This window comes from Cellulomonas fimi (assembly GCF_028527925.1).
GTDB lineage: Bacteria > Actinomycetota > Actinomycetes > Actinomycetales > Cellulomonadaceae > Cellulomonas > Cellulomonas fimi_C.
In genome coordinates, this window is the sequence record NZ_JAPESW010000019.1 from 1 (window position 1) to 54,740 (window position 54,740).

61 protein-coding genes and 2 riboswitches (1 of these 63 running past the window's edge) are annotated in these 54,740 nt (G+C 75.2%); of the genes, 35 read left to right on the plus strand and 26 right to left on the minus strand.

Annotation, left to right across the window (positions count from 1 at the left end):
- The 3 genes from OMK64_RS10535 to OMK64_RS10545 all read left to right on the plus strand — a co-directional run.
- Window positions 1–649, plus strand: a 649-nt coding sequence (locus tag OMK64_RS10535; RefSeq protein ID WP_272728178.1) for a molybdopterin oxidoreductase family protein, incomplete at its 5' end; no start/stop codon positions are given.
- Entirely contained in the window at window positions 646–1,128 is a 483-nt protein-coding gene (locus OMK64_RS10540) for a hypothetical protein (protein ID WP_272728181.1), read from the plus strand. The genes OMK64_RS10535 and OMK64_RS10540, both read left to right, overlap by 4 nt.
- A gap of 83 nt (window positions 1,129–1,211) precedes the next feature.
- Window positions 1,212–1,661, plus strand: coding sequence for a hypothetical protein (locus OMK64_RS10545; RefSeq protein WP_272728183.1), 450 nt, complete (start codon window positions 1,212–1,214; stop codon window positions 1,659–1,661).
- A gap of 22 nt (window positions 1,662–1,683) precedes the next feature.
- Here OMK64_RS10545 and OMK64_RS10550 read toward each other — a convergent pair whose 3' ends face one another.
- The 3 genes from OMK64_RS10550 to OMK64_RS10560 all read right to left on the minus strand — a co-directional run bounded on the left by OMK64_RS10550 (window position 1,684) and on the right by OMK64_RS10560 (window position 2,606).
- Window positions 1,684–1,875, minus strand: a complete 192-nt coding sequence (locus OMK64_RS10550) for a CsbD family protein (protein ID WP_272728185.1) — start codon at window positions 1,873–1,875, stop codon at window positions 1,684–1,686.
- Window positions 1,876–1,914: 39 nt separating this feature from the next.
- Window positions 1,915–2,070, minus strand: coding sequence for a hypothetical protein (locus OMK64_RS10555; protein ID WP_272728188.1), 156 nt, complete (start codon window positions 2,068–2,070; stop codon window positions 1,915–1,917).
- A 161-nt stretch (window positions 2,071–2,231) separates the two neighbouring features.
- Window positions 2,232–2,606 (minus strand): nuclear transport factor 2 family protein, encoded by a 375-nt coding sequence (locus OMK64_RS10560; RefSeq protein WP_272728189.1) that lies wholly within the window; start codon window positions 2,604–2,606, stop codon window positions 2,232–2,234.
- A gap of 133 nt (window positions 2,607–2,739) precedes the next feature.
- Window positions 2,740–2,853, plus strand: a riboswitch (SAM riboswitch).
- 268 nt (window positions 2,854–3,121) lie between these two features.
- Between OMK64_RS10560 and OMK64_RS10565 the strand changes: the two genes are divergently transcribed.
- The 10 genes from OMK64_RS10565 to OMK64_RS10610 all read left to right on the plus strand — a co-directional run bounded on the left by OMK64_RS10565 (window position 3,122) and on the right by OMK64_RS10610 (window position 12,308).
- Window positions 3,122–4,273 (plus strand): LLM class flavin-dependent oxidoreductase, encoded by a 1,152-nt coding sequence (locus OMK64_RS10565; protein ID WP_272728191.1) that lies wholly within the window; start codon window positions 3,122–3,124, stop codon window positions 4,271–4,273.
- Between the two features lie 251 nt (window positions 4,274–4,524).
- Complete coding sequence (locus tag OMK64_RS10570) at window positions 4,525–5,028, plus strand: LLM class flavin-dependent oxidoreductase (RefSeq protein ID WP_374694083.1); 504 nt, start codon at window positions 4,525–4,527, stop codon at window positions 5,026–5,028.
- A gap of 108 nt (window positions 5,029–5,136) precedes the next feature.
- The gene (locus OMK64_RS10575; protein WP_272728193.1) at window positions 5,137–6,543 is read left to right on the plus strand and encodes a low temperature requirement protein A; all 1,407 of its coding nucleotides are present in this window, start codon (window positions 5,137–5,139) and stop codon (window positions 6,541–6,543) included.
- Window positions 6,544–6,603: 60 nt separating this feature from the next.
- Window positions 6,604–6,984 (plus strand): VOC family protein, encoded by a 381-nt coding sequence (locus OMK64_RS10580; RefSeq protein ID WP_272728197.1) that lies wholly within the window; start codon window positions 6,604–6,606, stop codon window positions 6,982–6,984.
- 49 nt (window positions 6,985–7,033) lie between these two features.
- Window positions 7,034–7,897, plus strand: a complete 864-nt coding sequence (locus tag OMK64_RS10585) for a MerR family transcriptional regulator (protein ID WP_272728199.1) — start codon at window positions 7,034–7,036, stop codon at window positions 7,895–7,897.
- A 140-nt stretch (window positions 7,898–8,037) separates the two neighbouring features.
- On the plus strand, window positions 8,038–8,742 hold the full coding sequence (locus tag OMK64_RS10590; protein WP_272728201.1) for a PadR family transcriptional regulator: 705 nt from the start codon (window positions 8,038–8,040) through the stop codon (window positions 8,740–8,742).
- A gap of 188 nt (window positions 8,743–8,930) precedes the next feature.
- Window positions 8,931–9,045: riboswitch (SAM riboswitch) on the plus strand.
- A 26-nt stretch (window positions 9,046–9,071) separates the two neighbouring features.
- Entirely contained in the window at window positions 9,072–9,335 is a 264-nt protein-coding gene (locus tag OMK64_RS10595; protein ID WP_272728203.1) for a hypothetical protein, read from the plus strand.
- A 178-nt stretch (window positions 9,336–9,513) separates the two neighbouring features.
- Window positions 9,514–10,464, plus strand: coding sequence for a MetQ/NlpA family ABC transporter substrate-binding protein (locus tag OMK64_RS10600; RefSeq protein ID WP_272728206.1), 951 nt, complete (start codon window positions 9,514–9,516; stop codon window positions 10,462–10,464).
- Between the two features lie 81 nt (window positions 10,465–10,545).
- Entirely contained in the window at window positions 10,546–11,568 is a 1,023-nt protein-coding gene (locus tag OMK64_RS10605; RefSeq protein WP_272728208.1) for a methionine ABC transporter ATP-binding protein, read from the plus strand.
- Window positions 11,565–12,308, plus strand: a complete 744-nt coding sequence (locus OMK64_RS10610; RefSeq protein ID WP_272728210.1) for a methionine ABC transporter permease — start codon at window positions 11,565–11,567, stop codon at window positions 12,306–12,308. Before OMK64_RS10605 ends, OMK64_RS10610 begins: the two co-directional genes overlap by 4 nt.
- A gap of 169 nt (window positions 12,309–12,477) precedes the next feature.
- Here OMK64_RS10610 and OMK64_RS10615 read toward each other — a convergent pair whose 3' ends face one another.
- Window positions 12,478–13,176 carry an NAD(P)-dependent oxidoreductase gene (locus OMK64_RS10615; protein WP_272728212.1) on the minus strand — a complete coding sequence of 233 codons (699 nt, stop codon included), beginning with the start codon at window positions 13,174–13,176 and terminating at the stop codon, window positions 12,478–12,480.
- Between the two features lie 129 nt (window positions 13,177–13,305).
- Between OMK64_RS10615 and OMK64_RS10620 the strand changes: the two genes are divergently transcribed.
- Entirely contained in the window at window positions 13,306–14,268 is a 963-nt protein-coding gene (locus OMK64_RS10620) for an AraC family transcriptional regulator (protein ID WP_272728215.1), read from the plus strand.
- Between the two features lie 6 nt (window positions 14,269–14,274).
- Here OMK64_RS10620 and OMK64_RS10625 read toward each other — a convergent pair whose 3' ends face one another.
- Window positions 14,275–15,123, minus strand: coding sequence for a LacI family DNA-binding transcriptional regulator (locus tag OMK64_RS10625; RefSeq protein WP_272728217.1), 849 nt, complete (start codon window positions 15,121–15,123; stop codon window positions 14,275–14,277).
- A gap of 131 nt (window positions 15,124–15,254) precedes the next feature.
- Here OMK64_RS10625 and OMK64_RS10630 point away from each other — a divergent pair, with 131 nt between their 5' ends.
- From OMK64_RS10630 to OMK64_RS10640, 3 genes are all read left to right on the plus strand, one after another.
- Window positions 15,255–16,595 (plus strand): alpha-galactosidase, encoded by a 1,341-nt coding sequence (locus OMK64_RS10630; RefSeq protein WP_374694084.1) that lies wholly within the window; start codon window positions 15,255–15,257, stop codon window positions 16,593–16,595.
- A gap of 46 nt (window positions 16,596–16,641) precedes the next feature.
- Complete coding sequence (locus OMK64_RS10635; protein ID WP_272728220.1) at window positions 16,642–18,996, plus strand: beta-L-arabinofuranosidase domain-containing protein; 2,355 nt, start codon at window positions 16,642–16,644, stop codon at window positions 18,994–18,996.
- A gap of 199 nt (window positions 18,997–19,195) precedes the next feature.
- Window positions 19,196–19,945: an 8-oxoguanine DNA glycosylase OGG fold protein gene (locus tag OMK64_RS10640; RefSeq protein WP_272728222.1), complete on the plus strand. Its 750-nt coding sequence runs from the start codon at window positions 19,196–19,198 to the stop codon at window positions 19,943–19,945.
- A 37-nt stretch (window positions 19,946–19,982) separates the two neighbouring features.
- Here OMK64_RS10640 and OMK64_RS10645 read toward each other — a convergent pair whose 3' ends face one another.
- Window positions 19,983–20,570: a DinB family protein gene (locus OMK64_RS10645; protein WP_272728225.1), complete on the minus strand. Its 588-nt coding sequence runs from the start codon at window positions 20,568–20,570 to the stop codon at window positions 19,983–19,985.
- A 144-nt stretch (window positions 20,571–20,714) separates the two neighbouring features.
- On the opposite strand from OMK64_RS10645, the gene OMK64_RS10650 reads away from it, so the two are divergent.
- A complete protein-coding gene (locus OMK64_RS10650) occupies window positions 20,715–23,840 on the plus strand; it encodes an efflux RND transporter permease subunit (RefSeq protein ID WP_272728227.1) in 3,126 nt (1,041 codons plus the stop codon).
- Window positions 23,841–23,886: 46 nt separating this feature from the next.
- Here the strand turns inward: OMK64_RS10650 and OMK64_RS10655 are convergent, their stop codons facing one another.
- From OMK64_RS10655 to OMK64_RS10700, 10 genes are all read right to left on the minus strand, one after another.
- Window positions 23,887–24,504 (minus strand): PilZ domain-containing protein, encoded by a 618-nt coding sequence (locus tag OMK64_RS10655; RefSeq protein WP_272728230.1) that lies wholly within the window; start codon window positions 24,502–24,504, stop codon window positions 23,887–23,889.
- Between the two features lie 124 nt (window positions 24,505–24,628).
- On the minus strand, window positions 24,629–25,510 hold the full coding sequence (locus tag OMK64_RS10660; protein WP_272728232.1) for a manganese catalase: 882 nt from the start codon (window positions 25,508–25,510) through the stop codon (window positions 24,629–24,631).
- Window positions 25,511–25,703: 193 nt separating this feature from the next.
- Window positions 25,704–26,453 carry an MBL fold metallo-hydrolase gene (locus tag OMK64_RS10665; RefSeq protein WP_272728235.1) on the minus strand — a complete coding sequence of 250 codons (750 nt, stop codon included), beginning with the start codon at window positions 26,451–26,453 and terminating at the stop codon, window positions 25,704–25,706.
- Window positions 26,450–27,142 (minus strand): hypothetical protein, encoded by a 693-nt coding sequence (locus OMK64_RS10670; protein ID WP_272728237.1) that lies wholly within the window; start codon window positions 27,140–27,142, stop codon window positions 26,450–26,452. The genes OMK64_RS10665 and OMK64_RS10670 overlap by 4 nt, the downstream gene beginning before the upstream one ends.
- Entirely contained in the window at window positions 27,103–27,546 is a 444-nt protein-coding gene (locus OMK64_RS10675; protein WP_272728239.1) for a DUF4383 domain-containing protein, read from the minus strand. The genes OMK64_RS10670 and OMK64_RS10675 overlap by 40 nt, the downstream gene beginning before the upstream one ends.
- Window positions 27,547–27,662: 116 nt before the next feature.
- Entirely contained in the window at window positions 27,663–28,109 is a 447-nt protein-coding gene (locus tag OMK64_RS10680; RefSeq protein ID WP_272728241.1) for a hypothetical protein, read from the minus strand.
- A 213-nt stretch (window positions 28,110–28,322) separates the two neighbouring features.
- The gene (locus OMK64_RS10685; RefSeq protein ID WP_272728243.1) at window positions 28,323–28,829 is read right to left on the minus strand and encodes a Rieske (2Fe-2S) protein; all 507 of its coding nucleotides are present in this window, start codon (window positions 28,827–28,829) and stop codon (window positions 28,323–28,325) included.
- Between the two features lie 16 nt (window positions 28,830–28,845).
- Window positions 28,846–29,430, minus strand: coding sequence for a DUF6529 family protein (locus OMK64_RS10690; RefSeq protein ID WP_272728246.1), 585 nt, complete (start codon window positions 29,428–29,430; stop codon window positions 28,846–28,848).
- 80 nt (window positions 29,431–29,510) lie between these two features.
- Complete coding sequence (locus tag OMK64_RS10695) at window positions 29,511–30,824, minus strand: glycoside hydrolase family 6 protein (RefSeq protein ID WP_272728247.1); 1,314 nt, start codon at window positions 30,822–30,824, stop codon at window positions 29,511–29,513.
- Between the two features lie 210 nt (window positions 30,825–31,034).
- Entirely contained in the window at window positions 31,035–31,478 is a 444-nt protein-coding gene (locus OMK64_RS10700) for a GNAT family N-acetyltransferase (RefSeq protein WP_272728250.1), read from the minus strand.
- A 38-nt stretch (window positions 31,479–31,516) separates the two neighbouring features.
- Between OMK64_RS10700 and OMK64_RS10705 the strand changes: the two genes are divergently transcribed.
- Together OMK64_RS10705 and OMK64_RS10710 are read left to right on the plus strand one after the other, a co-directional pair.
- Window positions 31,517–31,930, plus strand: a complete 414-nt coding sequence (locus OMK64_RS10705; protein WP_272728251.1) for a CrcB family protein — start codon at window positions 31,517–31,519, stop codon at window positions 31,928–31,930.
- Window positions 31,927–32,298, plus strand: a complete 372-nt coding sequence (locus tag OMK64_RS10710; RefSeq protein WP_272728252.1) for a fluoride efflux transporter FluC — start codon at window positions 31,927–31,929, stop codon at window positions 32,296–32,298. The genes OMK64_RS10705 and OMK64_RS10710 overlap by 4 nt, the downstream gene beginning before the upstream one ends.
- On the opposite strand, the gene OMK64_RS10715 is transcribed toward OMK64_RS10710, so the two are convergent.
- A complete protein-coding gene (locus OMK64_RS10715; protein ID WP_272728254.1) occupies window positions 32,271–33,296 on the minus strand; it encodes a DUF4349 domain-containing protein in 1,026 nt (341 codons plus the stop codon). The genes OMK64_RS10710 and OMK64_RS10715 overlap by 28 nt on opposite strands.
- Window positions 33,297–33,469: 173 nt before the next feature.
- Window positions 33,470–34,330, minus strand: coding sequence for a DNA-3-methyladenine glycosylase family protein (locus OMK64_RS10720; RefSeq protein ID WP_272728256.1), 861 nt, complete (start codon window positions 34,328–34,330; stop codon window positions 33,470–33,472).
- Between the two features lie 331 nt (window positions 34,331–34,661).
- On the opposite strand from OMK64_RS10720, the gene OMK64_RS10725 reads away from it, so the two are divergent.
- The gene (locus tag OMK64_RS10725) at window positions 34,662–36,074 is read left to right on the plus strand and encodes a mechanosensitive ion channel family protein (protein ID WP_272728258.1); all 1,413 of its coding nucleotides are present in this window, start codon (window positions 34,662–34,664) and stop codon (window positions 36,072–36,074) included.
- Entirely contained in the window at window positions 36,071–36,712 is a 642-nt protein-coding gene (locus tag OMK64_RS10730; RefSeq protein WP_272728260.1) for a nucleoside/nucleotide kinase family protein, read from the plus strand. Before OMK64_RS10725 ends, OMK64_RS10730 begins: the two co-directional genes overlap by 4 nt.
- A 19-nt stretch (window positions 36,713–36,731) precedes the next feature.
- On the opposite strand, the gene OMK64_RS10735 is transcribed toward OMK64_RS10730, so the two are convergent.
- Window positions 36,732–37,709 (minus strand): helix-turn-helix transcriptional regulator, encoded by a 978-nt coding sequence (locus OMK64_RS10735; protein ID WP_272728262.1) that lies wholly within the window; start codon window positions 37,707–37,709, stop codon window positions 36,732–36,734.
- Window positions 37,710–37,802: 93 nt separating this feature from the next.
- Between OMK64_RS10735 and OMK64_RS10740 the strand changes: the two genes are divergently transcribed.
- The 4 genes from OMK64_RS10740 (at window position 37,803) to OMK64_RS10755 (ending at window position 40,660) form a co-directional block, all read left to right on the plus strand.
- Window positions 37,803–38,864: an ATP-binding cassette domain-containing protein gene (locus OMK64_RS10740; protein ID WP_272728264.1), complete on the plus strand. Its 1,062-nt coding sequence runs from the start codon at window positions 37,803–37,805 to the stop codon at window positions 38,862–38,864.
- Window positions 38,861–39,685: an ABC transporter permease gene (locus OMK64_RS10745; RefSeq protein ID WP_272728266.1), complete on the plus strand. Its 825-nt coding sequence runs from the start codon at window positions 38,861–38,863 to the stop codon at window positions 39,683–39,685. The genes OMK64_RS10740 and OMK64_RS10745 overlap by 4 nt, the downstream gene beginning before the upstream one ends.
- Window positions 39,686–39,781: 96 nt before the next feature.
- Entirely contained in the window at window positions 39,782–40,324 is a 543-nt protein-coding gene (locus OMK64_RS10750) for a methylated-DNA--[protein]-cysteine S-methyltransferase (protein WP_306469273.1), read from the plus strand.
- A gap of 39 nt (window positions 40,325–40,363) precedes the next feature.
- Window positions 40,364–40,660: a hypothetical protein gene (locus OMK64_RS10755; protein WP_272728270.1), complete on the plus strand. Its 297-nt coding sequence runs from the start codon at window positions 40,364–40,366 to the stop codon at window positions 40,658–40,660.
- Window positions 40,661–40,693: 33 nt separating this feature from the next.
- Here the strand turns inward: OMK64_RS10755 and OMK64_RS10760 are convergent, their stop codons facing one another.
- The 5 genes from OMK64_RS10760 to OMK64_RS10780 all read right to left on the minus strand — a co-directional run bounded on the left by OMK64_RS10760 (window position 40,694) and on the right by OMK64_RS10780 (window position 43,644).
- Entirely contained in the window at window positions 40,694–41,011 is a 318-nt protein-coding gene (locus OMK64_RS10760) for a GNAT family N-acetyltransferase (RefSeq protein ID WP_272728272.1), read from the minus strand.
- Between the two features lie 168 nt (window positions 41,012–41,179).
- Window positions 41,180–41,536 carry a PRC-barrel domain-containing protein gene (locus OMK64_RS10765; RefSeq protein ID WP_272728274.1) on the minus strand — a complete coding sequence of 119 codons (357 nt, stop codon included), beginning with the start codon at window positions 41,534–41,536 and terminating at the stop codon, window positions 41,180–41,182.
- Window positions 41,523–41,963: a hypothetical protein gene (locus OMK64_RS10770; RefSeq protein ID WP_272728276.1), complete on the minus strand. Its 441-nt coding sequence runs from the start codon at window positions 41,961–41,963 to the stop codon at window positions 41,523–41,525. The genes OMK64_RS10765 and OMK64_RS10770 overlap by 14 nt, the downstream gene beginning before the upstream one ends.
- Window positions 41,960–43,189 (minus strand): Nramp family divalent metal transporter, encoded by a 1,230-nt coding sequence (locus tag OMK64_RS10775; protein ID WP_272728278.1) that lies wholly within the window; start codon window positions 43,187–43,189, stop codon window positions 41,960–41,962. Before OMK64_RS10775 ends, OMK64_RS10770 begins: the two co-directional genes overlap by 4 nt.
- Window positions 43,186–43,644, minus strand: a complete 459-nt coding sequence (locus OMK64_RS10780) for a hypothetical protein (RefSeq protein WP_272728280.1) — start codon at window positions 43,642–43,644, stop codon at window positions 43,186–43,188. Before OMK64_RS10780 ends, OMK64_RS10775 begins: the two co-directional genes overlap by 4 nt.
- Window positions 43,645–43,755: 111 nt before the next feature.
- Here OMK64_RS10780 and OMK64_RS10785 point away from each other — a divergent pair, with 111 nt between their 5' ends.
- The 6 genes from OMK64_RS10785 (at window position 43,756) to OMK64_RS10810 (ending at window position 50,315) form a co-directional block, all read left to right on the plus strand.
- Entirely contained in the window at window positions 43,756–43,980 is a 225-nt protein-coding gene (locus OMK64_RS10785) for a hypothetical protein (protein WP_272728282.1), read from the plus strand.
- Between the two features lie 2 nt (window positions 43,981–43,982).
- The gene (locus tag OMK64_RS10790) at window positions 43,983–45,170 is read left to right on the plus strand and encodes a zinc-dependent alcohol dehydrogenase (RefSeq protein ID WP_272728284.1); all 1,188 of its coding nucleotides are present in this window, start codon (window positions 43,983–43,985) and stop codon (window positions 45,168–45,170) included.
- Between the two features lie 19 nt (window positions 45,171–45,189).
- Window positions 45,190–46,245 carry an NAD-dependent epimerase/dehydratase family protein gene (locus tag OMK64_RS10795; RefSeq protein ID WP_272728286.1) on the plus strand — a complete coding sequence of 352 codons (1,056 nt, stop codon included), beginning with the start codon at window positions 45,190–45,192 and terminating at the stop codon, window positions 46,243–46,245.
- A gap of 163 nt (window positions 46,246–46,408) precedes the next feature.
- Complete coding sequence (locus OMK64_RS10800; RefSeq protein ID WP_272728288.1) at window positions 46,409–48,862, plus strand: nucleic acid/nucleotide deaminase domain-containing protein; 2,454 nt, start codon at window positions 46,409–46,411, stop codon at window positions 48,860–48,862.
- Between the two features lie 45 nt (window positions 48,863–48,907).
- Complete coding sequence (locus OMK64_RS10805; protein WP_272728290.1) at window positions 48,908–49,438, plus strand: DsbA family protein; 531 nt, start codon at window positions 48,908–48,910, stop codon at window positions 49,436–49,438.
- 43 nt (window positions 49,439–49,481) lie between these two features.
- Window positions 49,482–50,315 (plus strand): SDR family NAD(P)-dependent oxidoreductase, encoded by an 834-nt coding sequence (locus tag OMK64_RS10810; RefSeq protein ID WP_272728292.1) that lies wholly within the window; start codon window positions 49,482–49,484, stop codon window positions 50,313–50,315.
- Window positions 50,316–50,383: 68 nt separating this feature from the next.
- On the opposite strand, the gene nhaA is transcribed toward OMK64_RS10810, so the two are convergent.
- Window positions 50,384–51,763, minus strand: a complete 1,380-nt coding sequence (gene nhaA / locus OMK64_RS10815) for a Na+/H+ antiporter NhaA (protein ID WP_272728295.1) — start codon at window positions 51,761–51,763, stop codon at window positions 50,384–50,386.
- A gap of 174 nt (window positions 51,764–51,937) precedes the next feature.
- Here nhaA and OMK64_RS10820 point away from each other — a divergent pair, with 174 nt between their 5' ends.
- The gene (locus tag OMK64_RS10820) at window positions 51,938–52,705 is read left to right on the plus strand and encodes a DUF2510 domain-containing protein (RefSeq protein ID WP_272728297.1); all 768 of its coding nucleotides are present in this window, start codon (window positions 51,938–51,940) and stop codon (window positions 52,703–52,705) included.
- 1 nt (window position 52,706) lies between these two features.
- On the opposite strand, the gene ppk2 is transcribed toward OMK64_RS10820, so the two are convergent.
- Window positions 52,707–53,555 (minus strand): polyphosphate kinase 2, encoded by an 849-nt coding sequence (gene ppk2, locus OMK64_RS10825; protein ID WP_272728299.1) that lies wholly within the window; start codon window positions 53,553–53,555, stop codon window positions 52,707–52,709.
- A 110-nt stretch (window positions 53,556–53,665) separates the two neighbouring features.
- Between ppk2 and OMK64_RS10830 the strand changes: the two genes are divergently transcribed.
- Window positions 53,666–54,070 carry a TOBE domain-containing protein gene (locus tag OMK64_RS10830; RefSeq protein ID WP_272728301.1) on the plus strand — a complete coding sequence of 135 codons (405 nt, stop codon included), beginning with the start codon at window positions 53,666–53,668 and terminating at the stop codon, window positions 54,068–54,070.
- Window positions 54,067–54,740: the 5' portion of a molybdate ABC transporter substrate-binding protein gene (modA, locus tag OMK64_RS10835; protein WP_272728303.1), read on the plus strand. Its footprint extends 178 nt past the window's final position; the window shows 674 of its 852 coding nt (coding positions 1–674); it begins with the start codon at window positions 54,067–54,069; its stop codon lies off the right edge, out of view. Before OMK64_RS10830 ends, modA begins: the two co-directional genes overlap by 4 nt.

Sequence of the window (54,740 nt, forward strand, 5' to 3'; positions counted from 1 at the left end):
GCCCGGGTACGCCGAGACGTACGGCCGCGACCTCGTGACGGGCGCGCCGTTCGAGGCCGACCAGTACAAGGCCCTCAACCCGGAGGGGCGGGCGCTGCTGCGCGCCGTGCCGTACGTGCCGCCGCACCACCTGCCGTCGGAGGACCTGCCGCTCCAGCTGGTCACGGGCCGCACGATCTACCACTTCCACACCCGGACCAAGACGGGCCGGGTGCCGCAGCTGCGGGACGCCGCCCCGGACGTGTGGGTCGAGCTCTCGGCGCACGACGCCGAGGCCCGTGGCATCGCCGAGGGCGACCGCGTGCTGGTCCGCACGGAACGCGGGTCGGTCGAGGGCGCAGCGCGCGTGAGCGACGTCCGGCGCGGGGTGGTGTTCGTGCCGTTCCACTACGGCTACTGGGACACCGAGCCCGGGCACGAGCCCGGCGGGGCCGGCCGGGCCGCGAACGAGCTGACGCCGACCGAGTGGGACGCCGTCTCCAAGCAGCCGCTGTTCAAGACCGCCGTGTGCCAGGTCGAGCGCGTCGCCGACGGCGCCGGGACGCCCGCGCCCGCCCCGACGACGGGCGCGGCCGCGCCGGCGCGCCGGGGTGTGCGCCCGACCTCGGGTGGGACGCGCGCCGAGGTCCACGAGGAGGTGGCGACGTGAAGCTGGGGCTCGCGCTGCGCGAGGTGCACCGCTCGGAGACCGAGCTCGCCGAGGCGCTCCTGCACCTGTCGGAACGGCACGCGGTCGTCCACGACGTGCACCTCATGGCCCGGGACCTCGCCGCATGGTCGGTCGACCACGTGCGGCAGGTCGCTGAGGCCGCGCACGACCACGACGAGGACCTCGACCCGGACCCGGTGCGCGACCCCGGCGTGACGCGGCGGGTCCGCGAGCGGCTCTCCGAGGCGCTGGGCCGGGCCCGGGCGCCCGAGCTCGCGCTGCTGTCGGACCTGCGGACCGTGTACGTCCTCGCGCACGGCGTCGCCTCGGACTGGGAGCTCATCGGCCAGGCGGCACAGGGCGTGCGCGCACGCGACCTCGTCGACCTGTCGCAGCGCTGCCGGTCGGAGACGATCCGGCAGGCACGCTGGGCGGACGCGATGCTCAAGGAGTCGGCGACCCAGATCCTCGTGTCCTGACGGCTGCGGCCACCGCCGCGAGCGCCGATCGGTCGGGACCGAGGTCCGGTCCGCGGCGCCGGCGACGGTGGCAGCGTCGGACCATGGGACGCGCGGCGCGGCGGTGGGTGCTTGGTCTCTCGACGTTCACCCTCGTGGGAGTGGTCGCCGGGGTGCAGGGCTTCCTGTCGGGCGCGTTCGCACCGCTGGTGGACGATCTCCAGGATGTGCTGCGCCTCACCGGGCCCGTCGTGCCGGCCGTCGCGCTGGCGGTGCTCGTCGGCGTCCCGCAGCTCGTCGTCCTCATGACGGCGCTGCGCCGTGCCGCGGGCGCGCCGACCGTCGCGGTGCTCGGCGGCGCGCTCCTCGCCGGGTGGGTCGCGGCGCAGCTGCCGCTCGTCGGCTGGACGTCGCCCGTGCAGTGGGCGTTCGCCGCCGTCGGTCTCGCCGAGTGCGTCGCCGGCCTGCGCTGGCGTCGGTCGAGGGATGGACGCGTGCGAGCGGCGGGGACGACGACGGGGACGGCCCGTGCGGACCGTCCCCGTCGGAGCTGACCGGTCGAGCCGGTGCAGCGGTCTACTTGAAGGCGTCCTTGACGTCGTCGACGGCGTCGCGTGCCTTGTCACCGGCCTGCTTGACGTTGGCCGACGTCTGGTCCGCCTGGCCCTCGGCCTCGAGGCGCTCGTCGCCGGTCGCCCGGCCGGCGCCCTCCTTGACCTTGCCCTTCGCCTCTTCGGCGGCGTGCTCGATCTTGTCGTCCAGACCCATGGGTCTCTCCTCTCGTGCGGCGCGGTCGTGGGCGGGGTGTCAGACGGCGCGACGGCCTCTGCCGACGAGCCAGCCGATCAGGCTGACGACGAGCAGGATGACGCCGATCCACAGCAGGACCTTCGCGGCCTCGACGGCGACGCCGAGGACGATCATCACCACACCGGCGATGATGAGGATGAGCCACAGAGCCATCTGACTGCCTCTCTCGACCCGGTAGCCGGGGTTGGCCGCCGGACGTCCACGACCGCGTTTCTCCAGTCGCAACTCCTTCATGGTCGTGCGACCAGGGGCACGCCGCACCTCGGGCGGGCCCGCAGGAACGGTGGTAGGCGGGGTGAAATGTCCGGCTCGGCTCAGGACTGCGCGGTCGCCGGCTCGACGAGGTACGTGCCGTGCCCTTCGATCACCAGACCGTCGGCGAACCGCAGCACCTCGTCGACGAGGCCGCCCGACTGGTTGCGGTAGCCGATGACGAGGACGTCGACGCCCGCGTGCACCCGTTCGACGGAGAACCGCAGGTCAGGGAGCCGGCGGAGGCCTTCCGTCCAGTACCCGCGCAGCGCGTCCTTGCCGCGCAGCACGCCCGCGGACCCAGGGACGAGGCGGGCCGCGAGGGGTGACGTGAAGACGACGTCGTCCGCGAAGTGGTCGAGCACTGCCTCGAGGTCGTGGGCGTTCCAGGCCGCCAGCCAGGTCGCGGCGAACGCGTGCGGGTCGGGCACGGGCATGCGGGCAGTGTGGCACCGCGAGGTGCGCATCGTGGACGCCGATGTCCACGATGCGAGAACCCGTCCGGTGCAATACTTGACTGCGACGGTAGGGATTTCTAGTGTGCTCGTCACCGGGGTCGCCAGACCTCGGGGTCATGGGCTCCAGCACCGAGCCCCGGCTCGCTGGACGGCAAGCCTCCCGCGCGGCGGGGTGCCCCGGGTGACGACCAGGCCGAGAGCGCACCGCTCGCGGCAACGGTGCGGACGCAGGCGCACGGCCTGCCGTGAGGAGAGAGCGATGAGCGGGCGAGCCCCCGGACGCGCAGCCGTCCTGACGTGTGGCTGTCGCCCCCTGCGCTCCTGTCGCACGCGCTGACACCGGCCCTCGCCGCACCGCCGTCGGCGCCTGGAGCGCGCCGACCCCGCCGCCCGCCGTCGCGGGCTCCTTCGTCCCACCCCACCGCCACGTCCCGGAACGGACGCGCCCTCGGCGCGCCCGCGACCGGCGTGCACCCCAGAGACGGACCCGGACCATGACCGTGACCCCCAGCACCCACCTCGGCCTCGACCTCTCCGACGCCGGCGCCCACCCCGAGGCGTGGCGCGCCACCGGCTCGGAGCCGCACCGGCTCTTCGACCCCGAGCGCCTCGGCCAGCTCGTCGCGACCGCGCAGCGCGCGACGCTCGACTACGTCCTGTTCGACGACGCGTTCGCGCTGCACACCAGCCGGGACACGACGCTGCGCGGTCGCCTCGACGCCGCCCTCGTCTCCGCCCGGCTCGCACCGCGCAGCGCCGGGATCGGCATCGTCGCGACCGTCGACACGACCCACACCGAGCCGTTCCACGTCGCCAAGGCCATCCAGACCATCGACCACGTGAGCCGCGGCCGCGCCGCCTGGCAGGTCGGCTGGTCCACGACGGACGAGGTCGCCGCCGCGTTCGGCCGCAAGCCCGCGCAGGACGAGGCCGACGCGGTCGCCGAGGCCGACGAGGCCGTCGACGTCGTGCGCAAGCTCTGGGACAGCTGGGAGGACGACGCCGAGATCCGCGACGTCCCGACCGGCCGGTTCGTCGACCGCGAGAAGATCCACCGCATCGACCACGACGGCGTGCGGTTCGCCGTGCGCGGGTCGTCGATCACGCCGCGCTCGCCGCAGGGCCAGCCGCCCGTCGTCGTGCGCGTCGGTTCGTCGCCCTCGCTCGTGCTCGCCGCGCACCGGGCCGACGTCGTGCGCATCCGCGTGACCGACCGCGGGGACGCGGCGCTCCAGCGCGCCGAGATCCGCGCGGCTGCCGCGGCCGTCGGGCGCGACCCCGACGAGCTGCGGATCGTCGCCGACCTGTTCGTCGTCCTCGGCGAGACCGAGCACGCCGCCCGCGAGCGGCTCGCGCTGCTCGACGCGCTCGCCGCCCCTGGGTGCCGCACGCACGAGGGTGCCGCGCACGTCGGCACCGCCGCGGACCTGGCCGCGACGATCGAGGAGTGGACGACGACGGGAGCGGTCGACGGGTTCACGCTGCGACCCGCCGCGCTGCACACCGACGTCGACGGCGTCGCCGACGAGGTCGTCCCGCTGCTGCGCGCGGCCGGCGTCTTCCGTGCGTCCTACCCGGGCACGACGTTCCGCGACACGCTCGGGCTGGCTCGGCCCGTCAGCCGCTACTCGACCGCGATCGCCTGAGCCGCCGACCACGACGAACCGCCCCCGCAAGCAGCTCCACCTCCGCGCGCACTTCCCGGGTGTGAACAGCACCACGGTGTGGACCGAGCCCGACTCCGGCAGCCAGATCGGCTTCGCGTCGTTCGAGCACCTCGCCTGCAAGGCCGAGGACGCCGTCTCGACTTCTTCTTCCTCGCCGAGGGCCTGCGCCTGCGCGAGCACAAGGGGAGATCTTCGACCTCGACGTCGTCGGTCGCCCCGACACGCTGCCCGTGCTCGCCGCGCTCGCCGCTGTCACCGACCGGCTCGGGCTGGTCGGCACGATCAACACGACGTTCAACGAGCCGTGGGAGATCGCCCGGCAGTTCGCGACGCTCGACGTCCTGTCCGGCGGCCGCGCCGCGTGGAACCCGGCCGCTGTACGAGGGGCTGGTCCGGGCGCAGGCCGCGCGACGGCACGACCCGGCGGCCGTCGGGAAGGTGACGAGCTTCCGCACGATCGAGGAGGCCGTCGAGCGCGGACCGGCCCTGGTCGGCTCGCCCGAGCGCGTCGCCGAGAAGATCCTCGACTACCACCGCTCCTACGGGCACGACCTGCAGTCCGTCTCGTCAACCACCTGCTCGAGCCGTCGCGTCAGGAGGACGTGCTGCGCCGGTTCGCCGAGGAGGTGTTCCCGCTCGTGCAGGCCGAGGTCGGCACCACCCTGTGGACCGCGGCCGACGAGCGGCGCGCCGCCGGGTTCACCGCCACGTCGTCGGTGCCCCAGCCCGTCTGACGCCCGGACCGGCCGTCCCGTCGCCGTCGGGGGACCCGACGGGACGGCCTCCGGTCCGGGTCGGGGGCAGGACTGACGCGGGTGCGTCCCGCGCGGGAACATGCCGACATGACATCTGACGGTCCCCGGGAGGACGGGAGCACGGAGCCGCACGACGGGTCCGACGGCGGGCCGCCCGTCGCCGACGGCGTCGCCGTCGAGCGGCACGCGTCGTGGCTCGAGCTGTTCTTCGACCTCGTCGCCGTGGCCGGCATCGGCGCGCTCGCGCACCTCCTCGCGCAGGAGCGCACGGGCGTCGGGCTCGGCATCTACGTGCTCGCGTTCGCCGCGTTCTGGCTCGTGTGGGCGTGCTTCACGACGTACGCCGACATCGCCGGCGAGACGACACGCACGGTCACGATGCTCGCCGGGATGCTCGCGCTCGGCGTCATGACGGCGGCCGTCCCCGGCATCGAGGACGAGCACCAGCGCGCGTTCGCGATCGCCTACGTGGTCGGCCGGGTCGTCGCCTCGCGGCCGTGGCGCCGGGCGGCCGTCGTCGTCGACCTGCCCCTCGTCCAGACCGGCGCCGGCGTGCTCCCATGGGTGGTGTCGTGGTGGGTCGACGGCCCGGCCGTCTACTGGCTGTGGGCCGTCGGGCTCGTGCTGGATCTCGGCGTGCTCCTCGCGAGCACGCGGTCGCGCCTGCTTGCGTCCGCGCAGGCCCGCCTGGACCGTGCGCTGGAGGCGCGGCAGCGCCGGCGCGCCGAGCATCCTCGGCGGCAGCACGGTCCGCGACGTCCGCACGACGAAGGTCTGCGCGTCGGTCGTGACGGTGCGCCGGGGCCCGCCGGGCGCGCCGTGCCGACCACGATCCAGGTGCTCGGAGCCGACGTGCCGCACCTCGGCGAGCGGATGAGCCTCTTCGTCCTCATCGTGCTGGGGGAGTCCCTGATCCAGGTGATCGAGGGCGCGAGCGAGGGGGACTGGGGCCGGTCGCTCGCCGTCGCCGGGCTCGGCGCGTTCGCGCTGCTCGTGGGCCTGTGGGCCGTGGCGGTGCGCTGGGGCTCGGCCGGCGTGGCGCTGCTGCCGCCGGGCTCGCTCGAGCCGCGGCTCGCCTGGGCGGCGCACCTCGTCTCGACGTGCGCGCTCGCCGCCGTCGCCGCGACACTGGCCCCCTTCGTCGCCGACCCGGACGCCCTCGTGCCGGACCGCGACCGCTGGTTCGCGGTCGGCGCGTACGCGACATACGCGCTGGTCGCCACGACGATCCACGTGGTGCTGGCCGTGCGCGGCGACAGGGCCGACGGCGTCGACCGCCCGGCCGGCCGACGGGCGAGCGCCCAGCGCGCCGTCGCGATCGGGCTGCCGGCGCTCGTCGTCGTCTCGCTCGCGGGCGTGCACGTGGACCCGCCCGCGGTCCGGCTCGTGTGGCTCCTGGCCGTCGGGGTCGTCCTCGTCCCGGTCGTGCTCGCGGTGCTCCGGCGCGGCGCCGCACGCGCGGCCCGTCGCGCCCTTGCACCTCACGTGACGTGAGGGCCTAGCGTCGGCGGTGCGGGCGCCGGTGCCCGCGGCATGTCCGAGCGGGAGGCTGCGATGACCCAGCTGGTGCCCTACCTGACCGTGCACGACGCCGCGAAGGCCGTCGAGTACTACGCCGCCGCGTTCGGCGCGACGGAGACCGGCGAGCGGTACACCGAGGACGACGGGCGGATCGGCTTCGCGGCGCTCGCGATCGGCGGCCGGCCCTTCTACCTGTCCGACGAGTTCCACGACTTCGGCGCGTACGCCCCGGCCACGCTCGGACACGCGACGGCAGCCGTCGTGCTGGAGGTCGACGACGTCGACGCCGTGTACGCGCGGGCGGTGGCGGCGGGCGCGACGGTCGACCGCGAGCCCGCTGACCAGGGCGACGAGCGGCGCGGCTGGCTCGTCGACCCGTTCGGACACCGCTGGGCGATCCACTCGCCGCTCTGAACCGCGGCGGCACGGGCCGGTGGGTCCCGACGAGGGCGAGGCGGGCGGGGTGAGCGAGCAGGCGGACGACGGCGGCGCCCCCGACGAGGGGACCGGCGGCGCGGGCTGGCGCGTGGGCGACCTCGCCGCGCTCACGGGGCTCACCGTCCGCACGCTGCACCACTACGACGACGTCGGCCTGCTGCGACCCGACCGCACCGCCGCAGGGCACCGCGTGTACCGCCGGGCGCACGTCGAGCGGCTGTACCGGATCAGCGTGCTGCGGCGGTTCGGGGTGCCGCTCGACGACATCGCGGCAGCGCTCGACCAGCCCGGGTGGACGCTCGACGGGGCGCTGCGCACCCACCTGGTCGAACTGGAGGACCAGGTGCTGCGCATGGAGCGCCTGCTGCACCGGCTCAGCGCGACGCGTCCGGACGTCGCTGCCGACCGGGCCGCACGCCGCGACGACGACGTGAGCGACGTCGACGTGTGCCGCCGGCTGCTGGCCGTCCTGGAGGACACCGTCGTGGCGCCGACGGAGCCGCTGCGGCGCGTCGCGGTCCTCGTCTACGCGGACCTGGAGGCCGCGCACCGGCACCTCGTCGACGTCTTCGGGCTCGAGCCGGGCGCGGTGCACCGCGACGACGCGGGGACGGTCGTGCACGGGGAGGTCCGGACGGCCGACGGGATCGTCATGCTGCACCGCGTGGCGCCGGAGTGGCGGTTGGCGTCGCCGGCAGCGCTCGGAGCCGCGACGGGGATGCTCGTCGTGACGGTCCGCGACGTCGACGCCCACCACGCGGCGGTCGTCGCGCGGGGCGGCACGGTGACCTACCCACCGACGGACCAGTCGTACGGCGTGCGCGAGTACGGGGCTCTCGGGCCGGAGGGGGAGCCCTGGTCGTTCTGGTCACCGTCGCGCGCGATCTGACTGCCGGCAGGGTCTTGCGAACGATGTATCAACGATATATCGTTCAGGACGTCGGCATCGCGCCGCACCCCTCCCGGGACACCCCGGTCGAGCCGTGCCCCGCATCCCCGCCGGCACCCACGATCCCGAGGAGCTCACCCATGCGGCACCACCGCTTCCACCACCACCCCGCCGGTCCCGACGCCTTCGACGACGACGCGACCGGCCGCCCGTCCGGCCCCCCGTTCGGCCCCGGCTTCGGTCCGGGGTTCGGCCCCGGCTTCGGCCCCGGCGGACCCGGCGGCCCCGGCCCGCGCGGCGGTCGCGGCTTCGGCGGCCACCACGGCGGACCCCACCCGCGCCACGGCGGGCGCCGCGGCGGCCGGGCCGGTCGCGGCGACATCCGCGCCGCGGTCCTGCTGCTGCTCACCGAGCAGCCGATGCACGGCTACCAGCTCATCCAGGAGATCGGCGAGCGGTCCGAGGGTCGCTGGCGGCCCAGCCCGGGTGCCGTCTACCCGGCGCTCGCGATGCTCGAGGACGAGGGGCTCGTCACGCTGTCCGCCGAGGGCGGCCGACGCCTGGCCCGGCTGACCGAGCTGGGCGCGGGCTACGTCGAGCAGAACCGCGACGCGCTCGGCAACCCGTGGCTCGACGCGGCCGAGCGCCCCGTCCACCCGGCCAAGGCCCTGCGGCCCGCGATCGAGGCGCTGTCCGCCGCCGCCGTCCAGGTCGCCCGGACCGGGACGCCCGAGCAGGCGACGGCCGCGGTCGCGGTCCTCGACCGTGCCCGCCGTGACCTCTACCTGCTGCTCGCGGGAGAGGGTGCCCCCGCGTCCACGGACGAACCGTCCACCGGGGCCTGACCCGACGTCGGGCAGCCGGCCCGGCCTGCTCACGAGGCCCCCGACGTACGTGTCGCGTCGGGGGCCTCGTCGTGCCCGACCGGGCTCCGGCGGCCCGCGGTGCGCGCCGCGGGTGCGAGGGGGTGCGTCGGCGCGCGTGACCAGCGTCTCGTCGAGACCGCGCGGACCGTCGACTATCCTGGGCGGTGGTTCACGAGCTGCAGCGTCAAGTACCCGGCTGGCTGCACGGCAACCCTCCTGATCGAGCGGGGTGCCCCGGGGCGAGAACCGGTGGTGCGTCACGGCGGCGCCCACAAGTCGACCGGCGCCCTGGCGCCCGAGGAGGACGCATGACCCCGCAGCCCGTCGCCCGCGCGCTCGCCGCCCGGCCCGTCGGCGCCGCCCGCCGAGGCCTGCATCTCGACATGACTGGTCGGGATGTGACACGTGTCCAGCAGGTTCGCTTCACTGACGCCACCGCCCGGCACCGCGTCGCCGGCGCGCGAGGAAGAGGTCGATCGACGGACACCCGCGAGGCCCGCACCATGACCGCCGCCACGGCCGTCATGTGTCGCATGCCCGCGTGTCCGGCGACCCACGGCCAGCTGGTCTGACACCGGCACAGCGCCGCACCTGAGCCGCCCGGCGCACGACGCCGCACGCCTCGACCGACGGCACCCCGCCGTCCTCGTCCCACCGCCGCACCGGCCCACGGCCACGCGGCCGGCGTCCCACGACGCCCGTCCCTGACCCGCCCGGAACCGTCGGGCACACCGCAAGGAGACACACCCCATGTCCGAGAACGTCCCCGTCCTCCCGGCGAAGAACGGCGGCAAGCGCCGCACCGGTCTCGTCGTCGGCGCTGTCGTCGCCGTCGTGGTGCTGGTCGGCGCGCTCGTCTTCGCGTTCACGCGTCCCGACGCGGCCGACTCCGCCGCCGGTGACGGCGCGACCGTCGTCCGCCTCGGCACGACCGACGTCGGCCAGCCGCACTGGGAGATCCTGAAGGACCTCGCTGCGGAGGAGGGCATCGACCTCGAGATCGTCGGCTTCTCCGAGTACACGCAGCCGAACCCGGCGCTCACCGAGGACGAGATCGACCTCAACGCGTTCCAGCACATCCTGTATCTGGCCGACCACAACAACAACACCGGCGACGACCTGCAGCCCATCGGCTCGACGCTGATCGTGCCGCTGCCGCTGTACTCGCAGAAGCACACCGACGTCTCCGAGTTCACGAAGGGCGAGCAGGTCGCCATCCCGAACGACGCCACCAACCAGGCACGTGCGCTGTTCGTGCTCGAGGAGGCCGGCCTGATCGAGTTCACCGGCGAGCCCAAGGTGCCGACGCCGGACGACGTCGACACCGACGCGTCGACCGTCGTCGTCCGTCCCGTCGAGGCGTCGCAGACCGCCGGCCTCATCGGCGACCCCGACGTCGCGGGCGTCATCGTCAACAACAACTTCGCGACCGACGCGGGCTTCGACCTCGACAGCTACGTCTTCGCGGACGACCCGAACTCGCCCGGGGCGCAGCCGTACATCAACATCATCGCCGCCCGCCCGGACGACGTGGACAACCCGACGTACCAGAAGATCGTCGAGCTCTACCACGACCCGAAGGTGCTCGAGTCGGTCGTCGAGTCGTCGGGTGGCACCGCGACGATCGTCGAGGGCTACGACGCCGCGAAGCTCCAGGACGTGCTGAAGCAGACGCAGGAGAACCTCGAGGCCGCTGCCTGAGCCGGTCCGCGCGGCCCGGTCCCACCACCCACGGGGACCGGGTCGCGCGGCCTCTCGTCTTTCGTGAAAGGTCCCCCCCACGTGACCCCCATCATCGAGTTCCGCGACGTCACCAAGGTGTTCGACGGCCCGAACGGGCCGATCCGCGCCGTGGACGGCGTCGACCTCACCGTCGAGCAGGGCGAGATCTTCGGCGTCATCGGCTACTCCGGCGCCGGCAAGAGCACCCTCGTGCGGCTCATCAACGGCCTCGAGCGCGTCACGTCGGGGCAGCTGGTCGTCGACGGCGACGACGTCGCCGCGCTGTCCGAGCGCGCGCTCGAGCGCAAGCGCCGCGACATCGGCATGATCTTCCAGCAGTTCAACCTGTTCTCGTCGCGCACCGTCGCGGGGAACGTCGCGTTCCCGCTCAAGGTCGCCGGCTGGCCCAAGGCCGACCGTGACCGGCGCATCGCCGAGCTGCTCGACTTCGTCGGCCTGCTCGACCGCGCGCACTCCTACCCCGACCAGCTGTCGGGCGGGCAGAAGCAGCGCGTCGGCATCGCGCGGGCGCTCGCGGCGCAGCCCAAGATCCTGCTCGCCGACGAGTCGACCAGCGCGCTGGACCCGCAGACCACGCAGGACGTCCTGCACCTGCTGCAGAAGGTGAACCGCGAGCTCGGCGTGACGATCGTCGTCATCACGCACGAGCTCGAGGTCGTCCGGTCCATCGCCGACCGGGTCGCGGTGCTCGAGAACGGGCGCGTCGCCGAGACCGGGAGCGTGTTCGACGTGTTCACGCGGCCGCAGGCCGACGTCACCCGGCGGTTCGTGTCGACCGTCGTGCACGACCGGCCCCGCGGCACCGTCCTCGAGCGGCTGCAGCGCACCCACACCGGCCGCATCGTCACCGTCACCATGACCGACAGCTCGAGGCTCGGGTCGGTGCTCGCGTCGGCGGGCTCGTCGGGTGTCGCGTTCGAGATCGTCTACGGCGGCATCGGCACGCTGCAGGACCAGTCGTTCGGGTCGCTCACGCTCGCGCTCGACGGGCCCGACGCGGCCGTCGACGCGCTCGTCGCGCAGCTGGGCGCCGTCGCGCCCGTCGAGGAGGCCGTCCGATGACCGCGCTCGCGTCGGCCCTCGCGACCGGGCTGCCGGCGGTCGCGTCGCCGTCCGCCGCGACGGTCCTCCCCGCCGCCGGGGACTTCGACCCCGCGTTCCACGGCCCCAAGCTGCTCCAGGCCGCGGGCGAGACGCTCTACATGGTGTCCGCGACGCTGCTCATCGGCGGGGTCCTCGGGCTCGTCCTGGGCATCGCGCTCTACACGACGCGGCGCGGCGGGCTGCTGTCGAACCGGCCGGTGTTCGGGGTGCTCAACCTCGTCGTCAACGTCTTCCGGCCGATCCCGTTCCTCATCCTGCTGATGATCATCGCGCCCGTGACCGTCGGGCTCATCGGCACCCGGCTCGGCAGCACCGCGATGATCGTGCCGCTGTCGTTCGCCGCGACCTTCGGGGTGTCCCGGATCGTCGAGCAGAACCTCGTCGCGATCGACCCCGGCGTCATCGAGGCGGCCCGCGCGACGGGCGCCTCGCGGTGGCGGATCGTGCTGACGCTGCTGGTCCCCGAGGCGCTCGGCCCGCTCATCCTCGGGTTCACCTTCGTGTTCGTCGCGCTCGTCGACATGTCCGCGCTCGCCGGGACCCTCGACGGCGGCGGGCTCGGCGCGTTCGCGCTCGACTACGGGTACAAGCGGTGGAACTTCGCGGTCGTGTGGATCACGGTGATCGTCATCATCGTGCTCGTCCAGCTGGCCCAGTCCCTCGGCAACCGCCTGTCCCGCCGCATCCTGCGCCGCTGACCCGACTCCGTCGCTCCGTCGACACCGACATGGTGACCGTTCGAGAGCTCGGAACGGCCACCATGTCGGTCTCGCGCTGCGAGGGGGGCGTCAGGGGCGCGACGGGCGTCGGCCTGGCGACCGGCCACGTCCCTGAGACCCGGGGTCCGTGCTGCGCGAGCGGGGCGGGTCAGGCGGCGGCCCCCGCGCGCGCCCGGCGTCCGCCCGGCACGGCGTCGGTGTCCTGCGAGACGGCGATCGACCGGCGTGCGAGGTCGTCGCGCTCGACAGCGTCGGCGAGCACGCGCCCGACCTGGCCGCGCGAGACCTTCATGCCGCGCACGTCGCCGTTGGTCGTCGTGAACGCGGGGTACGGGATGTCGTCGTCGGACAGGTAGACGGGCTGCACCTCGACCCAGTCGAGCTCGGTCGCGCGGAGCTCGGCGGACGTGCGCTCCTCGTCGGCGATCTGCGGTGCGATGAGCAGCGCGAAGAACAGCTTGGCCGAGAACGGGAGCCGGTCGCGCGTCGTGCCGACGCCGTACGACGACTGCACGACGATCCGGCGCACGCCGTGCCGGCGCATCGACGCGACGACGTTGCGCGTGCCGCGCGAGCGGACGTCGATGGGGGTGCCGGCCGGGCCGCGCAGGCGCACCCGGAGCGGGTTCTCGCTGATGCCGAGCGTGACGACGACGGCGTCCTGCCCGGCGACGAGCGCGTCGACCGTTGCGGCGTCGGTCGCGTCGCCGTCGACGCCGCGGACGTGCGGGCCGGTGAGCGCGGCCGCGTGACGGGACAGGGCGGTGACCTCGTGGCCACGGCGGACGAGCTCGGCGACCGCGGCGCGGCCGGACCCTCCGGTGGCTCCGACGACGAGGACCTTCATGGTGGGCTCCTTCGGTGGGGGAGCGGCGGTCGCTGCTCCGTGGTGCTCCCAGCACACCGCTCCGAGCCTTGGACGGTCTATGCTCGTGAGTCGCCGGAACATGACAGATCGTCCAGCCGGAGGTGCCCGATGAGCGTGCTCGCCCCCGAAGCGCCGTGGGGCTCGGTCGACCCCGTCGGCGAGGCCCTGCACCGGCTGCGCGTCACCGGCTTCTTCTACTGCCACACCGAGGCCACGGGACCCTGGGCCGTCGACATGCCCGCGTTCGGCGAGTGCGTGAGCTTTCACGTCGTCGCCGAGGGCGAGTGCTGGGTCGAGGTCGACGGCGTCCCCCCGGTCCTCCTGCGCGCGGGGGACCTCGCGCTCGTGCCGCACGGCCGCGGCCACGTCCTGCGCAGCGCGCCCGGGGTGGCGTCGATGGGGCGCGTCGACGAGCTCCCGCAGGACTACGTGAGCGACCACTACTCGGTGCTGCGGTACGACGGCGGCGGCCCGCGCACGGACCTCGTGTGCGGCGTGCTGTCCGTCGACGGCCCGGCGTCGCGCCTGCTCCTCGAGCTCCTGCCACCCGTCGTCCACGTGCCCGCCGACGACGGCGCCGCGCCGTGGATCGCCGGGACGCTCGGCCTCATGGCCGACGAGCTCACGCGCACCCGGCCCGGTGGCGAGGCCGTCACGACGCGGCTCGCCGACATCCTCGTCATCCAGGCGATCCGCGCGTGGGTCGACGCGCAGTCCGCGACGACGGGCTGGCTCGGTGCGCTGCGCGACCCGCACGTGGGCGTCGCCGTGGCGGCCGTGCACCGCGACCCGGCCCGCCCGTGGACCGTCGAGGCCCTCGCGCGCGAGGCGACGATGTCCCGCTCCGCGTTCGCGGCGCGGTTCACCGAGGTCGTCGGCGTCCCGGCCATGCAGTACGTGACGTCGTGGCGCATGCACGTCGCGACCGACCTGCTCGCCGCGGGGGAGCCCGTCGCGCGCGTCGCGGCCGCCACGGGCTACGACTCGGAGGCCGCGTTCAGCCGCGCCTACCGCCGGGAGACGGGCCGCGCACCGGGTTCCGTCCGCCGCGCGGCGGTCACCGCGACGTGACCGGCCTCAGGACGACGGCGCCGGTGCCGTCGAGCTGCGCGTGACCAGGTGGGCGGGCGGCACCGTGTAGGAGCGGACCGGCCCCGCGGCGACGGTGTTGAGCACGCAGTCGCCGACCTGGACGCCCAGCGCGTGCACGTCGAACGCCATCGCGGACAGCGGCGGCGCGGCGTGCCGGGCGAGCGGCGAGTCGTCCCACGCGAGCAGCGACAGGTCGGCGGGCACGCGCAGGCCGGCCTCGCGCGCGACGTCGAGCGCCGCGACGGCCATGACGTCGTTGTCGAACACGATCGCGGTCGGCCGCGGGTCGCGCGCGAGCAGGTCACGCGTCGCGGCGGCGCCGGACGCCTCGCCGTAGTCGCCCTCGACGACCGTGCCGTCGACGCCGAGAGCGGCGCACCGCTCGACGAACGCGTCGGTGCGTGTGCGGGTGTGCGCGAGGTCGTGCGGGCCGGTGACGCGCGCGAGGCGGCGGTGGCCGAGCGCGACGAGGTGGTCGACGGCCTCGTGCGCCTCGGCCGCGTTGTCGACGAACACGTTCGCGACGGGCAGGTCGCGCGACGGTCCGCCGACGACGACGGCGGGCACGCCGAGCGTGGCGAGCGCGTCGAGGCGCGGGTCGTCGACCGTGAGGTTGTGCAGCACCACGGCCTCGACCTGGTGCTGCTCGGCCCAGCGGCGGTAGGTCGCGAGCTCGGCGTCGAGTGAGCCGACGATGTGCAGGAGCAGCGAGCGGCCCTCGGCGGAGAGCGACTCCTCGATGCCGGCGATGAGCTGCATGGAGAAGGCCTCGAGCCCCAGCAGCCGGGTCGGCTGGCGGAGCACCAGGCCGACGGCGTGGATCCCGGGCGTCACGCGGCGAGCCTAGCCGCCGCACCCGTGCGTGCCCGCGACCGGAGGCGCGCTCTACAACGTTGGAAATGTGCCGTACGGTGGTGCGCAGCCATCCCGGTCGCCGTCGACGGGGTGTGCCGAGAGGAGCCGCCGTGACCACCGTCGACCCCGACGCCCCCACCTCCCGCCGCGGGCGTCGCACCGCGCGGCTCGCCGCGACGCCCCCCATGGGGTGGAACAGCTGGGACTGCTTCGGCACGACCGTCACCGAGGACGAGGTCCTCGCGAACGCGACGGTGCTGCGCGACCGGCTGCTCCCGGCGGGCTGGGACACGGTCGTCGTCGACATCGCCTGGTACGACCCGACGGCCCGCGCGCACGGCTACAACGACGGCGCCCCGCTCGTGCTCGACGACCACGGCCGCCAGCTGCCCGCCCCGAACCGCTTCCCGTCGGCCGCGGGCGGTGCGGGGTTCCGGCCGCTCGGCGACGCGGTCCACGGCATGGGCCTGCGGTTCGGCGTGCACCTCATGCGCGGCATCCCGCGGCTGGCCGTCGAGCGCGACCTGCCGATCCACGGCACCTCGTGGACCGCGCGCGACGTCGCCGCCCCGGGCGACGCGTGCGCGTGGAACCCCGACAACGTCGGCGTCGACCACGACCACCCCGGTGCGCAGGCCTGGTACGACGCGCTGATCGGCCAGCTCGCCGGCTGGGGCGTCGACTTCCTCAAGGTCGACGACATGCTCGCGCCGTACCACGACCGGGACGTCGAGGCCGTCGCCCGCGCGATCGCGCGCACCGGACGGGACGTCGTCCTGTCGCTGTCGCCCGGCACGCACCTGTCGACGACGCACCTCGGCCACCTGCGCGAGCACGCCCAGATGTGGCGCATCAGCGACGACCTCTGGGACCGGTGGGACGACGTGCACGCCCAGCTCGCGCGCCTCGCCCGGTGGGCGCCGCACCAGCGGCCGGGCGGATGGGCCGACGCCGACATGCTGCCGCTCGGCCGGATCGGGCTGCGCGCCGAGCGCGGCGAGCCGCGCGACAGCCGCCTCACGCCCGACGAGCAGCGCACGCTCCTCACGCTGTGGGTCATGGGCCGCTCGCCGCTCATGGTCGGCGGGCACCTGCCCGAGACCGACGCCGCGACGCTCGACCTGCTCGCCAACCCCGCGCTCGCGAGCGTGCTGGCGCGCAGCACCGAGAACCGCGAGATCGTCCGTGAGCCCGTCGACGACGGCGAGGTCGTCGTGTGGACCGCCGCGGCCGGCGACGACGACACGCGTTGGGTCGCCGTCTTCTGGACCGGGCCGACCGAGCGCCGGCTCACCGTGCCGCTCGCCTCGGTCGTGGGTGCCGTCGCGGCCCGTCGTCCGTGGCGCGCGGCGGACCTGTGGCGCCCGGGCGAGCCCGTGCAGGTCGACGGCGTGCTCGACGTCGTCGTCGCGTCGCACGGCGTCCGCTGGTTCGCGCTCGACCCCGCCTGACCCGGTCCGTCCCCACCCGCCCACCGTCCCGGCACCCGGAGCACCCGTGGATCTCCTCCCGCTGTCCGACGTCCGCCTGCTCGACGGCCCGTTCCGCGCGGCCCAGCAGACCGACCTCGCGTACCTGCTGCGCCACGACCCGCAGCGCCTGCTCGCGCCCTACCGCCGCGAGGCCGGGCTGCCGCGCGTCGCCGAGCCGTACGGCAACTGGGAGTCGATGGGCCTCGACGGGCACGTCGGCGGGCACGCGCTCTCGGCCGCGAGCCTGCTGTGGGCGGCCACGGGTGACGAGCGCGCCGCCCGGTTCGCCGCGGACCTGGTCGACGGGCTCGCCGTGTGCCAGGACGCGCTCGGCACGGGGTACGTCGGGGGCGTGCCGCACGGCGTCGCGCTGTTCGAGCGGATCGCGGCGGGCGACCTGTCGGCCGACTCCTTCGGGCTCAACGGTGCGTGGGTGCCCTGGTACAACCTGCACAAGACCGTGGCCGGGCTGGTCGACGCCGCCCGGTACGCGCCCGAGCCGACCGCGTCGCGCGCACGCGACGTCGCGGTGCGGTTCGCCGACTGGTGGCTGCCCGTCGCCGCCGGGCTCGACGACGACCAGTTCGCCGCGATGCTGCGCACCGAGTTCGGCGGCATGTGCGAGGCGTTCGCGGACCTCGCCGACCTCACCGGACGCTCCGACCTGCGGGCCATGGCGGTGCGGTTCGCCGACCGCACGCTGCTCGACCCGCTGCTCGACGGCCGCGACGCGCTCGACGGCCTGCATGCCAACACGCAGATCGCGAAGGTCGTCGGCTGGGCCGCGCTCGCGGAGTCCGCCCCCGACGGCGGCTGGGACCGCGCCGCGCGGGCGTTCGCCGACAGCGTCGTGCGGCGGCGGTCGCTCGTGTTCGGCGGCGACTCCGTGTCCGAGCACTTCCACCCCGTCGACGACTTCCGCGGCGCGCTCACGTCGCCCGAGGGTCCGGAGTCGTGCAACACCGCGAACATGCTCGAGCTCGTCCGGCGGCTCCTGCGCACGGACCCGGACCCCGTGCTGCTCGACTTCGCCGAGCGTGCGCTCGTCAACCACGTGCTGTCCGCGCAGCACCCCGACGGCGGGTTCGTGTACTTCACGCCCGCGCGGCCCGACCACTATCGCGTCTACTCGCAGCCCGAGGTGGGGTTCTGGTGCTGCGTCGGCACGGGGCTCGAGACGTACGCGCGGCTCGGCGAGCTCGCGCTCGGCACGCAGCCGGCAGCCGCGCCCGACGAGGGCGACGACCTGCTCGTGAACGTCGCCGTCCCCGTGCGGGCCCGCTGGGCAGCGCGCGGCGCCGTCGTGACGCTGACCAGCGATCTCCCCGACCTGTCGACCGGCGGCGAGGTGACGCTGCGACTCGACCTGCCAGCGACGCAGACCTTCACGGTGCACGTGCGCCGCCCGTCGTGGGCCGTGGGCGACCTCGAGCTCGCGGTCGGCGGCGTACGTGTGCCCGTCGAGCCCGGACCCGGCCCGTACGTCGCGGTGCGCCGCACGTGGGACGACGGCGACCTCCTGACCTGGCGGGTCACGGCCCGCGTCGAGGCCGAGCGGCTGCCCGACGGGTCCGACTGGGCCGCCTTCCGGTACGGGCCCGTCGTCCTGGCCGCGCGCGGCGGCACGGACGACCTTCCCGGTCTGCGGGCCGACGGCTCGCGCATGGGTCACGTGGCGTCCGGACCGTTGCACGCGCTCGCGGGCGCACCGGTGGTGGAGTCCGCCGCCGACGGCGCCGACCAGGTCCACGGCCCGCTCGACGGCATGACGTTCCGCCTCGACACCGATCGCGGACCGCTCGCGCTCGAGCCGTTCCACGCGCTCCACGACGCCCGGTACACGCTCTACTTCCCGCTCGCCGCGCCGGGGACGGCGAGCGAGCGGCGTGCCGCGCTCGCCGCGGCCGAGTCCGACGACCTGTCGCTCGCGGCGCGCACCGTCGACGACGTGGCGTGCGGCCGGCAGCAGCCCGAGGTCGAGCACGCGTTCACCGGCGACGGCACGTGGACCGGCGCGACCGACGGCGTGCGGTGGCGGGCCGCGGACGGGTGGTTCGGCTACGTGCTCGCGGACCCGGCGGCGTCGGCGGACGTCCTGCGCGTGACCCTGCGCGGCGGTGACGTCGACGGCGCGGCGGACGTGGTGGTCGACGGCACGCGCGTCGGGACGGTGACCGCGCCCGCAGGTGCGGGGCTGCGCCACGTCGAGCTCGACCTCGCGCCGGCCACGGGCGCTGCGTCGGACGCCGGTGGCGGTCCGGCGGTCGGAGATGGCCGCGCGGTGGCGGCGCCCGGCAGTCAGGGACGGAGCGTGCGGGTCCAAGCGGTCGGGGGCGGGCGCACGCCGCGGGTCGTCGGGCTGCGTCTCCTGCGCCGCTGAGTCCGCGGCGGACGCGCCACCGGCCCGCCGGGATCTGGGACGCCGGACGGGGAGAGGCGCCGCGGGGACCGGACCGGACCGCCCGAACCGGCAGGATTCAGTCGTCCGGGTGACAACGTTCTCCATCCGGTCGCGCTCCGGGCGGACATCGGGACCCAGGACTGGTCAGACGGGGCCGTGACGGTGCCACGATGCCCCCATGACGACCGTGCCCGTGGCGCTCCACGCCCTGCTCACGACGACGTTCGAGCCCGCACCGCCCGTCCGCTGGCACCGCGCGCACTGGCGGCAGTGGGCCGACCGGATGGGACCGGAGTTCCGGCTCCCCGACGTCGACGACGCGGTCGACCGCGAGGACGCCGCCGCGCTGGTGCACGAGGAGCTCGAGCGCGGCCGCACGGTGCCCGCGTTCGTCGCGGCCATGGTGTGGGCGTACGGGACCGCCCACGACGGCCCGTACCGCACGGCGACGGTGCTCGGTGGCCGGCGTCGCCCGACCGAGGTGAGGCCGGAGGTCGTCGCGGCGCTCGACGACGCGGTGGGCACCGCCCGCGACGCGACCTCGCCCGCCGGCACGGGGCCCGACGCGCCGACGGCGCCCGCTCCCGCCGGGAGCGTGGCGGGCGACGCCGCCCGGTCCGCGCACCGGCGGATCGTGGAGCACCGGCTGCACGGACTGGCGCCCGCAGGGCTCACGGCGTGGCTGCACTTCGCGTCCGCGCGCCGTGACCCCTACGCGCCGCACGCGGTGCCGGTGCTCGACGACGACGTGCGCGCGTGGCTCGCGACGGACGCCGACCTGCCGCTGCGCGACGGTCACCCCGACGACTACGGGCGGTACGTCGACCGGCTCGTCACGTGGGGCCGGCCCTTCGGACGGACGCCCGTGCAGGTCGAGTCGTCGGTGCGGACCCTCGTCGTCGCGGGACGCGCGGGTTCCGGCTCCTGACCGGGCGCCGACCGTCGCGCGCGGCGTCGCCGGGGCGTCAGCGACCCGCGGCGTCCGCGATGCGCTGGAGCTCCGCGACGTAGGCCGCCCACTCGTCGGCCGTCATGCCGGGCAGGTTGCTGTTGTCGACGCGCAGCCCCGCGGCGCCGTCCGCCTGCTCGCGCAGGATGTCGGCGTGCCCGGCGTGCCGCGCGAGGTCGTTCGTCACGTGCACGACCACGAGCCGCAGCGACACCGGGTTGCGGTGCTCGGGCCACCACGCGACGCGCCCCGGGGTGTCGAGCGGTGCGGACAGGATCAGCTCGTCGGCGAAGGCCCACACCCGGCGGTACAGGCCGACGACGTCCTCGACGGACTCGTCGGCCGTCGCGTACATGTCGAGGTTGGGCGTCGTCTCGTCGAGGTACCAGCCCAGCTCGGCCAGCCCCGGGAAGTCGCGGTCGAACGTCTCGCCGAAGTACCCGATCTCGACCCCGGCGGCGTGCTTCACGAGGCCGAGCAGGTTGGTGCCCGTCGGGGTGCGGGGGAGCCGCACGTCACGTTCGTCGAGCCCGTCGAGCTTCCAGACCAGCGCGTCGCGCGCGCTCTGGAGGTAGCGGTGCAGCACGGTGCGCTCGTCGTCCACGCGCCCAGGCTGGTGGGTGCCGCAGGTCACGGCAACTCGTCGCGGGTGTCGTTCGTTGGTGAGGCGGGCCGCGCCTAGGGTGCGGACCAGATCCCGCGCGCCGCCGTCCTCGGCGCGTGCCCGCACGACCCGGGAGGAAGCCCCGTGGACCGTCTGGCCAGGCTGTCGCTCGCTAACCGCGCGGTCGTCGCGCTGATGACCGTCGCCGTCGCGGTGTTCGGGGTGGTGAGCCTCGGGTCGCTGCGTCAGGAGCTCATCCCGTCGCTGCAGATCCCGACCGCCGTCGTCGTGGGTGTGTACCCGGGGTCGGCGCCGCAGATCGTCGAGGACCAGGTAACCGTGCCGGTCGAGACGGCGGCGAAGGGCGTCGACAAGGTCGAGGAGGTCACGTCGACGTCGTCGACCGGCCTGTCCGTCACGACCGTCGAGTTCACCTACGGCACCGACATGGACCTCGCGAGCCAGCAGCTCGCGAGCGCGGTCAACCGGATCCAGCGCCAGCTCCCGTCCGTGGTCGAGCCGCAGGTCGTCACGGGGTCGATCGACGACCTGCCGGTCGTCCAGCTCGCGGTGTCGGGCGGGTCGTCGCAGGACGACCTCGCGTCGTTCGTCACCGACGTCCTGCAGCCGCGGCTCGAGCAGGTCGCCGACGTGCGCAGCGTCGCGGTGTCGGGCATCGCGGACCAGGAGGTGCTGGTCGACCTCGACGTCGCGGCGATGGCCGCGGCCGGCCTGTCGCCCGCGCAGGTGACGACCGTCCTGCAGGACAACGGCGTGGTGGTCCCCGCGGGCACGGTCGCGGACGGCGACACGGAGCTGAGCGTGCAGATCGGCTCGCCGATCACGAGCGTCGACGACCTCGCCGCGCTCCCGCTGACCAGCGCGACGGGTGCCGTCGTGGCGCTCGGCGACGTGGCGACGGTGGAGGCGGGTCCGGCGCCCGCGACGTCGTACTCGCGCCTCGACGGCGCGCCGTCGCTGGGCGTCGCCGTCACGAAGACGCCCGCGGGCAACACCGTCGAGGTGTCGCACGCGGTGCAGGACGTGCTCGACGACCTCGGCGAGCAGCTCGACGCCGACGGCGTGCGCGTCGCGGTCGTGTTCGACCAGGCGCCCTTCATCGAGGAGTCCATCGAGGGGCTCGCCACCGAGGGGCTGCTCGGCCTGCTGTTCGCGGTCGTCGTGATCCTGCTCTTCCTCGCGTCGCTGCGCTCGACGCTCGTGTCGGCGATCTCGATCCCCCTGTCGCTGCTCGTCACGTTCGTCGTCATGAACGTCACGGGCTACACCCTCAACATCCTCACGCTGGGCGCGATGACGATCGCGATCGGCCGGGTGGTCGACGACTCGATCGTCGTCATCGAGAACATCAAGAGGCACCTGTCGTACGGGGAGGGCAAGCGCGAGGCGATCCTCACCGCGGTGCGCGAGGTCGGGGGCGCGATCACCGCCTCGACGGTGTCGACGGTCGCGGTCTTCCTGCCGATCGCCCTGGTCGGGGGCATGGTCGGCGAGCTGTTCCGGCCGTTCGCGCTCACCGTCGCGATCGCGATGGGCGCGTCGCTGCTGGTCGCGCTCAGCATCGTCCCGGTGCTCGCGTACTGGTTCATCACGGCCCCGACAGGGAGCGTCGCCGACGCGGCCGAGGTCCGGGCGCGCGCCGAGGAGAAGGAGCGCCGCGGCGTCTGGCAGCGCGCGTACGTCCCGACGCTCGCCGCGTCGCTGCGCCACCCGGTGCTCACGCTGCTGGTCGCGGTCGCCGTGCTCGGCGGCACGCTCGCGCTCGTCCCGCGCCTGGAGACGAACTTCATCGGCGACTCGGGGCAGGACACGCTGACCGTCACGCAGTCGTTCGAGCCGGGCACGACGCTCGCCGCCCAGGACGAGGCGGCGCGCGAGGTCGAGGGCGCGCTGCTCGGGCTCGACGACGTCGAGACCGTGCAGACGACGGTCGGCACCGCGGACGCCGCAACGGCCGCGTTCTTCGGCGGGGGCGCGACCCCGCAGGCGACGTTCGCGGTGACGCTGGACCCCGACGCCGACGGCGTGGCCGCGCAGGACGCCGTCCGTGACGCCGTCGAGGGGCTGTCGGAGGCGCCGTCCACGGGCATCACGGTCGCCGGCGGCGACTCCGGGTTCGGGAGCAGCACGGTCGACCTCGTCGTGCGGGCGACCGACACCGAGGTGCTCGCCGACGCGGCCGCGCAGGTCGAGGAGGCCGTGCGCGACGTCGACGGCGTCGCCGAGGTGACGAACAACCTCGCGAGCGACCAGCGCGTCGTGCAGGTCGTCGTCGACCGCGACGCCGCCGCGGCGGTCGGCCTCACCGAGACGGCCGTGTCCGGCACGGTGGCCTCGCTCATGGCTCCGAGCCCCATCGGCACGGTGGACCTGGGGGAGGGACCGGTGGGTGTCGAGGTGTCCGTCGGCGACGCGCCGACGACGGTCGCGGAGGTCGAGGCGCTCGTCGTGCCGACCGCCGCCGGGCCGGTGCCGCTCACGCAGGTCGCGCGCGTGCAGGAGGTCGAGGTCCCGACGTCGGTGACGCGCGTCGACGGCGAGCGGAGCGCGACCGTCTCGGTCAAGCCGTCCGGCCAGGACGTCGGCGCCCTCACGGCCGCGCTGACCGCCGAGGTCGACGGGCTCGACCTGCCGCCGGGCGCGACCGTCGAGGTCGGTGGTGTCGCCGCCGACCAGGCCGACGCGTTCGCCGACCTGGGCCTCGCGATGCTCGTCGCGATCGCGATCGTCTACCTCGTCATGGTCGCCACGTTCCGCAGCCTCGTGCAGCCGCTGATCCTGCTGGTGTCGGTGCCGTTCGCGGCGACGGGTGCGCTGATCGCGCTGCTCGTGACGTCGACGCCGCTCGGCGTGCCGGCCCTCATCGGCCTCCTCATGCTCATCGGCATCGTCGTGTCGAACGCGATCGTGCTCATCGACCTCATCAACCAGTACCGCGAGCGGGGACGGCCCCTCGCCGACGCGGTCGCGGAGGGTGCGCGCAAGCGTCTGCGGCCCATCGTCATGACGGCTGCGGCGACGATCTTCGCGCTCACGCCCATGGCGATCGGGATCACGGGCGGCGGCTCGTTCATCTCGCAGCCGCTCGCGCTCGTCGTCATCGGCGGCCTCGTGAGCTCGACGCTGCTGACGCTCGTCGTGGTGCCGGTCCTCTACACGCTGTTCGAGCGGCGGGGCGAGCGGCGGCGGCTGCGGCGCGAGGCGGCCGAGGCGGCGGCAGAGCCGACCACCGAGCCGGCGACGGCCTGAGGGGAGCGGGCGACCGGCGCCCTGTCCGGGCTCCGGCCGGAGCGGGTCAGGCGTCGAGGCGCATGCGCCGCTGCGCGCCCTGCGTCCGCAGCACGAACCGGAACAGGGCGTCGACGTCGCTCTCGCGGATACCCGCGAACCGGCACCCGTACTGCGTGCCGCCGGTGCTCGTCCGCTGCGTCCGCAGCACCTCGGCGTCGAGCTTGACCGAGCCGCGCCCCGTCGGGAACTCGAACGCGACGTGGTCGTGCACCGCGAGCGTCGACGTCGTCGAGATCCGCATGCCGTGCGCGCTGATGTCGACGACCACGAACGAGATCGGCCGACCCGGGCCGGTGCCGTCGGGGCCGGTCGCGACCCCCGTGCACAGCTGGAGGGTCCGGACGCGCGCGCCCTGCCGCTTCTGCAGCATCGAGACGAGCTCGAGGTCGGTGAGCGCGACCGTCGACGCCCCCACGCGGGCCACCGCGGCGACGTAGCGGACCTCGCCGCGCACCTCGTCGAGCACGAGCACCTGGACGTCGTCGCCGGGCCGCACCCCGCCGGGGACGACCCCGTGCTCGGCCGCGACCGTCATGGTCTCGCCGTCGAACGCGGCGACGTACCCCTCGACCACGGTGGAGCGGTCGCGCACCGTGAGCGCGCATCGTTCGAGGTCGTGCATGGTCGGTCCGTCCCGGTGGTGCTGGTCCTGGCGCCGGCGCGGTGACACGTGCCGACACCGACCCCATCGGCAGGGCCGGGAACCGGCTGAGGGGTCCGCGGCGGGACCCCCCAGCCGGGTGACGTCACTCCCGGTGGAGCTTGTCCTGCACGCGCCCGGCGATCTTCTCGACCGCGTTCGGCAGGTCCGTCGTGCCGTAGAAGCGGGCGTCGGGGCGGGTGGGCGCGGGCATCGGGACACCCTCGGGCGGCTCGGCGACGTACGTGAACTCGCCCTTGCCGTCCGGCGTGGGGCCCGACGCCCACGAGCCCTCCGACGCGGCCTCGCCGTCGGAGAAGTTGATGTACTGGTAGGACACGTCGCGGTCCTCCTTGGACAGCGGGAAGTTGCTCGGCACGGGCAGCTCCTCGGCGCCCTCCTCGCGCAGCTCGGCCGCGGCGGCGAGCCACTGGTTCTGGTGCATGGTGTCCCGCGCCAGCAGGAACGCGAGCAGGTCGCGCACGCCGTGGTCGTCGGTCATGTGGTAGAGCCGGGCGACCTGCAGACGGCCCTGCATCTCGGCGTTCGCGTTGGCCGTGAAGTCGGCCAGCAGGTTGCCGCTCGCGGTCACGTAGCTGCCCTGCCACGGGTTGCCCATCGAGTCGACGGGACGCGCGCCCGCACCCGCGACGATCGCCTGCTGGAGGTCGGTGCCGCCGATCACGGCCGCGACGGTCGGGTCGCCCTGGATCGCGTCCTTGGTGATCCCGAGCGGCGCCTTCTCGAGCAGCTGCGCGATCATCGTCGCGAGCATCTCGACGTGCCCGAACTCCTCGGTCCCGATGCCGTACAGCAGGTCGCGGTACTTGCCCGGCACGTGGATGTTCCAGGACTGGAACGCGTACTGCATGGCGACGGTGATCTCGCCGTACTGGCCCCCGAGCACCTCCTGGAGCTTGCGCGCGTAGACCGCGTCGGGTGCGTCGGGCTTGGCCTGGTGCTGCAACGTCTGACGGTGGAGGAACATCTTCGACCCCTGCCTTGTCCGGCCGCGCGGAGGGCGGCTGGTGGACCGGGTGCCGGGGAGCACGACCAGGGACGGTGCCCCCTCGGGCGGACCCGGGGGCGCCGACGAGCTGCTTGCGCCGGTGCTCGTGCCGCGCGACGGCGCGACCTTCTCGACGGTAACCGCCGTGCAGGGGGCCGCAACCGGGGGAGCGTCAGGGGACCCCGGCCGCGCGGGCCTGCCGGACCGCCTCCCGCACGTCTCCCGTCCACGGGTCGCCGTGCCCCGGCAGGATCGTGTGCACGCCGATGGGCAGCCGGTCGAGCGACGCGAGCGCCGCCTCGGCGTCGGCCGTGCCCGCGCGCGCGACGACCCGCGGGCCCGTGCGCCCGGTGTACGGGTCGAGGGTGACGAGCGCGTCGCCGGTGAACAGGAGCCCGCGGTCCGGCAGGTGCAGCACCAGGTGGCCGTCCGTGTGGCCGGGCGTGTGGATCGCGTGCGGTCGGGCGGGCACGTCGAGGACGCCGTCGGACCGGACCGGGTGCGTCGTCCGCACGCCGTGCACCCGGAGCGCTCCCTTGGCGGCCATCGCGGTGAGCACGGGGATGCTGCGCGGATGGCGCAGCGGGTACCAGGAACGCGGTCGACCGTGCGCGTAGCGGTACGGGTGCGCCACGATCCGCGCGTCGGCCTCGTGCGCCCAGACGTCGACGCCGAGGGTCGACACGGCCCGACGCGCGAACCCGACGTGGTCGAAGTGGCCGTGCGTGAGCACGAGCGCCTTCACGTCGCGCGGACCCGCGCCGAGCATTCGGACGGCCTCGTCGACCGCGAGCCACATCGCCGGCAGGCCCGCGTCGACCAGCAGCACGCCGCCCTTGCCGCGCACGACGTAGCACTCGGTGGCCGCCGCGTGCAGCCGGACGACGCCGTCCGCGACGAGCGTGGTGTCGACGCCGCTCACCACGGGAGGCTCCCCGGGTCGGGTGCGGCCCGACGGGCGTGCCGGTAGGCGGGCCGCCGCAGCGCCGCGGCCCAGCGGTAGGTCGCGAGGCCGCTCGGGCAGTCGAGCACGGGGTCGAACCGCACGACGTCGTCGCTCGCCGCCGCGCTCGGGGCGTCGACGTGCAGCACGCCCCAGCGGTACCAGGGCCCGCGCAGGCGCGACGACAGCAGCAGGACGTCGAGGCCGCCGTCGGGCCGCGCGGTGGGCTTGGCGGCGAGGACCACCGGACCGTCAGGCGTGCGGAACGGCATGAGGGTCGTGAAGGGTCCGTCGACGACGCGGCGGCGCGGCGCGAGCAGGAACCGGCTCAGCGAACCCGTCCCGGTGCCGGAGAGCAGCAGCGACTCGGCGCGCCCGCCCCGCTCCCAGCGCACCGCGAGGCCGTGCACGTCGGGCCAGGGGCGGGGGAGCCCGGCGGCGCGCGAGAGGCGCACGACCGCGGGACCGCTGAACGCCTCGACCGCGCCCGGCGCGTCGGGGTCGTCGCCGATCCGCAGCGAGGCGGGCAGCACGATGCCGCGCGGGTGCAGCGGCCGGCGGCCGGTGCGACGCCCGGCGACGTCGGCGAGGCCACCCAGGGCCCCGCCGACGCCGCCGACGAGCGCGGTCACCGTCGGGCGGCGGCCGTGCGGTCGCGCGCGGGCCACAGCGCGATGGCGAGGCCGGCGAGCGCGCTCACGAGGTGCAGCCCGTTGTCGGCACCGTTGATGTTGAGGACGTTCGCGTCGGGGTTGTTCACGACGACCAGGCCGTAGACGAAGGTCGCCCCGTACCCCACGGCGAGGATCCAGCCGTACGTCCGCGCGCGGGCCGGCGTCGACCACAGCGCGATGCCGAGCAGGCCGATGATGATGTGCACGATGTTGTGCAGCGGGTTGATCGCGAAGCCCAGCAGGGTCTGCGAGTGGTCGTGCTCGGTGAAGCCGTCGAACCCGGTGACGGCGAAGCCGACGAGGCCGACGGCCAGGTACACGACGCCGATCACGAGGGCGAGGTACTGGTGCGGCTCGCGTCGGCGAGCCGACGCGGTGGGACGCGAAGAGTCGGTCATGGGGTGCTCCTCCGGGGTGCGCCCGGCACGAAGCTCGTCGCTGCCGAGGCCCTGGACGCCGCGGCTGGACGTCCTCCCAGCATGCGGGGGGCCCGGCGGACGCGCACGTCGGAGGGTCAGGCCGGGTGGTCGGCCCCGCCGCGACCGCCGCCGTACGCGTCGTTCCGCCCGCGGCGCGACCGCACGGCGATCACCACGACGATCGCGAGCGTCGCGGCGATGATCCCGAGGATCGCGAACGTCCGCCCCGGTGTGAGGGGGCCCAGCTGGTCCTCGCCGGACTCCTGGTGCGGGCCGGCGCCGCCCTCGCCGTAGGTCTTCGTCGGTTCCGGGCTGGGGTCGGTCGTGCTCGGCGTCTCGTCGACCGACGGGAGCGTGCCGGGCTGCTCGACCGACGGGTCGTCGGTCGCGGCGAGCGACGCCTGCGCGGTGAGCCCGGTCAGCGCGAGCGCGCCGGCGAGGCCGAGGAGCAGCGCGACCAGGGCCACCGCGAGCGTGCGCGCGTGCCGCGTCGGGACGCGGTGCTCGAGGGCGGTGCCGTGGGGGTGGACGACGGGGCGCATGGCTCGACCTTCCGGTGTGCCGGTCTGCCCGCCTCCGGACGTGCCACCACGGTGCTTCGGGCGCGCGCGGGTCGCAACCGGGATGGGGTCGGCGGGCGGTCCCGACGACGCGGACGGTTCAGTCGAGCAGGAGCGACGCGAGCGCCGCACCGACGACGAGCCCGACGCCCGCGAGCCACACGAGCGTCGGCAGCCGCTGCCAGAACGTGCGCCTCACCGCAGCACCACCCGACCGTCCCGCACGTCGACGTCGACCTCGGGCAGCGCGCGCTGCGCCGGCCCGCGCACGACGTCGCCCGATCGTGCGTCGAACGCGCTGCCGTGGCACGGGCACCGGATCTCGCCGTCCGCGACCTCGTCGACCAGGCAGCCCTGGTGCGTGCAGACCGCGCTGAACGCCTCGACGTCGTCGCCGTCCCGCACGAGCACCACCTGACGGTCGGTCAGGACGAGCGCGCCGCCGTCGGGGACGTCGGACAGCGCCGCGAGGACGGCCCCGTCGTCGCTCGCGTCCCCGCCCTCGACGGCGTCCGGCTCGTCGCCGCCGCCCTCACGGTCGCGCGCGTCGCCGTCGTCCGGGGCGGGGTAGTCGCCGTCGTCGCCCTCGGCCGGCGCGAGCGCGGACATGCCGACGAACCCGACGACACCCGCGGCCACGGTCACGCCGACCGCCTCGAGCACCTCGCGCCGCCGGTACCCCTCGGACGTCCCGTCCGTCACGCGCCCACCTCCGCCGTCACACCCGGGGCAGCCCGGGCTGGGTGAAGAACCACAGCGCCGACGTGAACCACACGACGACGAGGAGCGCCGCCACCGACGCGCCCAGGACGGGCACGACGACGGACGGCAGCCGGGGGAGGCGCAGGGCGAGCATCTTGGCGGCGAACGCGCCGTAGAACAGGCACCCGGCGACGCTGTGCACCAGGACGCGCAACGGCTCGTCCTCGAAGCCCAGCGACCACACGCACTGGAACGCGACGGGCAGCGTGAGCAGGAACGCGACGACGCCGCTCCACCGGTGCAGCAGCGCGACCGAGGCCGGCGCGTCACCGCGCACGCCGGGCAGGTGCCCCCACATCGCGAGCGCGGACAGCACCTGCACGACGACGAGCACGAGCGCGGCCGTGGTGAACCAGGCCTTGAGCTGCAGCATCCCGCTGAACCACAGCGTCAGCAGCGACGCGCCGTCGCCGGGGTGCGCGTCGGCGTATGCGGCGAGCGCGGCGGCGACCCCGAGGCCCAGCGCCGCGACGCCCGCGAGCGACCACCGCCACGGCGCGGTGGCGGCCGGTGCGGAGGGTGGCGTCTGCGTCACGCCCATGCGGCCAGCGTCCCGGGGCCGGGCCACCGGTGTCCAGACGTCAGCACCCGGAACGGCGACCGGGTGGGACGCGACGACGGTCAGCTCCGGTGACCGCCCAGGGGCGGGTTGGCGTTGTGCACGAGCTCGAGCGCCATCTGCGGGAACCACTGGCCGGCGGCCGGGTCGGCGTACCCGCGGACCGGGTCGATGCCGCCGTCGGGAGCCCAGCGCGTGCACTGGCCGTCGGACTCGCCGGGGATCTTGATCCAGAGGTACGCGTCGACGTACGGGTCGCCGGTGCTCGTCGTCGGGCGCAGGCCGAGGCCGCGGTCCGGCGGGTTGCACCACACCTGCGGGTCGCCCTCGGGGTGGTCGGCGGGCGGCGTCCACGGTCCCTGCCCGTTGCGGCTGGTGTCGACCACGGCGTGCTTGAGGACCTCGGGCCCGGCCGGGGGGTTGGCGGCGTTCGTGACGTTCTCGACGTACCACTGGTCCGTCAGGCCCCACGTGCTGAAGTCGTTCGGGTCTGCCGGGTAGTACTGGCTGGCGCAGTAGTCGAAGTGCCCGAGCCGCCAGCCGCCCTCGGCGTCGTTCGTGCCGTACCAGAGGCACTGCGAGATCCAGCTCGCGAACTTCGCCTGGCGCTCGCTCAGCTCGTAGTTGGAGACGTTGAGGAAGAAGCCGTCGGCCTTCTCGACGCCCGCCTTGTGCAGCCGGTCGGCGACGTCGCCGACGCCGAGCCACGCCGAGTGCGTGCCGTCGAGGTACAGGCGCACGTTCGGCAGCGCGGACAGCCGGTCGACCGCGCCGTTGAGCTGCGCGAACCGGTCGGACGCGGCCGTCGCGGGGTCGGCCTCGGCGGGCTGGCACCACTCGGTCGCGCCGGTGATGGACGTGTACCAGGGGATGATCCCGAGGCCGTCGGGCTCGAGCACGACGATCGCCTCGCTCGTGCCGATCCCCTTCGCGAGCCCGTCGATCCACGCGAGGTACGACGCGGTGTCGAGCGCGCCGCCCGCGGAGTACTGCGAGCAGTCCCGGTACGGCAGGTTGTAGGCCACGATCACCGGGACCGCGCGCTGGTGCCTGGCGCCCTTGACCGTCTTCTCGACCGCCTTGCGCACCTCCTTAGGGGTGCCGCTCGTGAACCAGACCGCCTGCGGCGTCGCGACCATCTTCGTGACCGCCTTGGCGTCGGCGTACCGGCGGTCCTTGACGAGCTGCTTGATCTGCGCCACGGCGCCCTCGTTGGGCGGGGGCGTGTAGAGCCGGGTCGACGACGGGCTGCCGGGGCCGTGGCCGGGTCCGGGTCGGCCGTGCGCCGTCGCGGGCGCGGCTGAGACGAGTGAGAGCGCTACCACGGCGGCGGCCGCGGCGAGTGCTGCGAGGGGCGAACGGATGTGACGTGCCACGGGAGGCTCCTACGTCGTTGTCGGATGACCGGTGCCGTGCGCGGCGGAAGGGGGTGGACCGCCGTCCCAGGAGCATGACAATCCGGACGGGCGACGGCAAGAGCCCCGTCCGGGTCGTGGTGCATCGCCCGACGGTGCGCGGCGCCCGATGCGCGTCGTCCGACGCAGCGGCGACCGACGGTGTCGCCCCGCGCGCGCCGCACGACGAGGTCAGCGCGGGGTGCGCACCATCGGGACGTGCGGGATGCCGTCCTCGTCGTCGTCCTCGCCCGCACGCGCGAAACCCAGGCGTCCGTACCAGTCCTCGAGGTGCGCCTGGGCGTCCAGGCGGATCTCGGCGTCCGGCCGGCACAGGCCGATGCCGTGCTCGAGGAGCGCGCGCGCGACCCCGCGTCCGCGCGCCGCCGGTGCCGTCGCGACACGGCCGATGGCGGGCGTGGTGCCGTGCACGCCGAGGACGCGGATCGTGCCCAGCAGCTCGCCGTCGTCGTGCGCCCAGACGAGGAGGGTGTCGTCCCGCAGGTCGCGGCCGTCGAGCTCCGGGTAGGCGCAGTCCTGCTCGACGACGAACACGTCGACGCGCAGGCGCAGGAGGTCGTAGAGCTCCGCGGCGGTGATGTCGGCGGCGGTGCGGGTCTCGATGGTCAGTGCCACCGGGTCAGGGTAGGCGCGGGCCGCCGTAGGGTGACGACGTGCACCTCCACCGCGACCCGTGGCTCGTCGTGGTCGTCGCCGTCGGCGGTGCCGTCGGCACGCTCGCGCGGTACGGCCTGTCCCACGCGGTGCCCGACCGGGGCGGCGTCCCGGTCGCGACCCTCGTCGAGAACGTCGTCGGCGCGTTCCTGCTCGGTCTGCTGCTCGAGGCGCTCGCGCGGTCCGGCCCGGACACCGGGCGCCGCCGGGTCGCGCGGCTGGGCCTGGGGACGGGCGTCCTCGGCGGCTTCACCACCTACTCGACGTTCGCGCTCGAGGTCGTCGACCGGCTCGCCGACGGGCGGACCGGGCTCGCGCTCGCCTACGCGCTCGGCAGCGTCGTGCTCGGCGTCGCGGCGTGCACCGGGGGCGTGCTCGTCGGTGCGCGGCGCCACCGGGAGGTCGCCGCGTGACGCTGCTGCTCGTCGCGCTGGCCGGCGGACTCGGCGCCGCGCTGCGCTTCGGCGTCGACGGCGAGATCCGGGCCCGCGTGCCGCGGCACCTGCCGGTGTCCACCATCGTGGTCAACGTGACCGGCTCGGCGGTGCTCGGCGCGCTCGCGTCGGCGCACGTGCAGGGCCTGCTCCCCGCGACGGTCTACCTCGCCGCGGCGACCGGGTTCTGCGGCGGCTTCACGACGTTCTCGACCTCGGTGTTCGAGACCGTGCGGCTCGCGCAGGCGGGCGCCTACCGGCTGGCGGTCGCGAACGCGGCGCTCACGCTCGTGCTGGCCGTCGCGGCCGCGGCCCTCGGCTACGGGGTCGTGTCGGCCGTCGGGTGAGGCGTCTCCGGCCCGGCGGCGCGCGTCGCGGGTGCGGGCGGCCCGGCCGGTGCGGGACCGGCGGGAGCGACCGCCCACGGCGGTCCCGCGGGCCCGACTGGACCGGGCCGGGGTCCCCGCCGGCGGCGGCGCCAGCGCGCGGCCGCGACGACCCCGGCGGTGACCGCACCGGCGAACGCGAGCCACGGCAGCAGGACGCCGAGGACGACGAGGAGCCCGCGGAGGGCCACGACGAACGACTGCCAGCCGACGGCCAGGCCGCCGACGAAGGACGTGGGTCCCGGCGACGCGGCCGGCACGACGCCCGGGCCCACCAGCTCGACCGTGAGCGTCGACAGCGCGACCGCGTCGGCGAGGCGTGCACGCTGCGACTGGAGCTCCTCGAGCCGCGTCTGCCGCTCGGTCAGCGCGTTCTCCGCGGCCACGACGTCCTCCGTGGTCGTCGTGCGTGCGAGGAGGTCCGACATGCGGGCCACCGACAGCTCGAGCCCGCGGATGCGCGCGTCGAGGTCCTGCGCGGCGGCGGTGACGTCCTGCGCGTCGAGGTCGATCTCGTCGATCCGGCCCAGGTCGCGCAGCGCGTCGACCGTGGCCGACACCTCGTCCGCGGGCACGCGGATCGTCAGCGACGCCGAGCCCGCCTGCTCCTGCGACGCGGCGTGCTCCGAGCGCGCGTCGACGCGCCCGCCGCTGCGCTCCGCGAGGTCGACGACCGCGTCCGCGGCGGTCCGCGGGTCGTCGACCGTGAGCCGCACGACGCCGGTCTGGACGACCTGCCGCTCGCTCTCCGCGGCGTCGACCTCACCCGGGGCCACGACACCCGCGTCGACGGCCGCGGCGTCGCCTCCCGCGGACCCGCTCTCGGACTGCGCGCCGTCGGCGGCCTGGTCGGCGGCGCCACCGCCCGAGCACGCGGTCAGCAGCGTGACGGCGGTCGCGACCGAGGCGGCCAGGACGGCCCAGCGGCGGGGGGAGCGTCGGTTCCGGGTGGCGGTCATGGCCGTGACGCTAGGGCGCGACGACGAGGCGTGGGGGCGCGGTGGCCGGATCGTGACGCGGACGGCCGGATGTGGCCGGATCGTGACGTGCTCGTCACCGGATCGGGGCCGTGACCTGCGCAAGGACGGGGCCTGCGGTCACACCGGTGGCAGCACGCCGGTCCCGCGCCGGGTCACAGGGCGTAGGCGCGCGACGTCCACAGGTGGATCGCGGCGTAGGCCCGCCACGGGCGCCAGCGCGTCGCGGCCGCCTCGACCGCGGCCGTCGAGTCCACGCCGAGGGCCCGGCGCAGCACGACGTCGCCCGCGGGCAGCGCGTCACGGTCGGCCAGGACGCGCAGCGCGAGGTACTCCACGGTCCAGGGGCCGACCCCGGGGAGCGCGAGCAGCCGTCGTCGCGTGTCGACCGGGTCGGCGCCGGGGTGCACGTCCAGCCCGTCCGCGAACGCCTCCGCCACGGCCCGCAGCGACCGTGCGCGCGCCCCGGTGATCCGCACCGTGGCCTGGATCGTGGCGGGATCGAGGTCCGCGAGGTCCTCCGGGCGCGGGAACGCCAGCAGTCCGTCCGGACCGGGCCGGCCCCACGCCGCCGCGAGCCGGCCGCCGAACGTGCGGGCAGCGGCGAGCGACACCTGCTGCCCGAGCACCGTGGTCACGGTGGCCTCGAAGCCGTCGAGGTGCCCGAGCACGCGCAGGTGCGGGCGGCGCCGCGCGAGCGGGCCGACGACGGGGTCGAGCGCCAGGACGTCGACGACGGCGGACACGTCGTCGTCGAGCCCGAACCACCGTCGGGCGACCGCGTCGAGCACCTCCGTCGGTGCGGCGCCCCGCACCGCGACCTGTCCGTCGTGGAGGTCGGCCGAGACCGTCACGAGCCGCTCGCCGACGGGGACGAGTCGTCGGACGGAGCTGTCCTCGACGGTCTCGACGCCCGGAACGGCGTGCGCTCGCAACGACGCGAGCAGCGGTGCGGGGTCGAGGGCGGCGTGCACGGTCCACGCGTTCGTCTGTTCCGGTGGCGGCAAAGGACTCACCGGGCGGACTCTAGGGGTGGACGCCGACACCCGCCCCACGGTGCTGGACGCCCGTTCGAGGTGCGCGAAACTCCAAGCGGTGGTCAAATGGTCCCAGCCGATCCTCCGAAGCAGCCGGGGTTCGGCCATCTGCGGATCACGACCGCGTGCCGAGGGCCCAGGCGAGAGCAGGGCCGCCCGTCAGGGTTCAGGAGTGCGCCACGCCTCGTGCCGGCGAGACGCCTCTCGAGCGCCCCGCCCCCGTGCGTCGGGGGCGGGGCGCCTGCTTGTCCGCACCCGCCTCGAACCCGCTGCGCAGGTGCGTGCGCGCCCGCCCTCCTACGCTGACGGCATGCCGCCGACCCTGCTGACCGCGGCCCTCCGCCCGCTCCTGACCGCCCCCGACGCCCCGCCCGCGCCCGACGAGTCCGTCGTCGAGGAGGTGGGCGACGTGGTCGGGCCCGTGCTCGCCGTCGCGGCGGGCGTCGTGGCCGCGTACGTCCTCGCGATGCTCGTCGGCGTGCTGGTCCGGCGCCTCGCCCGTCGCTCGGCCGTCGCCGCCGACCTGACCCGACGATCCCGACGGCCCACGCGAGCGGTGCTGCTCGTCATCGGCGTGTGGGTCGCGCTGCGGCTCAGCACCGACCCGGCCCCGTGGCGCGTCGTCGTCGAGCACGTGCTGCTCATCCTGCTGATCGTCGCCGTGGCGTGGCTGATCGGCAGTCTCGCGTTCGTGCTCGAGGACGCGGCGCTCGCGCGGTACCGGATCGACGTCGAGGACAACCGGCGTGCCCGTCGGGTCCGCACGCAGGTGCAGCTGCTCCGGCGCATCACGGTCGCGGTGCTCGTGGTCTGCGCGATCGCCGCGATCCTGCTGACGTTCCCGTCGGCCCGGACGTTCGGTGCGAGCCTGCTCGCGTCGGCGGGTCTGCTGTCGATCGTCGCCGGCCTCGCGGCGCAGAGCTCGCTCGCCAACCTGTTCGCCGGCATGCAGCTCGCGTTCACCGACGCGATCCGCGTCGACGACGTCGTCGTGGTCGACGGCGAGTGGGGGCGGATCGAGGAGATCACGCTCACCTACGTCGTCGTGCACGTCTGGGACGACCGGCGCCTCATCCTGCCGTCGACGCACTTCACGACGACGCCGTTCGAGAACTGGACCCGCCGCCAGGCCGACCTGCTGGGCACCGTCGAGCTGGACCTCGACTGGGAGGTCCCGGTCGACGCGATGCGCGCCGAGCTCACCCGGCTGCTCGAGGCGACGGACCTGTGGGACGGGCGCGTCGGCATCCTGCAGGTCACCGACGCGGTCGGCGGGGCGGTGCGCGTCCGGGTGCTCGCGAGCGCGCGCGACGCCCCGACCCTGTTCGACCTGCGGTGCTACGTGCGCGAAGGGCTGGTCGGCTGGCTCCAGCGCGAGGCGCCCGAGGGGTTGCCGCGGACGCGCTGGGAAGGGCGCGGACCGGTCGCCGAGGTGCCCGCCCGGCGCGGCGACGAACGGTCCGACGGCCGCGCGCGGTCGGACGATCGCCTGCGGCCCGACGAGCCCGCCGCGGACGAGGGCGCGCCGCGTACCCGCCGCGAGCGCGCCCGCGACACCGTCGAGGACACGCTGCTCATGCCGCCGGCCGCGCAGGACGCGCGTCTGTTCACCGGCAGCATCGAGGCGCTCGAGCGCTCACGGTCGTTCCAGGGACCGGGGCAGGACGTGTTCGACGAGCGCGAGCAGCACGCGGACGAGACCGATCCGGGGACGCGCGGGTGACGCGGTCGGGCGACGGGCAGGTCGTCGTCCGGCCGGTGACGCGCGAGGGGGTCGTCGCGCACGTGGTCGGGCGGGTGCCCGGGGACGGGCGACGGGTCGTCGTGGTGGACGGCGCCGCGGCCACCGGGCCCGGCGAGCTGGCCGACGCGCTGGTCGCACCGCTGCGCGCCGCGGGTCGGGCGGTGGTCCGGGTGCGCGTGGCGGACTTCCTGCGGCCCGCGTCGCTGCGGTTCGAGCACGGGCGGCACGACCCCGACGCGTACCTCGAGGACCGGGTCGACGTGCGGGCGCTCGAGCGCGAGGTGCTGACGCCGTTCGCCGCGTCGGGCCGGTACCTGCCGACGCTGTGGGACCCGGTGACGGACCGGGCGACGCGTGCACCGTACGCGCAGGCGCCCGAGGGTGCGGTCCTCGTCCTCGACGGCGACCTGCTGCTCGGGCTCGGCCTGGCCGCCGACCTCACGGTGCACCTCGCGGTGCGGCCGGCGACGCTCGCGCGCCGGACGCCCGAGGAGGACGCGTGGGTCCTGCCGGCGTTCGCGCGCTACGCGGACGAGGTCGGCCCGGAGGTCGTCGCTGACGTCGTCGTGCGCGCGGACGACCCGGCGCACCCCGCGCTCGTCGACCGCGGTCCGTGAAGACGCGCGCCCGGACCCCTCAGCCGAGCGCGTCCGTCAGCCGACCGGTGAGGCGGACGACCGCGTCGCGCAGGTCGGCCGGTCCGACGACGCGCAGCGGCACGCCGAACAGCGCGGACATCGCCGCGAGCCCGTCCCACGACCAGGCGCCCTGCACGAGCCGCGTCCGGCCGTCGCCCAGGTCCTCGACGACCGCGCCGCGACCGGCCCAGCGCCGCACGTCGTCGGCGGGCATGTCGAGCTCGACCTCACCGACGCACGGCCACGGCACCGCCTGCCCGAACTTGTCGGCGACGTACGCGGCGACGTCGCCGCCGGGCAGGTCGCGCGGCGCGAACCGCGGGCCGGTCGGCGTGCGCGGCGTCATCCGGTCGACGCGGTAGGTGCGCCAGTCGGCGCGGTCGAGGTCCCACCCGACGAGGTACCAGCGGCCGCCCCAGGTGACGAGGTGGTGCGGCTCCGCCCGTCGCGGCGGCACGAAGGCCTCCGGGCCGACGCCGTCGGACGACCCGCCGACGTAGTCGAACCGGAGCACCTCACGGGCGCGCACCGCGGCGCCGACGGCCAGCAGGACGTCGGCGGCGACCTGGGGCTGGTCGCGTCGCGGGGCGCGCGCGACGGCCGTGACCTGGAGGGCGTCGGCGGCGGCGCGCAGCCGGGCGGGCATGACCTGGCGGACGGTGGTGAGGGCGCGCAGGGCCGCCTCGTCGACGCCCGCGACCCCGGTCGACGCGGTCCGCAGCGCGACGACGAGCGCCACGACCTGCTCGTCGTCGAGCAGCAACGGCGGCATCTGGCTCCCGGCGTCGAGCCGGTACCCGCCGTCGGGCCCCTTGGTCGCGTGCACCGGGTACCCGAGGTCGCGCAGGCGGTCGACGTCGCGCCGGACCGTGCGGGGGCTGACGCCGAGCCGGTCGGCCAGCACGTCGCCGGGCCAGTCGCGGCGCGACTGCAGCAGCGACAGGAGGGACAGCAGACGGGCGGACGGCGTCGACATGTGCTCAGAGTGGCACGAGGTAGCGGACAGGATCTGACCGCTACCGGCGGGAGCATGGGTGACGTACCGATCCGGACGACAGGGGAGAGGCCCATGATCCGCACCCGCGGGCTCACGAAGGACTTCGTGGTCAGCCGCACCGAGACCGTGCACGCCGTGCGCGGCATCGACCTGGACGTCGCGCCCGGCGAGCTCGTCGCCGTGCTCGGCCCGAACGGCGCCGGCAAGACGACCACCATGCGCATGCTCACGACGCTCATCCGCCCGACCGCCGGCAGCGCGACCGTCGCGGGCGCCGACATCACGTCCGATCCCGCGACGGTCCGCCGCAACATCGGCTACGTCGGGCAGGGCAACGGCGCCGGGCACGTGCAGCGAGCCGCCGACGAGATCGTCGCGCAGGGCCGCATCTACGGCCTCGACGCGGGCACCGCACGACGCCGCGCCGACGACCTGCTCGACGCGCTCGACCTGCGCCCGCTCGCCCGCCGCAAGGTGTCCGACCTGTCGGGCGGCCAGCGGCGCAGGCTCGACGTCGCGCTCGGCCTCGTGCACGCGCCGCGGCTGCTGTTCCTGGACGAACCCAGCACCGGGCTCGACCCGCAGACGCGCGCGAACCTGTGGGACCACATCCTGCGGCTGCGCGCCGAGCGGGACATGACGATCGTCCTCACGACGCACTACCTCGACGAGGCCGACACCATGGCCGAGCGGGTCGTCGTCGTGGACCACGGCCGCGTCATCGCGGACGACACCGCCGACGGCCTCAAGCGCACGCTCGCGGGGGACCGCCTCGTGCTCGAGGTCGCGGACGACGGGCCGGTGTCCCCGACGACGGCCGCACCACAGCTTGCCGAGCTGGTCTCCCGGGTCCCGGGCGCACGCGACGTGAGCGTCGACGGGCGCACGGTGAGCGCCCGGGTCGCCGACGCGCCCGCCGCAGTCCCTGGCGTCGTCGTCGCGGCGTCCGCCGCAGGGCTCACCGTCGCGACCGCGCAGGCGATCCGCCCCACGCTCGACGACGTCTTCCTCGCGCTCACCGGCCGCAGCCTGCGCGACGAGGGCGCGCCGCCCGATGCGGTCACCGGCGACGACCCGCTCGCCGACCCGACCGCGACCACCACCGACCCGCAGACCCGGAAGGACGCCGCATGACCACCGCCACGCTCACCCCGCCCGTCACGATGCCGACCGCCGCACCGGCCGTCCGCCGCTCGTGGTTCGCCGACGTCTGGCTCGTCATGACCCGCGAGCTGCGGCCCGTCGTGCGCGAGCCGTTCTCGGTCGTCTTCGGCCTCGTCCAGCCGCTCGTCTTCCTCGGGCTGTTCGGTCCGCTGCTCGTCGGGTCCGTCGGCGAGCAGGGCCTGTCCGGCGCGGACGTGTGGCAGTGGTTCGTGCCCGCGATCCTCGTGATGACCACGCTGTTCGGCACCTCGACGACCGGCTCGAACCTGCAGTACGAGATGCAGACGGGCGCGCACGAGCGGATGCTCGTGACCCCGCTGTCCCGCTCGTCGCAGCTCGTCGGGCGCTCGCTCAAGGAGATGGTGCCGCTGACCGCCCAGGCCGTGATCGTGGTGCTGGTCATGCTGCCGTTCGGCTTCCGCGCCGACCCGGTCGGGGCCGTCGTCGGGATCCTCATGCTCGCCGTCCTGGGCATCGGCATCGGTTCGCTGTCGTACGCGCTGGCCATCGCCGTCCGGAAGCAGGAGTGGATGTTCTGGGTCGTGCAGCAGACGTTCCTGTTCCCGCTGCTCATCCTCTCCGGGATGCTCCTGCCGCTCGAGACAGGCCCCGCGTGGATGCGGGCCGCGTCGACCGTGAACCCGCTGCGGTGGGTCGTCGACGCCGAGCGTGCGCTGTTCGCAGGCGACCTCTCGGCGACGGCCGTGGGGTGGGGCTGGCTCGCGGCGCTCGCCACGGCCGCCGTCGGGCTCGTCGTCGGGGTCCGCACGATCGTGCGGTCGACCGACTGACCTCACGCACCGCGGCGGCCGCGCGTCTTCCTGTCGGGAGGGCGCGCGGCCGTCGCGCGTGCCGAGGTGTCGGAGGGAGCGGGCAGGATGAGTGGCATGGGTGTGCGGGTCGTCGAGCGGCCGGACGGGCCGACGGTGCACACGGTCGTCGAGTCCGGCATGGGGCCGGTCACGCTCATCGGCGTCGGCGAGGTCCTGACCGGTCTGCTGCTGCCGTCGACGCGCGAGCGCAACGTGACCGCGTCGGGGGCGCACGGCGAGCGCGACGACACCGCCCTCACCGGCGCTCGCGCGCAGCTCACCGAGTACCTGGCGGGCGCGCGCCACGAGTTCGACCTCGACGTCGCGCTCCAGGGGTCCGTGTTCCAGGTGCGCGTCTGGGAGGGGCTGCTGCGCATCCCCTACGGCGAGACGTCGTCCTACGGCGAGCTCGCCGCCGACATCGGCTACGACCCGCGCACCTCGTCCCGGGCCGTCGGGGCCGCGAACGGCGCCAACCGCATCGCCGTCGTCGTGCCGTGCCACCGCGTCATCGGCGCGAACGGCACGCTCACGGGCTTCGCGGCGGGCGTCGAACGCAAGCGGTTCCTGCTCGACCTCGAACGCCCGCCGGTCGCGGCCGACGCGACGCTGTTCTGACGACCCGCCTCGACGACCCGCTCGCGCGAGGATGGCGGCATGACCGCACCGGACGACGACGTCGTCGTCAGCGCCCTCGCCATCAACGTCACGATCCCCGAGCACCTGCAGTGGACCGACGAGCGCCGCGGCGAGCAGTTCCGCCTCGAGACCCTCAACGTCCGGCTGCTCCCCGACGGCACCCTCGCGGCCAAGGCCTACGGGCGTCCCGTGGCCGGGGGCCGCGGCGCGTACGTGTCGTTCCGCGTCCCGGACCGCCCGGAGCTCCGCGACCTCGTCGCCGCGGCCGCCGACCGCGCCGCCGTCCTCTGGTCGGAGCACCGCGGCCTCGGCTGATCCGCCGGTCGCACTCGCGGGGGGTGCCCGTCGTCAGCCGGCCATGCCGCCCAGCTGTTTGCGCACGTAGGGCGCGGTCTCGGTGTACCCGAGCGCGCGGTAGAACGCGATCGCACGCCGGGTGGCGAGCGCGACGTGACGTGCGCCCTGCGCCTGCGCCCACGCCTCGACCGATGCGACGAGCGCCCTTCCGACGCCGCCCCGCCGGACGGCCTCGTCGACGACGATCTCCTCCAGCCACACGACCGGTCCGTCGGCGTTCAGGGCGACGTGCTCATGCGCGACGGCCAGCCCGACCACCCGGCCGTCGTGCTCCGCGACGAGCACGCACGCGGACGCTGACGCCCGCACCAGCGACCACCGTCCGCCGCGTCGCCCTCGAGCCCGGGTCGGACGGTCACGGGAAGGCGCTCGGGCGTCGACGGCACGGCGGCAGCGTAGGGGACGACCAACGCCGCGACCGGGCGCCCGCCGTCGACCGTGCGCCCGGGTGTGCGGCACGCCGAGAGCGGCCACGTGTCACACGTGGCGGTGCGCGCCCTCCGGGAAGGCGGGGGACCAGCGGCGGTAGCCGTCAGCGAGGACGACCGCGTCGGCGTCGGCGGTCGCGACGTGCTCCCAGTGCACGAGGAACGTGCCGCGGTGCCGCCATCGCAGCCAGCGGGCCAGGACCGCGGGTGAGCGGACGTCCGACCGCTCGTAGCCGAGGAACGACGAGCCGGTGCGCGGGCTGATGATCAGCCCGTGCACGCGCGGCTGGACGAGGAGGCCGCCGTCGAGCGGTCCGTCGAGCACGAGCCGGACGTCGACGACGTAGCCGAGCGGGTCGCCCGACGGCGCGCGGACGGGTGCGTCGAGCAGGTCACTCAGGAGCATGACGACCTCCCGGGATGCGCCCGATCACGTGGTCCCGGACCCACCGCTCGACCCACAGGACGTCGAGGTCCTGGCCGCGGACCCCGAGCCGGACCGTCGTGCCGACGTCGGCGACGTGCCGCCACAGGATGCGGTGCAGCCGGGACGCCGGCGGTCGGCCGCCGAAGACACGCGTCGCGAGGACCGGGCCCGACAGGAGGGCCGCGACGTGCACGGGCGTGTCGCCGACGAGGGGTCCGGAGGTGCCGGCGGGCGGCACGAGCTCGAGATCGTCGACGGTCGCGACGGGCACCTCGTCGGCGTCGAGCGTCTGCCGGTCGAGCAGGTGCAGCCGGGCGTCGAGGACGCGGCCGGCGGGGCGCGGTCCCAGCGGGAGCGTCGCGGACGGGTCGTGGGGGAGCGCCGAGCGGCGCACGCGTGGGCTCATGACCCGCCTCCGGTGGCGATCAGCAGCGGGATCGCCGCGAGGGACGCGGCGAGGATGATGACGAGGTAGACGAGCGCGAGGGCGTTCGTCGCGCGCCCGTTGACGTGCCTCCCCATGTACTCGGGGTCGTTCGCGACGAGCAGGATCGGCAGGTAGGTGAGCGGCAGCGCGACGGCCGAGAAGACGACGGAGAGCTCCGTCACGCGGATCGGGTCGACGCTCGTCATGAGGACGAGGACCGCGATCAGCAGGGCGATGATCATCGCCAGGTGGAACCGCGCCGCCTGCGCCGGTCGCCGGTACTTGCCCCACGACCAGCCGAAGAACTGCGCGAGCGTGTAGCCCGACGACAGGCCCGTCTCGAGCGCGGCCCCGAAGGTCGCGGCGACGATCCCGACGATGACGACGGCGAGCGCGAGCTTGCCGCCCGCGAGCGCGACGGGCAGCACGATCTGGGACAGCGACGACACCTCGACCGACCGCGGCAGGAAGACCACGGCGGCGCACGCGGCGATCGCGATCGACAGGATGCCGCCGAACGGGAAGCCGACGAACACGTTGACGCGCGACTGCGCGACGTCCTTGACGGTCCACCTCTCCTCGCGCGCGCCGGACGAGAAGAAGAACACCTCGTACGGAGTCATCGCGGCGCCGAACAGCGCGATCGCGAAGTACCAGTACGACGCGGGTCCCTCGTCACCCGGCACGGTCGGGGACAGCGCCTGGTCGGCGAGCTCCGACCAGTCGGGACCGAGCAGGAACAGCGCGACCGCGAAGACGACGAGGGTCAGCCCCAGCAGACCGGTGACGTTCTCCAGCACGGAGAACTTGGTGCGCCAGATGACGAGCCACACCGCGAGCGCCGCGACGGGGATCCACAGCCGCGGCTCGACGCTCGACGCGAGCTGCAGCGCGAGCGCGATGCCGCCGACCTCCGCGGTCAGCGTGAGCAGGTTGATGAGGAACGACGCGACGAGGTTCGCGCCCGCGGTCCGGGGGCCCAGGCGCTCGCGGATGATCTCGAACGTCGCACGCTCCGACACGGCGGCCACGCGGCCGGACATCTGCGCGAACAGGCATATCCCGACGACGCCGACCACGACGACCCACGCGAGGCTGAGCCCGAACCGCGACCCGACGACGGCGTTCGTGACGAGGTCGCCGATGTCGAGGAACCCGCCGATGGCGGTGAGCACGCCGAGCGCGACGCCGAGCAGACGCTTCACGACGCCTGCTCCAGCGCCGTGGAGAGGTCGTCGACGATCGTCGCGGCCTCGTCGAGCGCGGCGGTGACCTCGGCGGCCGAGCCGCCGGCACCCGTCGCCCACGCGCGCGCCGCCGCGACCGCGGCCTCCGCGTCGTGCACGGCCGCGAGCGCCTCGGCCTGCTGCTCGGTCCCGGGACCGGGCGCGGGGACGAGCGTCGCGACGGCTCCGGCGGCGTCCTGGAGGACGTTCAGCTGGTCGAGCAGCGCGGTGTCGACGGTCGTCGCGGTGGCCCGGTCGCGGTCGAGGAGGTCGGTCGCCACCAGCGCCGTCTCGACCGCCGACGTGACCGGGGCGAGGGCGTCGGCGAGCGCGCGGGCGTCGTCGGCGGGCGCCTGCGTCGACGGCACGGCGCAGCCGGCGAGCGCGGCGGCGACGAGGAGCGTCCCGAGGCCCGCGCGGCGTGGGACCTGCATGGACGCATCGTGGCGTCGCGACGGCGGGGCCGCACGTGGAGCGGCCGCGGTCGTCGCGGGTGACGGCTCGCTCGAGATGCGCGGCGGTGCGCACGGTGTGACCGTGGCGGGATGACGACGCCTGACGACACCCCGACCACCCCCGACGACGGCACGCTGCCCCCGGACGACACGAGCACCCCCACGGCGCGCTCGGTCGAGGGCGAGACGCCCGATCCCGACGCCGACCCGGACATGCTCAACCCGCGCACGGGTGCAGCGGCCTCCGGCGAGGACGGGACGGGCTACGACGACCCCGACGCGGACCCGGCGAACCTCAACCCCCGGGAGGGCTGAGGATGCGGGCCCTCACCTGGCAGGCCCGCGAGAAGGTGTCGGTCGAGACCGTGGCCGACCCGACGATCCAGGAACCCACGGACGCGATCGTCCGCGTGACGTCGACCGCGATCTGCGGCTCCGACCTGCACCTGTACGGCTTCCTCGGCGCGTACCTCGACAAGGGCGACATCCTCGGGCACGAGGCGATGGGCGTCGTCGAGGCCGTCGGGCCGGGCGTGCAGAACCTGCGGGTCGGTGACCGGGTCGTGGTGCCGTTCGGCATCGCGTGCGGCACCTGCTTCATGTGCCGCCGCGGCCTGCAGTCGCAGTGCGAGACGACGCAGGTGCACGAGCAGGACAAGGGCGCGGCGCTGTTCGGCTACACGTCGCTGTACGGCAGCGTCCCGGGCGGGCAGGCGCAGTACCTGCGCGTCCCGCAGGCCCACTACGGGCCCGTCGTGGTGCCCGACGACGGCGAGCCCGACGAGCGCTACCTCTACCTGTCCGACGTGCTGCCGACCGCGTGGCAGGCCGTCGAGTACGCCGATGTCCCCGCGGGCGGCAGCGTGCTCGTCGTCGGGCTCGGCCCGATCGGCCAGATGGCGGCACGCATCGCACGGCACCGTGGTGCGGGTCGCGTCATCGGCGTCGACCTGGTGCCCGAGCGGATCGCGATGGCCCGCCGGCACGGCATCGAGGTGGTCGACGCGCGCGAGGACGTGCTCGAGGCGGTCCGCGACCTCACCGAGGGTCGCGGTGCGGACGCGGCGATCGACGCCGTCGGCATGGAGGCGCACGGATCGCCGGTGGCGGCCGGGGCGCAGCGTGCGGCCGTCGTCCTGCCCGACGCCGTCGCACGGCCGTTCATGGAGAAGGCCGGCATCGACCGGCTCGCGGCGCTGCGCACCGCGATCGTGTGCGTGCGGCGCGGCGGCACCGTCTCGGTGTCGGGCGTCTACGGCGGGGCGGTCGACCCGTTCCCGCTCATGGACATCTTCGACCGGCAGCTCACGTTCCGGTTCGGGCAGGCCAACGTGCGCCGCTGGACCGACGCGATCCTGCCGCTCGTGACCGACCCCGCGGACCCGCTCGGCGTGCTCGACCTGCGCACCCACCGGGTGCCGCTCGAGGAGGCGCCGGCGGCGTACGAGATGTTCCAGAAGAAGGAGGACGGCTGCATCAAGGTCGTCCTGGACCCGGGCGCATGAGTCGAGGCGGGGGCGTGGCATGAGGGTGGTCGTGGTCGGTGCGAGCGGGAACGTCGGCACCGCGGTGCTGCGGCGGCTGCGCGAGGACGCGACCGTCACGTCGGTCGTGGGCGTCGTGCGGCGCACGCCCCGCACGACGCCGCCCCCGCCGTACGACGTCGCGTCGTGGGTGTCCGTCGACATCGGGGCGCGCGTGCCGGACGACGAGGTCGTCGCCGACCTGGCCCGCGCGTTCGCCGGGGCCGACGCCGTCGTGCACCTCGCGTGGGCGATCCAGCCCAGCCACGACCGGCGCCGGCTGGCCGACGTCAACGTCACGGGCACGCGCCGCGTGCTCGAGGCCGTGGTGCGCGCGGGGGTCCCGCACGTCGTGGCCGCGTCGTCGATCGGTGCGTACTCACCGGCGCCCGACGACGTCCCCCGCTCCGAGGGCTGGGCGACCGACGGCGTGCGCAGCTCGCAGTACAGCGTCGACAAGGCCGCGCAGGAGCGGCTGCTCGACGAGTACGAGGAGCAGCACCCCGCGCTCGCCGTGGCACGGCTCCGGCCAGCGCTGATCTTCCAGCGCGCCGCGGGGCACGAGATCACCGGCCTGTTCCTCGGGCCGTTCGTGCCCGAGCGGATCCTCGGCGGCAAGGTGCCCGTCCTGCCGTGGCCCGCGGGCGTCCGGCTGCAGGCCGTGCACGCCGACGACGTCGCGTCCGCCTACCGCGAGGCCGTCGTCCGCCAGGTGCGCGGCGCGTTCAACGTCGCCGCTCCGGAGATCCTGCACGCGGAGGACGTCGCGCGCGTCGTCGGCGGCGAGGACACCCCCGTGCGGGAGGTGCCGGTCCCCGTCGTGCGGGCCGCGCTCGCGACCGCGTGGCACGCGCGCGTCGTGCCCGTCGGGCCGGGCTGGCTCGACATGGCGGTGAACGCGCCGATCCTCGACACGTCGCGCGCCGAGCGCGAGCTCGGGTGGCACGCGACCTGGTCCGCGGTCGACGCGGTCCGGGACGTCGTCGGGGGCATGGTCGACGGCGCGGGCACCGCGAGCCCTCCGCTCCTGCCCCGACGCCTCCCGCGCCGGCGCTGACGCCCCGGGCGCTGGTCCGCGCGGGCAGGCGTCCCTGCCCCCTCGGGCATGCGACCCTGCCCCCTCGGGCACGCGACCCTGCCCCGGCGGACGCTCCGCGGCGTGCTGCGCCGGTGTCCGGGCGCCCTCGACCATGGTCGAGACCCCGCGCGAGGAGGCGGCGATGTCCACGGACGGCGTCAAGGTGCGGGCGGCGGCCGACGCCGACCATGCGCGTGCGCGCGCCCCCGCCGCCGGACGGACGGGCGACCGCGCAGGTCCACGCCCTCGACCGGCGGCCTCGCACGCGGCGCTGCTCGCGCTGCAGCGTGGTGCGGGCAACGCCGCCGTGGCGCGGGCGCTCGGCGCCGGTGCCGCAGCGCGGGCAGCGGACGGCGAGACGCCCAGTTCGGCCGCCGGACCGCAGGCGCTGCCCGGTGTCACGACGCCAGGCTCCACGGCGACCCCCGACGCCCGAGGCACCGCGCTGGACGCAGGACGGCCCGCGCCCCCGCCGCGTGCGCCCGGCCCGGTCGGAGCCGGTCCCGCCCCCGTCCTCCAGCGTGGCGTGTGGGACACGGTCGCGGGCGCCGCCGACGCCGCGGCGGCCGGGCTGCGGACCGAGGTGCTCGGCACGATCGGCCGCTGGGCACGCGAGATCCCCGGCTACGGGGTGCTGTGCGTGGCGCTCGGACGGGACCCGGTGACGGGCCGCACCGTGCCGCGCGACGCGACCACCGTGGTCGGGGCGCTCGTCGGGCTGGTGCCGGGTGGGCACGCGCTGTGGGAGAACCTGCAGCAGTCCGGCGCCGTCGAGCGGGCGGGTGCGTGGGTCGCACAGGAGCTCGACCGGCTGGGGCTCACGTGGGACGCGGTCCGTGGGGTCTTCGCGCGGGCGTGGGACGCGGTCAGCGCGAGCGACCTCCTCGACCCGGCGGGTCTGTGGGAACGGCTGGCCGGGATCCTCGAGGGCCCGGTGGCGCGCCTTCGCGCCTTCGCGAGCGCGGCGGGCAGCAAGCTCATGGAGCTCGTCGTCGAGGGCGTCATGTCGTCCGCAGGCGGCTTCGGTGCGCAGGTCATGGGCGTCCTGCGCGGTGCCGGGGACGTCCTCGGCACGATCGTGCGCGACCCCGTCGCGTTCGCGGGCAACCTCGTGGGCGCGGTCCGCACGGGTCTCGGCCAGTTCGCGGGCAACATCCTCGGCCACCTGCGCACCGGTCTGATCGGCTGGCTGACCGGCGCGCTGCGTGGTGCGGTCCAGCTGCCGGCGCGCCTGGACCTCGGCGGCATGCTGTCGCTCGTCACGAGCCTGCTCGGGCTGACGTGGGAGGGGATCCGCCAGCGGGTCGTCCGGCTCGTCGGCGAACCTGTGGTGCACGCCGTCGAGACCACCGTCGACTGGGTGCGCACGCTCGTGGAGCGCGGCGTCGGCGGCATCGTCGACCGCCTCCGCGACATGGTCTCAGGCCTCCTCGACACCGTCCTCGGAGGGATCCGTGACTGGGTCGCCCGGACGGTCGTGGGTGCCGCGATCACGCGGCTCGTGTCGATGTTCAACCCCGCGGGCGCCGTCATCCAGGCGATCCTCGCCGTCTACAACACCGTGCAGTTCGCGCTCGAGCGCGCGCAGCAGCTCGCCGCGTTCGCGCAGTCCGTCGTCGGGTCGGTCTCCGCGATCGCCCGGGGCAGCATCGGGGCGGCCGCCGACGCCGTCGAGCAGTCGCTCGCCCGGGCGGTGCCCGTCGTGCTCGGGTTCCTCGCCCGGCTCATCGGGCTCGGTGACGTCGCGGCACCGGTGCGGGCGGTGATCGAGCGCGTGCGCGGCGTGGTCGACGGCGTCGTGGACCGGGTCGTCGGCTGGGTCGCCGCTCTCGCCCGCCGCGTCGGCGGCGCGGTGCGCGGACGCGGCGGCACGGCGGCCGCGGGGCAGGCGGCGGGGGCAGCGCCGGGGGAGCAGGCCACCCCCGACGGCAAGCAGGTGGCGGTCGCGTCCGCGATCACCGCAGTCGAGGAGGTCGCGGCGGCCGGCGGGGGCACCCCGGCCGTCGTCCGCGCCCTCCCGGGCATCAAGGCCCGCTTCGGGCTCGCGTCGCTCGTCGCCGAGCAGGCGCCCGAGGGCCTCTCGGTGACCGCCACGATCAACCCGACGTCGACCAAGGTCGTGCCGCCCACGCTCCTGCCGGGCCAGCTTCGGCCACCGCCGACCGCGCCGTGGGGCGCCGCCCGAGGCTCGGTCGACGCCGCGATGCTGACCCGTGCCGTCGGCTACCGCGCCGGCACGGCACTCGACCTCGCGAGCTTCCGCACGAACTTCGCGGTGTTCCGGATCCGCCACAACGGCACGGTGACGTACCTCCAGTCCGCGAACGACCCCGGGGCGCTGCACTCCGAGGCTCGGCTGCTCCAGCAGCTCGAGGCGCTCGCGGGCCCGCGCTGGTACCTCAACAAGGCCGTCGTGATCGAGCAGGTGTACACCGAGCGCATGCCGTGCTCGAGCTGCGGGCCGCACCTGCGCAACGTCGAGCGCGCGCAGCTGCGCGTGGACCCCGCCTCGGCGATCAGCGTCTTCTACTCCGTGCTCTCGACGACGCGCCCGGACCAGCGGGCGTCCGAGCTGATGGCGAAGTACGGCCCCTGACGGGCGCGGACGTCGAGGCGGCCGGTGTGGGGCAGGATCGGGGGCATGACGCCTGACCTCGCCCCCGAGCGGCACGTCTACGGCAACCCGGACGCCCCCGTCACGATCCTCGAGTTCGGCGACCTCGAGTGCCCCTACTGCCGGGCCGCGGCTCCCGTCCTGCGCGAGGTCGTCGACACGTCGGACGGCCTCGCGCGCCTGGTGTGGCGGCACTTCCCGCTGTTCGAGGTGCACCCGTACGCGCTCACGGCCGCCCTCGCGTCGGAGGCCGCGGCGAGCGTCGGGCGGTTCTGGGACCTCCAGCGGGTGCTGCTCGAGCACCAGGACCGGCTGGCCGAGCCGGACCTGCGTCGCTACGCGCGCGACCTGGGCATCGACCCCGCGATCGTCGCGGGCGAAGCGGCGCAGGCGTTCGCCCCGGCCGTCGAGTCCGACTACCTCGCGGCCGTCGAGCAGGGCGTCCGGGGCACGCCGACGATCCTGGTCGACGGCGTGGTGCAGCCGGGCCGCGCCCGGGTCGAGACGCTGCGCGCCGCGGTCGAGGCCGCCGCGCGACGACGCGGCGTGACCGCCTGAGCGTCGGTCGGCGCGCTCGCGGGACGTGCGGCAGCATGGCCCGGTGACCACCGACGCGACCCTCCCCGTCCCCCGGACCGCCCTCGTGACCGGCGCCGGCCGCGGCATCGGACGCGGCGTCGCGCTCGGCCTCGCGCGGGCCGGCTGGGCCGTCGCGCTGGTCGGGCGCACGCGCGCGCACCTCGACGAGGTCGCCGAGGAGGTCGCGGCGACCGGTGCGCGCGTGGCCGTCGCGGCGGGCGACCTGATCGACGCCACCGCGGTCCTGGACGCCGTCGCGCGCGTCGAGACGGCGTTCGAGGACCTCGGCGGCGTCGGCCTGCTGGTGAACAACGCAGGCGTCATCGAGCGCGCCGAGGTGCCGTTCGCGGACGACGACGTCGAGGACACGTGGCGCGTCGTCGAGACGAACGTGCGCGGTCCGCTGCTGGTCACGCGCGCGGTGCTGCCGGGCATGCTCGCGCGCGGCGGCGGGCGCGTGCTCAACATGAACTCCGGCGCGGGCGTCAACCCGGGCCGCGCGTACACCGGCTACTACGTCAGCAAGGGCGCGCTCGCGCGGCTCACGACCATGCTGGACGCGCAGTACCGCGACCAGGGCCTGCGGGTGCTCGACCTCGCGCCGGGCGTCGTGGCGACCGACATGACGGGCGGCATGCCGGCGCACGACGGGCGCACCGAGTGGACGCCCGTCGAGGACGTCGCCGAGCTGGTCCGCGCGTTCGGCGACGGCGAGCTCGACGACCTGTCGGGCCGGTTCGTGCGCGCCGGCGCGGACACGCCCGCGTCGCTGCGGGCCGCGGCGGACCGCCTGCTCGCGACGGACGCGCGGCGGCTGCGGCTGCCGACGTGGGGCGACGACGACCCGCTCGCCTGACCCGCCGGCTCAGCCCCCGGCTCGGCGCGGCCGACCGGTCGATCCCGCTCGCGCGCGGGCCGCGGGCGTCACTCCGGCGCGCGCCAGGGGAGCGGCGGGAGCGCGGGCGGGGGACCGTCGGTCGCGGGCGAGCACAGCGGCAGCTTCTCGCCGAGCCAGCGCAGCAGCACGGACCCCGCGACCGCGGCGACGAGCGAGCCCGCGAGGATGCCGATCTTCGCCTCCGACAGGACGTCGGGCTGGTCGCCGAACGCGAGCTGCGCGATGAACAGGGAGATCGTGAACCCGATGCCCGCGAGGACGGCCCCGCCGAGCAGGTGCCCGTACCGGACGCGGCCGGGGAGGTCGCCCAGGCCCGCGCGGATCGCGAGCGTCGAGGCGCCGGTGATGCCCACCGCGTTGCCGACGACGAGCGCGACCGCCACGCCGATCGTCACGCGGGACCCCGCCGCGTCGGCCAGCGTCTGCGCGTCGAGCACGACGCCCGCGTTCGCGAGCCCGAACAGCGGCACGACGAGGTACGCGGACCACGGGTGCAGGATCCGCTGCAGGCGGTCGCTCGTCGGCACGGCCGCGCGCGCGGCGAGCTCGGCGAGGTGCTCGCGCTCGGCGGTCGTCTCGTCGACCAGGTCGCCCGCGTAGACGGGCACGGCCTCGACCTGCTCGCGCTGCGGGACGGTGGCCGGCACCAGGAGCCCGACCAGGACGCCCGCGAGGGTCGCGTGCACGCCCGACGCCTGCACGGCCATCCACAGCGCGACACCGGCCAGTACGTACGGCGTCAGCTGCCAGACCCGCAGCCAGCGCATGACGGCCATGCCGACGACGACGAGCGCCGCGACGCCCAGCGCGGCGAGGTCGACGTCGTCGGAGTAGAAGACCGCCATCACGGTGATCGCGCCGATGTCGTCGACGATCGCGAGCGTGAGCAGGAACAGTCGCAGCCGGTCGGGGCAGCGCGGGCCGAACAGCGCGAGGACGCCGACGAGGAACGCGGTGTCGGTCGACATGACCACGCCCCAGCCGTGCGCGGCGTCCGTCCCGGCGGTGAACGCGAGGTAGATGAGCACCGGGACGAGCAGGCCGCCGAGCGCCCCGAGCGCGGGCACCGCGACGGTGCGGCGGTCGCGCAGCTCGCCGCTCGTCGCCTCGCGCGAGATCTCGAGCCCGACCACCGCGAAGAAGACCGCCATCGCCGCGTCGTTGACCCAGTGGTGCAGGTCGAGCTCGAGCGACATCCCGCCGACGTGGAAGCCCGCGGTCGTCTCCCACAGCGCCTCGTAGGCGTCCGCCCACGCGCTGTTCGCCCACACGAGCGCGAGCACGGTCGCCGCGAGGAGCACGACCGCGCTGCCCGCCTCGGTCGAGAGGAACCGCCGGACGGACGGGTTGAGGGACGGGACGCGGACGCGCAGCGCCGGCCCGGGCGTCGTGGGGGGAGCCGTCACGGGCCCAACGTCGCAGGTGCGGGCGCGGTCCCGCAATCCGTGCCGGCCGCGCGCGAAGCCCGGGTCGCCCACGATCGCGCTCGTTGGGCCGAACCGGTGGTCCTCTCCGCCCACGGGCGCGCGGACCCGGCCCCGACGCTAGGGTCCGCCTGTCCCGCCGCCGAGGAGCCCTCCATGACGACGCCCGCGTCCCCACCCGCCGCCTGGTACCCCGACCCGCACGACGCGGCGCAGCTGCGGTGGTGGGACGGCGGACGCTGGACGGACCACGTCGAGCCGCGGCCCGCGACCGCGGCCGTCGCGCCGGGCTTCCCCGCGGCCGGCCCGGCGGCGCCGACGGCCGCGACGGCGGTCGTCCCGCAGGTCGCGCAGGCGCACGCGTGGAGCCCCCAGGCGTCCGCGTGGTCGGCGCCCGCGGGTGCACCGGGGGTGTCCGGGTCACCCGCGGCCGCGGCCGCCGGTGCGTTCTCGACGCCGGCCGCCTCGTACGCGCCCGCGTCGACCGTCGGAGCCGGGTCGGCCGGCGGCGGCTTCACTCCCGCGTCGGCCGCGGACCCCTACGCGCCGACGTCGACCCTCGGCGGCTACCAGCCGGTCGGCGCGTACGGGCGCGTCCCGGCCGGCCCGACGTCGTGGGGCGGGACCCCGACGGGCGGTGCGCCGTGGGGCGCCGCGGTCGACGCGACGAACAAGTACGCGACGTGGGCGCTGGTCGCCGGCGTCGTCGTCCTCGTCATCATGCTGTTCACGCACTACGTCCTCGCGTCGGGGCTCGCGATCTGGGTCGGGGCGAAGGGCGTCGCGCGGGCGCGTGCGATCCGGCGGGAGGGGCACCCGACCGCGGTCGGCATGGCGCGGTCGGTCGTCGGGCTGTGCCTGTCGGTCGGGGGCGCGCTGCTCTACCTGCTCACGCTCGGGCTGGAGCTCTCGCTCGGGATGTGAGTCAGAGGTTCTTCTCCGGGTCGCCCAGGAGCTGCGCGACGTGGTCCGGCACGTACGTCGAGAGCTCGCGCGGCGGACGCTGGTAGCCGTTCGACGCGGCAGGCCGGTCGGGCAGGTGGACCTCCTCGTGGGGCACGTCCGTGTACGGGATGGTCGAGAGCAGGTGGGACATCATGTTGAGCCGCGCGTGCTTCTTGATGTCGGACTCGACGATGTACCAGGGGCACGCGGGCACGTCGGTGTGCACGAGCATCTCGTCCTTGGCGCGCGAGTAGTCCTCCCACCGGCTGATCGACTCCAGGTCCATCGGGCTCAGCTTCCACTGCCGGACCGGGTCGTTCAGCCGTGACTTGAACCGCCGCAGCTGCTCGGAGTCGGACACCGAGAACCAGTACTTGCGCAGCAGGATCCCGTCCTCGACGAGCATCTGCTCGAAGATCGGCGTCTGGCGCATGAACCGCGAGTACTCCTGCGGCGTGCAGAAGCCCATGACCTTCTCGACGCCCGCGCGGTTGTACCAGGAGCGGTCGAACAGCACGATCTCGCCCGCGGCGGGCAGGTGGGTCACGTACCGCTGGTAGTACCACTGGCCCTTCTCGCGCTCGGTCGGCGTCGGCAGGGCCGCGATGCGCGCGACGCGGGGGGACAGGTACTCGGTGATCCGCTTGATGGTGCCGCCCTTGCCGGCCGCGTCGCGTCCCTCGAAGATCACGACGACGCGCGCCCCGGTGTGCCGCACCCACTGCTGGACCTTGACGAGCTCGGCCTGGAGGCGGAACAGCTCGGCCTCGTAGACCTCGTTCGAGATCTTCCCGTCGTGGCGCTTGGCGCCCTTGCCCTTCTTCGCCATGACGGGACGCTACTGCTGGTCGCGGCTCCGCGCGGCCCGATCGACCGCACTCCGCTCCCGCGGAACTTCGGCCCTCGTCCTGCCGCAGATGCGGACTAGGATCGCTGCTCGTGACGCGTTTCCGGATCAGCGAGGCCGCCGAGCTGCTCGGGGTCAGTGACGACACCGTGCGCCGGTGGGTCGACGCGGGCGTCCTCGACACCGCACCCGACGACGCGGGCCGCGCGACCGTCGACGGTGCCGCGCTGGCCGTCGTCGCCGTGGAGCGGGCCCACGCGCCCGCCGACCCGACCTCGCGCGGCACCTCCGCGCGCAACCGGCTCCCCGGCCTCGTCACGCGGGTCGTCACGGACACGGTGATGGCGCAGGTCGAGATGCAGTGCGGCCCGTTCCGCGTCGTGTCGCTCATGTCGACCGAGGCGGTGCGCGAGCTCGGCCTCGAGGTCGGGTCGCTCGCGGTCGCGGTGGTGAAGGCGACGACGGTCGTGGTGGAGACGTCGGGAGGCGCGCGGTGAGCGTCCGCCGGGGGAGGCACCGGATCGCCGCCGCCGCGGCAGCGGTCGCCGCCGCGGTCGGGCTCGTCGCGCTGGCCGGCTGCTCGACCGCGCCCCGGGAGGTCCGGCCGGGGGCGACCACCGCCGCGAGCGGTTCCGCGACCGGGCTGACCGGGACGCTCACCGTGTTCGCGGCCGCGTCGCTGACCGGTGCGTTCGACGAGCTCACCGCCGACTTCGCGGCGCAGCACCCCGGGGTCGACGTGCGGCCCGTCACCTACGACGGTTCCTCGACCCTCGCGACGCAGCTCGTCGAGGGCGCCCGCGCCGACGTCTTCGCCTCGGCCGACGAGGCGACCATGGCGACGGTCGACGACGCCGGCCTCGTGGACGGCGCACCGACGCTCTTCGCGACGAACACGCTGCAGATCGCCGTGCCGGCCGGGAACCCGGAGCTGATCGCCTCCGTCGCCGACCTCGCGGTGCTCGCGTCGTCGGGCGGCCGCGTCGTGCTGTGCGCCGCGCAGGTGCCGTGCGGCGCCGCGTCCCAGGAGGTCCTCGCGTCCGCGGGCGTGACGCTGACGCCCGCGAGCGAGGAGCAGAGCGTCACCGCGGTGCTCACCAAGGTCGCGGCGGGGGAGGCCGACGCGGGGCTCGTCTACCGCACCGACGTGCTGGCGGCGGGCGACGA

Excerpts from the sequence above, each read along its gene's own strand:
- OMK64_RS10545 (WP_272728183.1), top strand. The coding sequence starts at position 1,212 with ATGGGACGCGCGGCGCGGCGGTGGGTGCTTGGTCTCTCGACGTTCACC.
- OMK64_RS10550 (WP_272728185.1), bottom strand. The coding sequence starts at position 1,875 with ATGGGTCTGGACGACAAGATCGAGCACGCCGCCGAAGAGGCGAAGGGC.
- OMK64_RS10555 (WP_272728188.1), bottom strand. The coding sequence starts at position 2,070 with ATGGCTCTGTGGCTCATCCTCATCATCGCCGGTGTGGTGATGATCGTC.
- OMK64_RS10560 (WP_272728189.1), bottom strand. The coding sequence starts at position 2,606 with ATGCCCGTGCCCGACCCGCACGCGTTCGCCGCGACCTGGCTGGCGGCC.
- OMK64_RS10565 (WP_272728191.1), top strand. The coding sequence starts at position 3,122 with ATGACCGTGACCCCCAGCACCCACCTCGGCCTCGACCTCTCCGACGCC.
- OMK64_RS10575 (WP_272728193.1), top strand. The coding sequence starts at position 5,137 with ATGACATCTGACGGTCCCCGGGAGGACGGGAGCACGGAGCCGCACGAC.
- OMK64_RS10580 (WP_272728197.1), top strand. The coding sequence starts at position 6,604 with ATGACCCAGCTGGTGCCCTACCTGACCGTGCACGACGCCGCGAAGGCC.
- OMK64_RS10590 (WP_272728201.1), top strand. The coding sequence starts at position 8,038 with ATGCGGCACCACCGCTTCCACCACCACCCCGCCGGTCCCGACGCCTTC.
- OMK64_RS10595 (WP_272728203.1), top strand. The coding sequence starts at position 9,072 with ATGACCCCGCAGCCCGTCGCCCGCGCGCTCGCCGCCCGGCCCGTCGGC.
- OMK64_RS10600 (WP_272728206.1), top strand. The coding sequence starts at position 9,514 with ATGTCCGAGAACGTCCCCGTCCTCCCGGCGAAGAACGGCGGCAAGCGC.
- OMK64_RS10610 (WP_272728210.1), top strand. The coding sequence starts at position 11,565 with ATGACCGCGCTCGCGTCGGCCCTCGCGACCGGGCTGCCGGCGGTCGCG.
- OMK64_RS10615 (WP_272728212.1), bottom strand. The coding sequence starts at position 13,176 with ATGAAGGTCCTCGTCGTCGGAGCCACCGGAGGGTCCGGCCGCGCCGCG.
- OMK64_RS10620 (WP_272728215.1), top strand. The coding sequence starts at position 13,306 with ATGAGCGTGCTCGCCCCCGAAGCGCCGTGGGGCTCGGTCGACCCCGTC.
- OMK64_RS10640 (WP_272728222.1), top strand. The coding sequence starts at position 19,196 with ATGACGACCGTGCCCGTGGCGCTCCACGCCCTGCTCACGACGACGTTC.
- OMK64_RS10655 (WP_272728230.1), bottom strand. The coding sequence starts at position 24,504 with ATGCACGACCTCGAACGATGCGCGCTCACGGTGCGCGACCGCTCCACC.
- OMK64_RS10660 (WP_272728232.1), bottom strand. The coding sequence starts at position 25,510 with ATGTTCCTCCACCGTCAGACGTTGCAGCACCAGGCCAAGCCCGACGCA.
- OMK64_RS10675 (WP_272728239.1), bottom strand. The coding sequence starts at position 27,546 with ATGACCGACTCTTCGCGTCCCACCGCGTCGGCTCGCCGACGCGAGCCG.
- OMK64_RS10680 (WP_272728241.1), bottom strand. The coding sequence starts at position 28,109 with ATGCGCCCCGTCGTCCACCCCCACGGCACCGCCCTCGAGCACCGCGTC.
- OMK64_RS10690 (WP_272728246.1), bottom strand. The coding sequence starts at position 29,430 with ATGGGCGTGACGCAGACGCCACCCTCCGCACCGGCCGCCACCGCGCCG.
- OMK64_RS10715 (WP_272728254.1), bottom strand. The coding sequence starts at position 33,296 with ATGACCGCCACCCGGAACCGACGCTCCCCCCGCCGCTGGGCCGTCCTG.
- OMK64_RS10725 (WP_272728258.1), top strand. The coding sequence starts at position 34,662 with ATGCCGCCGACCCTGCTGACCGCGGCCCTCCGCCCGCTCCTGACCGCC.
- OMK64_RS10735 (WP_272728262.1), bottom strand. The coding sequence starts at position 37,709 with ATGTCGACGCCGTCCGCCCGTCTGCTGTCCCTCCTGTCGCTGCTGCAG.
- OMK64_RS10740 (WP_272728264.1), top strand. The coding sequence starts at position 37,803 with ATGATCCGCACCCGCGGGCTCACGAAGGACTTCGTGGTCAGCCGCACC.
- OMK64_RS10745 (WP_272728266.1), top strand. The coding sequence starts at position 38,861 with ATGACCACCGCCACGCTCACCCCGCCCGTCACGATGCCGACCGCCGCA.
- OMK64_RS10750 (WP_306469273.1), top strand. The coding sequence starts at position 39,782 with ATGGGTGTGCGGGTCGTCGAGCGGCCGGACGGGCCGACGGTGCACACG.
- OMK64_RS10755 (WP_272728270.1), top strand. The coding sequence starts at position 40,364 with ATGACCGCACCGGACGACGACGTCGTCGTCAGCGCCCTCGCCATCAAC.
- OMK64_RS10765 (WP_272728274.1), bottom strand. The coding sequence starts at position 41,536 with ATGCTCCTGAGTGACCTGCTCGACGCACCCGTCCGCGCGCCGTCGGGC.
- OMK64_RS10770 (WP_272728276.1), bottom strand. The coding sequence starts at position 41,963 with ATGAGCCCACGCGTGCGCCGCTCGGCGCTCCCCCACGACCCGTCCGCG.
- OMK64_RS10780 (WP_272728280.1), bottom strand. The coding sequence starts at position 43,644 with ATGCAGGTCCCACGCCGCGCGGGCCTCGGGACGCTCCTCGTCGCCGCC.
- OMK64_RS10785 (WP_272728282.1), top strand. The coding sequence starts at position 43,756 with ATGACGACGCCTGACGACACCCCGACCACCCCCGACGACGGCACGCTG.
- OMK64_RS10790 (WP_272728284.1), top strand. The coding sequence starts at position 43,983 with ATGCGGGCCCTCACCTGGCAGGCCCGCGAGAAGGTGTCGGTCGAGACC.
- OMK64_RS10795 (WP_272728286.1), top strand. The coding sequence starts at position 45,190 with ATGAGGGTGGTCGTGGTCGGTGCGAGCGGGAACGTCGGCACCGCGGTG.
- OMK64_RS10800 (WP_272728288.1), top strand. The coding sequence starts at position 46,409 with ATGTCCACGGACGGCGTCAAGGTGCGGGCGGCGGCCGACGCCGACCAT.
- OMK64_RS10805 (WP_272728290.1), top strand. The coding sequence starts at position 48,908 with ATGACGCCTGACCTCGCCCCCGAGCGGCACGTCTACGGCAACCCGGAC.
- OMK64_RS10820 (WP_272728297.1), top strand. The coding sequence starts at position 51,938 with ATGACGACGCCCGCGTCCCCACCCGCCGCCTGGTACCCCGACCCGCAC.
- ppk2 (WP_272728299.1), bottom strand. The coding sequence starts at position 53,555 with ATGGCGAAGAAGGGCAAGGGCGCCAAGCGCCACGACGGGAAGATCTCG.